60 protein-coding genes, 2 pseudogenes and 1 riboswitch (2 of these 63 running past the window's edge) are annotated in these 56413 nt (G+C 67.7%); of the genes and pseudogenes, 46 read left to right on the top strand and 16 right to left on the bottom strand.

The genetic code is table 11. The features are described 5' to 3' along the window. The 4 genes from WBN46_RS02690 to WBN46_RS02705 form a co-directional block, all read left to right on the top strand. On the top strand, positions 1–627 hold the final stretch of the coding sequence (locus WBN46_RS02690; protein WP_337730200.1) for a CoA-acylating methylmalonate-semialdehyde dehydrogenase. Its footprint begins 864 nt before the window's first position; only the last 627 of its 1491 coding nucleotides appear in the window; its start codon lies beyond the left edge, outside the window; it ends in the stop codon at positions 625–627. Between the two features lie 32 nt (positions 628–659). Continuing rightward, positions 660–1877, top strand: coding sequence for a serine hydrolase domain-containing protein (locus tag WBN46_RS02695; protein WP_337730201.1), 1218 nt, complete (start codon positions 660–662; stop codon positions 1875–1877). Positions 1878–2004: 127 nt separating this feature from the next. After that, positions 2005–2373, top strand: a complete 369-nt coding sequence (locus tag WBN46_RS02700; protein WP_192200689.1) for a response regulator — start codon at positions 2005–2007, stop codon at positions 2371–2373. A 43-nt stretch (positions 2374–2416) separates the two neighbouring features. Continuing rightward, on the top strand, positions 2417–3262 hold the full coding sequence (locus WBN46_RS02705) for a chemotaxis protein CheX (protein WP_337730202.1): 846 nt from the start codon (positions 2417–2419) through the stop codon (positions 3260–3262). 6 nt (positions 3263–3268) lie between these two features. Here WBN46_RS02705 and rlmKL read toward each other — a convergent pair whose 3' ends face one another. From rlmKL to WBN46_RS02720, 3 genes are all read right to left on the bottom strand, one after another. Further along, positions 3269–5404, bottom strand: coding sequence for a bifunctional 23S rRNA (guanine(2069)-N(7))-methyltransferase RlmK/23S rRNA (guanine(2445)-N(2))-methyltransferase RlmL (gene rlmKL / locus WBN46_RS02710; RefSeq protein ID WP_337730203.1), 2136 nt, complete (start codon positions 5402–5404; stop codon positions 3269–3271). 156 nt (positions 5405–5560) lie between these two features. Beyond that, complete coding sequence (locus WBN46_RS02715) at positions 5561–6088, bottom strand: hypothetical protein (protein WP_337730204.1); 528 nt, start codon at positions 6086–6088, stop codon at positions 5561–5563. Continuing rightward, positions 6085–6576, bottom strand: a complete 492-nt coding sequence (locus tag WBN46_RS02720; protein WP_337730205.1) for an MOSC domain-containing protein — start codon at positions 6574–6576, stop codon at positions 6085–6087. The genes WBN46_RS02715 and WBN46_RS02720 overlap by 4 nt, the downstream gene beginning before the upstream one ends. Before the next feature lie 78 nt (positions 6577–6654). Between WBN46_RS02720 and WBN46_RS02725 the strand changes: the two genes are divergently transcribed. From WBN46_RS02725 to WBN46_RS02745, 5 genes and pseudogenes are all read left to right on the top strand, one after another. Beyond that, entirely contained in the window at positions 6655–7236 is a 582-nt protein-coding gene (locus tag WBN46_RS02725) for an N-acetylmuramoyl-L-alanine amidase (protein ID WP_337730206.1), read from the top strand. A 114-nt stretch (positions 7237–7350) separates the two neighbouring features. Further along, a complete protein-coding gene (gene tesB / locus WBN46_RS02730) occupies positions 7351–8268 on the top strand; it encodes an acyl-CoA thioesterase II (RefSeq protein ID WP_337730207.1) in 918 nt (305 codons plus the stop codon). 10 nt (positions 8269–8278) lie between these two features. Then, positions 8279–8776, top strand: a complete 498-nt coding sequence (locus tag WBN46_RS02735; RefSeq protein WP_337730208.1) for a pathogenicity-like protein — start codon at positions 8279–8281, stop codon at positions 8774–8776. A gap of 84 nt (positions 8777–8860) precedes the next feature. Further along, on the top strand, positions 8861–10075 hold the full coding sequence (locus tag WBN46_RS02740) for a sigma-70 family RNA polymerase sigma factor (RefSeq protein WP_337730209.1): 1215 nt from the start codon (positions 8861–8863) through the stop codon (positions 10073–10075). A gap of 79 nt (positions 10076–10154) precedes the next feature. Next, positions 10155–10847: pseudogene (locus tag WBN46_RS02745) on the top strand (RNA polymerase sigma factor); the annotation flags it as partial. A 499-nt stretch (positions 10848–11346) separates the two neighbouring features. Here the strand turns inward: WBN46_RS02745 and WBN46_RS02750 are convergent. Both WBN46_RS02750 and WBN46_RS02755 read right to left on the bottom strand, forming a co-directional pair. Beyond that, positions 11347–11526 (bottom strand): hypothetical protein, encoded by a 180-nt coding sequence (locus WBN46_RS02750; RefSeq protein ID WP_337730865.1) that lies wholly within the window; start codon positions 11524–11526, stop codon positions 11347–11349. Between the two features lie 33 nt (positions 11527–11559). Continuing rightward, positions 11560–12072 (bottom strand): annotated as a pseudogene (locus tag WBN46_RS02755) (calcium-binding protein); the annotation flags it as partial. Between the two features lie 141 nt (positions 12073–12213). Here WBN46_RS02755 and WBN46_RS02760 point away from each other — a divergent pair. From WBN46_RS02760 to WBN46_RS02775, 4 genes are all read left to right on the top strand, one after another. Further along, a complete protein-coding gene (locus WBN46_RS02760) occupies positions 12214–12798 on the top strand; it encodes a hypothetical protein (RefSeq protein ID WP_337730210.1) in 585 nt (194 codons plus the stop codon). A gap of 1 nt (position 12799) precedes the next feature. Continuing rightward, on the top strand, positions 12800–13522 hold the full coding sequence (locus WBN46_RS02765) for an arginyltransferase (RefSeq protein ID WP_337730211.1): 723 nt from the start codon (positions 12800–12802) through the stop codon (positions 13520–13522). A gap of 140 nt (positions 13523–13662) precedes the next feature. Further along, entirely contained in the window at positions 13663–14037 is a 375-nt protein-coding gene (locus WBN46_RS02770; protein WP_337730212.1) for a hypothetical protein, read from the top strand. Positions 14038–14134: 97 nt separating this feature from the next. Further along, positions 14135–15334 carry an endonuclease/exonuclease/phosphatase family protein gene (locus tag WBN46_RS02775; RefSeq protein WP_337730213.1) on the top strand — a complete coding sequence of 400 codons (1200 nt, stop codon included), beginning with the start codon at positions 14135–14137 and terminating at the stop codon, positions 15332–15334. Between the two features lie 21 nt (positions 15335–15355). Here WBN46_RS02775 and WBN46_RS02780 read toward each other — a convergent pair whose 3' ends face one another. Next, entirely contained in the window at positions 15356–15655 is a 300-nt protein-coding gene (locus WBN46_RS02780; RefSeq protein ID WP_337730214.1) for a hypothetical protein, read from the bottom strand. A 10-nt stretch (positions 15656–15665) separates the two neighbouring features. Continuing rightward, on the bottom strand, positions 15666–16850 hold the full coding sequence (gene purT, locus WBN46_RS02785; protein WP_337730215.1) for a formate-dependent phosphoribosylglycinamide formyltransferase: 1185 nt from the start codon (positions 16848–16850) through the stop codon (positions 15666–15668). Between the two features lie 120 nt (positions 16851–16970). Between purT and WBN46_RS02790 the strand changes: the two genes are divergently transcribed. The 8 genes from WBN46_RS02790 to WBN46_RS02825 all read left to right on the top strand — a co-directional run bounded on the left by WBN46_RS02790 (position 16971) and on the right by WBN46_RS02825 (position 21324). Further along, entirely contained in the window at positions 16971–17834 is an 864-nt protein-coding gene (locus tag WBN46_RS02790; protein ID WP_337730216.1) for an SPFH domain-containing protein, read from the top strand. Between the two features lie 15 nt (positions 17835–17849). After that, positions 17850–18125: a hypothetical protein gene (locus WBN46_RS02795; protein ID WP_337730217.1), complete on the top strand. Its 276-nt coding sequence runs from the start codon at positions 17850–17852 to the stop codon at positions 18123–18125. Then, a complete protein-coding gene (locus WBN46_RS02800) occupies positions 18122–18319 on the top strand; it encodes an Arc family DNA binding domain-containing protein (protein WP_298126394.1) in 198 nt (65 codons plus the stop codon). Before WBN46_RS02795 ends, WBN46_RS02800 begins: the two co-directional genes overlap by 4 nt. Then, on the top strand, positions 18316–18495 hold the full coding sequence (locus WBN46_RS02805) for a DUF4177 domain-containing protein (RefSeq protein ID WP_192200670.1): 180 nt from the start codon (positions 18316–18318) through the stop codon (positions 18493–18495). Before WBN46_RS02800 ends, WBN46_RS02805 begins: the two co-directional genes overlap by 4 nt. A gap of 11 nt (positions 18496–18506) precedes the next feature. Beyond that, positions 18507–19307 carry an alpha/beta hydrolase gene (locus WBN46_RS02810; protein WP_337730218.1) on the top strand — a complete coding sequence of 267 codons (801 nt, stop codon included), beginning with the start codon at positions 18507–18509 and terminating at the stop codon, positions 19305–19307. Between the two features lie 7 nt (positions 19308–19314). Continuing rightward, the gene (locus tag WBN46_RS02815) at positions 19315–19860 is read left to right on the top strand and encodes a PH domain-containing protein (RefSeq protein ID WP_337730219.1); all 546 of its coding nucleotides are present in this window, start codon (positions 19315–19317) and stop codon (positions 19858–19860) included. 9 nt (positions 19861–19869) lie between these two features. Next, positions 19870–20697, top strand: a complete 828-nt coding sequence (locus WBN46_RS02820) for a M15 family metallopeptidase (protein ID WP_337730220.1) — start codon at positions 19870–19872, stop codon at positions 20695–20697. Positions 20698–20817: 120 nt separating this feature from the next. Beyond that, positions 20818–21324: a hypothetical protein gene (locus WBN46_RS02825; protein ID WP_337730221.1), complete on the top strand. Its 507-nt coding sequence runs from the start codon at positions 20818–20820 to the stop codon at positions 21322–21324. A gap of 45 nt (positions 21325–21369) precedes the next feature. Here the strand turns inward: WBN46_RS02825 and WBN46_RS02830 are convergent, their stop codons facing one another. The 5 genes from WBN46_RS02830 to WBN46_RS02850 all read right to left on the bottom strand — a co-directional run bounded on the left by WBN46_RS02830 (position 21370) and on the right by WBN46_RS02850 (position 25790). Then, a complete protein-coding gene (locus WBN46_RS02830; RefSeq protein ID WP_337730222.1) occupies positions 21370–22044 on the bottom strand; it encodes a DNA-3-methyladenine glycosylase in 675 nt (224 codons plus the stop codon). 4 nt (positions 22045–22048) lie between these two features. Beyond that, positions 22049–22417: a DUF423 domain-containing protein gene (locus WBN46_RS02835; RefSeq protein ID WP_337730223.1), complete on the bottom strand. Its 369-nt coding sequence runs from the start codon at positions 22415–22417 to the stop codon at positions 22049–22051. Positions 22418–22562: 145 nt separating this feature from the next. After that, complete coding sequence (locus WBN46_RS02840; RefSeq protein WP_337730224.1) at positions 22563–23726, bottom strand: polyketide cyclase; 1164 nt, start codon at positions 23724–23726, stop codon at positions 22563–22565. A 184-nt stretch (positions 23727–23910) separates the two neighbouring features. Then, a complete protein-coding gene (locus WBN46_RS02845; RefSeq protein ID WP_142123895.1) occupies positions 23911–24552 on the bottom strand; it encodes a response regulator transcription factor in 642 nt (213 codons plus the stop codon). After that, positions 24549–25790: a sensor histidine kinase gene (locus tag WBN46_RS02850; RefSeq protein WP_337730225.1), complete on the bottom strand. Its 1242-nt coding sequence runs from the start codon at positions 25788–25790 to the stop codon at positions 24549–24551. The genes WBN46_RS02845 and WBN46_RS02850 overlap by 4 nt, the downstream gene beginning before the upstream one ends. A gap of 179 nt (positions 25791–25969) precedes the next feature. On the opposite strand from WBN46_RS02850, the gene WBN46_RS02855 reads away from it, so the two are divergent. The 8 genes from WBN46_RS02855 (at position 25970) to WBN46_RS02890 (ending at position 33493) form a co-directional block, all read left to right on the top strand. Then, positions 25970–26566: a GNAT family N-acetyltransferase gene (locus WBN46_RS02855; protein WP_337730226.1), complete on the top strand. Its 597-nt coding sequence runs from the start codon at positions 25970–25972 to the stop codon at positions 26564–26566. A gap of 2 nt (positions 26567–26568) precedes the next feature. Next, positions 26569–27336 carry a septum site-determining protein MinC gene (gene minC / locus WBN46_RS02860; protein WP_337730866.1) on the top strand — a complete coding sequence of 256 codons (768 nt, stop codon included), beginning with the start codon at positions 26569–26571 and terminating at the stop codon, positions 27334–27336. A 45-nt stretch (positions 27337–27381) separates the two neighbouring features. Then, positions 27382–28191: a septum site-determining protein MinD gene (gene minD, locus WBN46_RS02865; protein WP_142123892.1), complete on the top strand. Its 810-nt coding sequence runs from the start codon at positions 27382–27384 to the stop codon at positions 28189–28191. A gap of 2 nt (positions 28192–28193) precedes the next feature. Further along, positions 28194–28448, top strand: a complete 255-nt coding sequence (gene minE / locus WBN46_RS02870; protein ID WP_192200660.1) for a cell division topological specificity factor MinE — start codon at positions 28194–28196, stop codon at positions 28446–28448. A 77-nt stretch (positions 28449–28525) separates the two neighbouring features. Further along, positions 28526–28975, top strand: a complete 450-nt coding sequence (locus WBN46_RS02875) for a hypothetical protein (protein WP_337730867.1) — start codon at positions 28526–28528, stop codon at positions 28973–28975. A gap of 242 nt (positions 28976–29217) precedes the next feature. After that, positions 29218–31203, top strand: a complete 1986-nt coding sequence (locus WBN46_RS02880) for a M2 family metallopeptidase (RefSeq protein ID WP_337730227.1) — start codon at positions 29218–29220, stop codon at positions 31201–31203. Between the two features lie 72 nt (positions 31204–31275). Further along, positions 31276–32832 carry a serine protease gene (locus WBN46_RS02885; protein WP_337730228.1) on the top strand — a complete coding sequence of 519 codons (1557 nt, stop codon included), beginning with the start codon at positions 31276–31278 and terminating at the stop codon, positions 32830–32832. Between the two features lie 130 nt (positions 32833–32962). After that, on the top strand, positions 32963–33493 hold the full coding sequence (locus WBN46_RS02890) for a metal-dependent hydrolase (RefSeq protein WP_337730229.1): 531 nt from the start codon (positions 32963–32965) through the stop codon (positions 33491–33493). Between the two features lie 158 nt (positions 33494–33651). Here WBN46_RS02890 and WBN46_RS02895 read toward each other — a convergent pair whose 3' ends face one another. Both WBN46_RS02895 and WBN46_RS02900 read right to left on the bottom strand, forming a co-directional pair. Beyond that, a complete protein-coding gene (locus WBN46_RS02895; protein ID WP_337730230.1) occupies positions 33652–34062 on the bottom strand; it encodes a hypothetical protein in 411 nt (136 codons plus the stop codon). Positions 34063–34080: 18 nt separating this feature from the next. Then, positions 34081–35334: a multidrug effflux MFS transporter gene (locus WBN46_RS02900; protein ID WP_337730231.1), complete on the bottom strand. Its 1254-nt coding sequence runs from the start codon at positions 35332–35334 to the stop codon at positions 34081–34083. A gap of 202 nt (positions 35335–35536) precedes the next feature. Next, positions 35537–35656, top strand: a riboswitch (glycine riboswitch). 42 nt (positions 35657–35698) lie between these two features. Here WBN46_RS02900 and gcvP point away from each other — a divergent pair. From gcvP to WBN46_RS02915, 3 genes are all read left to right on the top strand, one after another. After that, positions 35699–38602 carry an aminomethyl-transferring glycine dehydrogenase gene (gene gcvP, locus WBN46_RS02905; protein WP_337730232.1) on the top strand — a complete coding sequence of 968 codons (2904 nt, stop codon included), beginning with the start codon at positions 35699–35701 and terminating at the stop codon, positions 38600–38602. A gap of 122 nt (positions 38603–38724) precedes the next feature. Next, the gene (locus tag WBN46_RS02910; RefSeq protein WP_337730233.1) at positions 38725–39909 is read left to right on the top strand and encodes an FAD-binding domain; all 1185 of its coding nucleotides are present in this window, start codon (positions 38725–38727) and stop codon (positions 39907–39909) included. 63 nt (positions 39910–39972) lie between these two features. Beyond that, positions 39973–41217, top strand: coding sequence for a cation:proton antiporter (locus WBN46_RS02915; protein WP_337730234.1), 1245 nt, complete (start codon positions 39973–39975; stop codon positions 41215–41217). A gap of 27 nt (positions 41218–41244) precedes the next feature. On the opposite strand, the gene WBN46_RS02920 is transcribed toward WBN46_RS02915, so the two are convergent. Then, positions 41245–42147 (bottom strand): LysR family transcriptional regulator, encoded by a 903-nt coding sequence (locus WBN46_RS02920; RefSeq protein ID WP_337730235.1) that lies wholly within the window; start codon positions 42145–42147, stop codon positions 41245–41247. 127 nt (positions 42148–42274) lie between these two features. Between WBN46_RS02920 and WBN46_RS02925 the strand changes: the two genes are divergently transcribed. Continuing rightward, positions 42275–43039 carry an SDR family oxidoreductase gene (locus WBN46_RS02925; protein ID WP_337730236.1) on the top strand — a complete coding sequence of 255 codons (765 nt, stop codon included), beginning with the start codon at positions 42275–42277 and terminating at the stop codon, positions 43037–43039. 56 nt (positions 43040–43095) lie between these two features. Here the strand turns inward: WBN46_RS02925 and WBN46_RS02930 are convergent, their stop codons facing one another. Beyond that, the gene (locus WBN46_RS02930; RefSeq protein ID WP_337730237.1) at positions 43096–43524 is read right to left on the bottom strand and encodes a VOC family protein; all 429 of its coding nucleotides are present in this window, start codon (positions 43522–43524) and stop codon (positions 43096–43098) included. Positions 43525–43721: 197 nt separating this feature from the next. Between WBN46_RS02930 and WBN46_RS02935 the strand changes: the two genes are divergently transcribed. The 13 genes from WBN46_RS02935 to WBN46_RS02995 form a co-directional block, all read left to right on the top strand. After that, entirely contained in the window at positions 43722–45815 is a 2094-nt protein-coding gene (locus tag WBN46_RS02935; protein ID WP_337730238.1) for a catalase, read from the top strand. 38 nt (positions 45816–45853) lie between these two features. Next, the gene (locus WBN46_RS02940) at positions 45854–46312 is read left to right on the top strand and encodes a hemerythrin domain-containing protein (protein WP_337730239.1); all 459 of its coding nucleotides are present in this window, start codon (positions 45854–45856) and stop codon (positions 46310–46312) included. Between the two features lie 56 nt (positions 46313–46368). Continuing rightward, positions 46369–47589 (top strand): helix-turn-helix domain-containing protein, encoded by a 1221-nt coding sequence (locus WBN46_RS02945; RefSeq protein ID WP_337730240.1) that lies wholly within the window; start codon positions 46369–46371, stop codon positions 47587–47589. A gap of 33 nt (positions 47590–47622) precedes the next feature. After that, on the top strand, positions 47623–48285 hold the full coding sequence (locus tag WBN46_RS02950) for a glutamine cyclotransferase (protein ID WP_337730241.1): 663 nt from the start codon (positions 47623–47625) through the stop codon (positions 48283–48285). 115 nt (positions 48286–48400) lie between these two features. Continuing rightward, entirely contained in the window at positions 48401–49165 is a 765-nt protein-coding gene (locus WBN46_RS02955; RefSeq protein WP_337730242.1) for a thioredoxin family protein, read from the top strand. A 14-nt stretch (positions 49166–49179) separates the two neighbouring features. Further along, positions 49180–49803, top strand: a complete 624-nt coding sequence (locus WBN46_RS02960; protein WP_337730243.1) for a hypothetical protein — start codon at positions 49180–49182, stop codon at positions 49801–49803. Positions 49804–49911: 108 nt separating this feature from the next. Continuing rightward, positions 49912–50352 (top strand): hypothetical protein, encoded by a 441-nt coding sequence (locus WBN46_RS02965; RefSeq protein WP_337730244.1) that lies wholly within the window; start codon positions 49912–49914, stop codon positions 50350–50352. A 13-nt stretch (positions 50353–50365) separates the two neighbouring features. Next, positions 50366–50812: a 3-dehydroquinate dehydratase gene (locus WBN46_RS02970; protein WP_337730245.1), complete on the top strand. Its 447-nt coding sequence runs from the start codon at positions 50366–50368 to the stop codon at positions 50810–50812. Beyond that, on the top strand, positions 50793–51011 hold the full coding sequence (locus tag WBN46_RS02975) for a hypothetical protein (RefSeq protein ID WP_337730246.1): 219 nt from the start codon (positions 50793–50795) through the stop codon (positions 51009–51011). The genes WBN46_RS02970 and WBN46_RS02975 overlap by 20 nt, the downstream gene beginning before the upstream one ends. 78 nt (positions 51012–51089) lie before the next feature. Continuing rightward, positions 51090–51602: a sigma-70 family RNA polymerase sigma factor gene (locus WBN46_RS02980; protein ID WP_337730247.1), complete on the top strand. Its 513-nt coding sequence runs from the start codon at positions 51090–51092 to the stop codon at positions 51600–51602. After that, positions 51599–52633 (top strand): FecR domain-containing protein, encoded by a 1035-nt coding sequence (locus tag WBN46_RS02985; RefSeq protein ID WP_337730248.1) that lies wholly within the window; start codon positions 51599–51601, stop codon positions 52631–52633. The genes WBN46_RS02980 and WBN46_RS02985 overlap by 4 nt, the downstream gene beginning before the upstream one ends. Before the next feature lie 121 nt (positions 52634–52754). Beyond that, entirely contained in the window at positions 52755–55790 is a 3036-nt protein-coding gene (locus WBN46_RS02990) for a TonB-dependent receptor (protein ID WP_337730249.1), read from the top strand. Positions 55791–55900: 110 nt separating this feature from the next. Further along, on the top strand, positions 55901–56413 hold the 5' portion of the coding sequence (locus tag WBN46_RS02995; RefSeq protein WP_337730250.1) for a hypothetical protein. 885 nt of this gene lie beyond the right edge of the window; the window shows 513 of its 1398 coding nt (coding positions 1–513); the start codon lies at positions 55901–55903; the stop codon falls past the right edge of the window.

Below are 56413 nucleotides of genomic sequence, written 5' to 3' on the forward strand. Positions count from 1 at the left end.
GTCTGTGTGGGCGATGCCACGGCCGATGCGCTGGTAGCCACGCTGGCGCCCAAGGTGGCGGCGCTGAAGATCGGTCCCGGCTGCCAGGATCCCGAGATGGGCCCGCTGGTCACCGGCGCGCACCGCGACAAGGTGCGCGGCTACGTCGATGCAGGCGTGGCCGAGGGTGCGGAACTCGTCGTCGACGGCCGCGGGCACGTAGTCGACGGCCACGCCGATGGCTTCTTCCTCGGCGGCTGCCTGTTCGACCGCGTGATGCCCGACATGACGATCTACCGCGAGGAGATCTTCGGCCCCGTGCTGTGCGTCATGCGCGTGCCCGACCTCGATGCGGCGCTGCAGCTGGTCAACGAACACGAGTACGGCAACGGCACCGCCATCTTCACCCGCGACGGCGGCGCGGCGCGCGAATTCGCGCACCGCGTGCAGGCCGGCATGGTCGGCATCAACGTGCCGATCCCGGTGCCGATGGCCTTCCACAGCTTCGGCGGCTGGAAGCGTTCGATCTTCGGCCCGTTGCACGTGCATGGCCCGGACGGCGTGCGCTTCTACACGCGCCTGAAGACCATCACCGCCCGCTGGCCGGAAACACACGCCGCCGAATTCGTGATGCCGACGATGAAGTAAAGTCGGGGCCGGCCCCCGCACGGTACTGGTCCATGTTGCTACGCCGCCTCATCCTGTCGCTGTCCTGCCTTGGTGCCGCCATGGCCGCCTCGGCGGCGGAACCCGTCGCATGGGTACGCGTCGCCTTCGATCGCGATGGCACCGTCGCGACCCGCGCCGAAGGCAAGGCCGATCTCGCCACCGGCCGCAACGTCACCGCTGACGATCCCGTGCGCGTCGCGTCGATCTCCAAGCTGGTCACCGCGATCGGCGTGATGCGGCTGGTGGAGGCCGGCACGCTGGACCTGGATGCCGACGTATCCACCTATCTCGGCTGGCCGCTGCGCCATCCGCGCTTTCCCGCAACGAAGATCACCCTGCGCCTGCTGCTGTCCCACCAGTCCAGCCTCACCGACGCCGCCGGTTACTACGCCACGCCGCTGGGCGAACCCCTGAAGACGATCCTCGACGATCCGAAGGCGTGGGACGACGCGCATGCGCCGGGCACGCACTTCCGCTACACCAACCTCAACTTCCCGCTGGTGGCGATGGCCATGGAGAACGCCACCGGCGAACGCTTCGATCTGCTGATGCGGCGACTGCTGATCGATCCGCTGCGGCTCGATGCCTGCTTCAACTGGGAAAGCTGCGACAGCGCGACAGCCGCGCGCGCCGTCGTGCTGTACCGCGATGGCCAACCGGTGCGCGATGACAACCGTGCCGGCAAACCGGCCTGCGCCGTGGTGGTCGGGGACGGGGCGGCCTGCGACCTTGCCCGCTGGAAGCCCGGCGATAACGGCGCCCTGTTCTCCCCGCAGGGCGGCCTGCGTATCTCCGCGAACGGCCTGGCGAAAATCGGCCGCCTGCTGCTCAATCGCGGCGAGGTGGACGGCGTGCGACTGCTGCAACCGGCCAGCGTCGCCGCACTCCTGGGACCTCAATGGACGTTCGACGGCCGCAACGGCGTGACCCACGAGGAAGACACCGGCAGCGGCCAGGCGAACGCCTTCTTCTGCCGCTACGGGCTGGCCGTGCAGAGGCTGGCCACTCCGGTGGCGGGCTGCGGCGACGATCCCTTCGGTGATGGCATCGCACGGGCCGGCCACGCCGGCGACGCGTACGGACTGCGCTCGGGCCTGTGGGTGGACCTGCACGCGGGTACCGGCGTGGCCTATTTCGCCACCGACACCGGAAGCTCCCCTGCCGGCGCGCGCTCGGCATTCAGCGGCATCGAGGAAGCGCTCGCGACAGGGGCTCTTCCGCAGCCCTGACAGCTGCGGAGCATCGCCTCCGTGCCCGCGCTCAAGATCTCCCCGGACAGGCCGATAGTGCCTACATGTCGCCCCGCGTCGGTCAATGCCGCGGGGCCCTAACGATCCAACAGGGGGATCCATCACCATGACGTCACGTCCGACCGTCCTGCTTTGCGACGACTCGCGCGCACTGCGCATGCTGGCTGCGCGCCAACTTGCCGATTGCGGTTTTGAAGTGGTCGGCGAAGCCGGCAACGGCCACGAGGCCGTCAACCAGTACCAGGCCTTGCACCCCGACCTGGTGCTGATGGACCTGGTGATGCCCGAATGCGACGGCAAGCAGGCACTCAGCCGCATCCTCGCGCAGGATCCGGCCGCGCGCGTGGTGATCCTCAGCTCGCTCGGCGCACAGAGCGACATCGAGGAATGCCTGAAGCTGGGCGCGCGGTCGTACCTGCAGAAACCCATCGATCCCGAAGTGATGGATCGCGTGCTGCACGAAGCGGTCGCCTGACCGCCGCGCACGCCCTTCCTTCACTTCCGCACGAGACGACACCATGGCAGCGAAATTCCTGGGCCAGTTCCTGCTGGAACGCGGCACCATCACCTCCGCACAACTCCTCGCCGCGCTCGATGCGCAGCGTGCGTCCAATCCCCTGCTCGGCGAGCTGGCCGTCCACCATCGCATGCTGGATGCCGCGCAGGCCCGCCGCATCAACGAGCGCCAGCGTGCCGAAGACCGGCGCTTCGGCGACATCGCCCTGGAAATGGGCCTGCTGGATGCCGGGCAACTCGATGTACTGCTGACCGCCCAGAAGAAAGGCCGCAAGCTGTTCGGCCAGATCCTGGTCGAGCAGGGCGCAGTGAGCGCGGAACTGCTCGACGCCGAACTGGTCGCCCATCGCCGCGACCTCGACGAAGCCAACCATGCGCTGGCGCTGGGCATTGCCGGCCACACGCTGGCCGACATGGCCACCAGCACCATCCGGGTCTGCAACCGCCTGTTCCCGCGCCTGGCCGGCAGCCAGTGCCAGGCATCGGGCATCGCGGACGATGCCGTGCTGGACGCCTGCGACGTCACCGCGCACGTACGCATCGACGCCGGTTCGGAATCCCTGCTGGTCGGCGTGGGATGCAGTCGCGCCACCGCCCGGGCCATGGCCTGCTCGCTGCTGTCGATCACGCCGGAGGAATGCGACGAAGAACTCGCCATCGATGCGCTGGGCGAACTGGTCAACGTGCTGATGGGCTACGTGGTGCGCGACACGCTCGCAGAAGACGCCAGCTACCGCGCGCACCCCCCGAGCACGGCACTGTCCGCCGCCGATCTGGCCTCCAGCCGAAGCACGCTGGCCCTGTCGATGGCATCCCAGCGCGGCGACTTCGTCCTCATCGTCGGTTGAAGCGGCTTACGCCCGCGTCAGCCGCCACGCGCGGTGGATGCGGGCGTTGCGCTCGAAATCCGGCGGAATGGTTTTCGCGCTGATGTCCTCGCAGCGCGCGAACTCGGCTACCGCATCCTCGTCCAGCTTGAAGCGGCGGAAGTTGTTGCTGAAGTACAGCACGCCGCCCGGCGCCAGGCGGGCGACCGCCGCGCGCAGCAGGCGCACCTGCTCCTTCTGCACGTCGAAGTCGTCGGCACGGGCGGAATTGGAGAATGTGGGCGGGTCGCAGAAGACCAGGTCGTACTCGCCCTGCTCCGCTTCCAGCCAACGCATGGCATCCGCCTGCACCAGACGATGCTTTGAACCGCCAAGGCCGTTCTCGGCCAGGTTGTCAGCGCACCACTGCAGGTAGGTCGCGGACAGGTCGACGCTGGTCGTGGTCGCCGCGCCTGCCACCGCCGCCTGCACGCTGGCCACGCCGGTGTAGCAGAACAGGTTGAGGAAGCGCTTGCCGCGCGCTTCCTGCGCCATGCGCCAACGCAGCGGGCGGTGGTCGAGGAACAGGCCCGTGTCCAGGTAATCGAACAGGTTCACCCGCAGCAGCGCACCCGATTCGCGCACCACGACGAATTCGTCCCGCTGCTGCATGCGGCCGTACTTCGCGCCGCCCTTGCCGCGTTCGCGCGACTTCACCGCGATCTGCTCCTGCGGCACGCCGAACACCTCGCGCGTGGCCGCCAAAAGCTCGCTGAAACGGCGACGTACGTCGTGCTCGGGAATGGTGGCGGGCGCGGCGTATTCCTGCACGTGCAGGAAAGTCCGCGCCTCCCCGCCTTCCTCCGCATACACGTCGATGGCGGCGGCGTACTCGGGCAGGTCGGCATCGTAGACGCGGTAGCACGTGACGCCGTCGCGCGCGCGCCAGCTCTTGAACTTCTTCAGGTTCTTGCGCAGGCGGTTGGCCACCATCTGCGCGCCGTCCGACAGCGGACGCGCCTCGCGCGGTTCGCGTGCGGGCACCGCGACCGGGTCGCAGACGATCAGGGCACACTCGATGGCGCCGTTGAACAACTGGTACTTCTTGCCGGCGCGCAAGCCGGTGGCATACCCCAGCTCCGCATTGCCGCACAGCAGGCTGGCCCGCCATTGCGGCACCGCGCGCTGCAACGCATCCCCCAGCGCGCGATACAGCGCGGCGTCGGCCGCCAGGCGTTCGTCGTAGGGCGGATTGCAGACCACCAGGCCGCGTGGTTCTTCGCGCACGGGCAATTGCGCCACGTCGCATGCCTCGAACTGCAACTGGCCGGCCAGGCCTGCGAGCACAGCGTTGTCCCGAGCGGCGCGGATCGATCCCAGGTCGACATCGCTGCCGAAGAAGGCCGGCCTGAGGGCCTTGCGGCCCTCGGATTCGCGCTGCACCGCGTCGGCGAACAGGGCACGCCACGCCTCCGCATCGAAGCCCAGCCAGCGCGATGGCAACAGGCTGCCGTGCCGCTGCAGGCCGGGTGCGACGTCGGCCGCCATCAGCGCGCCTTCGATCAGCAGCGTGCCGCTGCCGCACATCGGGTCCAGCAACGCGCCCCCTTCGTGGTACAGCGCCGGCCAGCCGCCACGCATCAGCACGGCGGCCGCGAGGTTTTCCTTCAACGGCGCTTCGTTCTGTGCCTGCCGCCAACCCCGACGATGCATCGGCCCGCCACCCAGATCGATGGAGATCGTCGCGCGCCCCTTGCGCAGCGACAGATTGATGCGCACGTCGGGCTGTTCCACGTCCACCGAGGGCCGCTCCAGCCCCTGCTGGCGCAGGCGGTCGACCACCGCATCCTTGACGCGCTGCGCGGCGTAGCGCGCATGGGTGATGGCTTCGCCGGAGACGTGGGCATCGACCGCCAGCGTCAGCTCCGGCCGCGTGTGCTGCTCCCATGCGATCGCCATCACGCCGTCATACAGCGCCTGCTCGTCGAGGCACTCGAACTCGGCGATCGGCCACAGCACGCGGCTGGCCAGGCGCGACCACAGCACGGCGCGCTGGGCATCCAGCGGTTCGCCATCGGCATTCACGCCCGCAACGGTGGCGGTGGCCTTGGGCACGCCGAGCGCAAGCAGCTCGTCGGCGAGCAGGTATTCCAGGCCTTTGGCGCAGGAGACGAAGAACTTCAAGGGAAACCTCGGATATTGAGCGTCGTCATCCCCGCTAAAGCGGAGAGCCATGTCGATGTTGCGTCCGACCTTTGCAGTGACAGCGCGAAGCAAGATGGATGATCCGCCGTTCGGCGGTTGAAAGCCCGGTATGCACCGGAATGTCGGCAGGGAAAATCAAAGACCGGCGAGCAACTGCCCGAAGGCTTCCGCCGACGCAGCCACATGGTCCGACAACCGGTGCCCGTCGTTCACCAGCAGCAGGCGGGCGCGGCGCGCGTGCGCCCAGTCGACCACGGCCTGCGCGGGAATCAGTTCGTCATCCCACCCGTGGATGACGGAAACCGGCACCGCTGCGGCATCGAGTTCCGGTAGCGGACCCATGCTGATCGGCGGCGCCATCAGGAACAGGCCGCGCACCGGCACTTCGCGCGAGATGCGGCCGGCGATATAGGCGCCGAGGCTGGAACCGGCCAGCACCACGGGACCGCGCGCGGCCGCCGCCTGTGCCAGGCCTCGCAGGCGATCCAGCCGCGCGACCACATCGCCCAGCGAGCTGACATCACGCCGCGCGTCCAGGTCCGTGTAGTCGGGACGTTCGTGACTCCAACCCAGGCGTTCGGCGACATCCGCCAGCGCGGTGACCTTGGTGGCATCGGGACCGCTCTCGAAGCCGTGCGACAGGATGCAGTGGCCGCGCATCACAGCGCTTCCACCGCGTCGCCGACGCGGAACGTGCCGCCCTCGACGATGCGCGCGCACAGGCCGCCATGGCCGCGCATCGCGTTGTAGCCGCCAGGGCCCAGCGCATCTTCCATGCGCGAACACGGATCGCACTCCTCGGTGCCCTCGAACACCGCGTCGCCGATGCGGAAACGACGCTCTTTCAGCGCGATCAGCGGAATGCCGGAGACGACCACGTTCCGCCGCAGCAGCGCGGGCGCCAGGTCCGGACGCTGCGCGAGCGCCGCGATCACCGGCAGGTGCTCGGCCTGGATCAGGGTGATGCCGCGCTTGCCGCTGCCGCTCTTGTAGCGGTCCCCGACCAGGCCAACGCCAGTGACGGCTTCGACGATCCCGGTGGCGACCATGACCTCATCGCGGGCCGGTCGCAGGCCGATCCACTCCACCTTGCCGGCACGCGGCAGGGTGGCCATGAGCTTGGCCAGCGGGGATTCGGGGTTGAGCGGCATGAGGAACCGGCTTGGCGGGGACGGCGGCCAGTTTACCGGACCGGGCTACGGCCCGCCCCCGCCTGCTAGCATCGGCGCATGAGCATCGAACGCCCCACTTTCGCCTGCATCGTCGATCCGCTGCCCTACGAGGAGAAGCTGGAAGCGCGCCCGCTGGCGCAGATCGACCTGGTGGTGGTCCACTGCACCGAACTGCCCGACCTGGCGATGGCCCGCGAGTACGGCGAACGCATCCTGCATGCCTCCGGCACCGGCAACAGCGGCCACTACTACATCGACCGGGACGGCAGCGTGCACGTCTACGTGCGGTCGGACCGCGTCGCCCACCATGTGCGCGGCTACAACCCGCGCTCGGTCGGCATCGAACTGGTCAATACCGGACGCTATCCCGACTGGCTCGCCGTCGGCAGCCAGAAGATGGAAGAGCCCTACACCGACGCGCAGATCGACGCCCTGAAAGCGCTGCTGGAGCATCTTCGGCAGGAACTGCCCGCGCTGCGCTACATCGCCGGGCACGAGGAACTGGACACCGCGCGCGAACCCGCCAGCGACGACCCGGACGTCAGCGTGCCGCGCAAGATGGATCCCGGCCCGCTGTTCCCCTGGGATGCCGTGCTGCGCGCCACCCCGCTGGAGCGCCTGAAGCCCCACGCAGTGTAGGAAGGGCTTCAGCCCCGACGCTTTCGTCTGCACCCGGCGACAAGGCATCGGGGCTGAAGCCCCTCCTACAGGGTGATCGCTATAATTCGCCGGTCTTTGCCATAGGCGCCGCCCTTGTCCCCCGCTCCCGAACCCGTCGTCTCCGAACTGATCGAACTGCTGTCGCTGGAGCGGCTGGAAGACAACCTGTTCCGCGGCCAGAGTCGCGACATCGGCACCAAGTATGTCTTTGGCGGCCAGGTACTGGGCCAGGCGCTGTCGGCCGCACAGGCCACCGTGGATGGCAGCAGCGGCGAGCGCCGCGCGCATTCCCTGCATGCCTACTTCCTGCGTGCCGGCAACATCGAAGCCCCGATCGTCTACGAAGTGGACCGCACGCGCGATGGCGGCAGCTTCTCGGTGCGCCGGGTGACCGCCATCCAGCATGGCCGGGTGATCTTCTTCTGCGCCGCGTCGTTCCAGGCCGGGGAAGACGGCGCGGAACATCAATTGTCGATGCCGGAAGTCCCGCAGCCGGAAGACATCGCCAATGCCCCACCCGTGCCCGCGGACGTGATGGCCACCTTGCCGCCGAAGGTCCAGCGCTGGATGTCGCGGCGCGGGCCGTTCGAGTTCCGCCACGTCTATCCGCGCGATGAACTGAACCCGCCCAAGCGCCCGCCGTTCCAGCAGGTCTGGTTCCGCCTGAGCGAACCCGTGGGCGATTCGCCCGAACTGCATCGCGCGCTGCTCGCCTATGCCTCCGACTTCCAGTTGCTGGGCACGGCCACCTATCCGCACGGCATCAGCTACTACCAGCCCAACGTGCAGATGGCGTCGCTGGATCATGCACTGTGGTTCCATCGCCCGTTCCGCGCGGACGATTGGCTGCTGTATTCCATCGACAGTCCCAGTGCGAGCAGTTCGCGCGGCCTGGCGCGGGGACAGATCTTCGACCGCCAGGGCCGGCTGGTCGCCAGCACCGCGCAGGAAGGCCTGATCCGCGTGGTGCCGGACGCGGAAGCGGCGTCGGCCGTGCCGGCGAAGGACTGAGGGCGCACGCATGCGGCAAGTGTTCTCCAGCCAGCGGATCGAGACCGTCGAAGGCGTGGCCAAGATGCTGACCGAGGCGGGCATTCCCGTCTTCATCAGCAACGGCCGCTCCTACCAGAGCAAGCGCGGCGGACAATTCAGCTATACCGAACCGGTGAAGGCGCAGCTGCAGCCCGCGCTGTGGGTACGCCATGCCGAGGACCAGCCACGCGCCCGCGCCCTGCTGCGCGAAGCCGGCCTGCTGGAGACCACGCGTCCGGGCCAGGGGCCCACGCTGACGTTCCGCACCGACCAGGAAGCCGACGCCGCGCCGCGGCGGTCGTGGGCCTGGCGCATCCGCCTGGTCCTGCTGGCGTTGATCGCCCTCGCTGCGGCGGTGATGTGGATGCGGCGCCCCGTGCCTGCGCCCGCGCCGGTACCGCAGCCGCAGGAAACGCCCGCCCCCGCACCGGCCGATGCAGCGCCGGAAGAAGACCGCATCCGCATCCAGCCCGCCACCGGCGGCTGAGCCCGGCACCTGCAGTGCCGGTTCCGGTCACATCCGTCGCACCGGTCCGTCAGGGTCATCAGCCCCTCCGATGACCCTGACCCGATGACTGCCCTTGCCCTCGACCTGATGCTGCAGACCGAACTGCCCGCTGCCGCGCGCGGCAGCCACGAAGCCTACGGCCGCATCGTCAACGCCTGCCAGAACACCGTCACCGCGATTGCCCTGGCGATCACTCGCGACGTGCAGGCCAGCGAAGACATCGCGCAGGAGGCCTTCCTCAAGGCCTGGCAGCAGCTCGACAAGCTCAAGAACACCGCCAGTTTCCTGCCCTGGCTGCGCCAGATCACCCGCAACCTGGCCCGCGACTGGCTGCGTGCGCAGCACGGCCGCCCGTTGTCCGGCGAAGCGGCCGAGATCGCCATCGGCATGGCCGCCGATCCTGACCCTTCGCCGTCGGAGCGCCTGTTGCAGACAGAGGAGGAAATCGCTGCCACCGAGATCATTTCCGCACTGCCGGAGGACAGTCGCGAAACCCTGCTGCTGTTCTATCGCGAAGGCCAGAGTTCGCAGCAGGTAGCCGAGCTGCTGGGCCTCAGCGATGCCGCCGTGCGCAAGCGCCTGTCGCGCGCCCGCGCCTGCGTACGCGAAGAATTGCTGAAGCGCTTCAGCGACTTCGCGCGTACCACGGCGCCCGGTGCCGCCTTCACCATGATCGTGTTGGGTGGCCTGGTCGGCGCAGTGCCAGCGGCAAGCGCAGCGACAGTCATCGGCTCCGGCGTACTCGGCACCGGACTGGTGGGCAAGCTGGGCACGGGCGGCCTGACCACGGGCGGCATCACCGGCGGCGTGGCCGGCGGCTCGCTGGGCGTGATCTTCGAACAGATCACCCAGCACCCGGCCGCCCTCGGCGGTGTCCTGGGCGGCGTGATCGGTGGCCTGGTCGGCTATGCCTTCACCTGGTGGTATCTCGCGCGCTTCTGCCAGACCGCGCAGGAACGCCAGCAGGTACGCCGCTTCATGGCCCTCAATGCGACCTCCGGCTCGGTGTGGCTGTTCTGCCTCATGCTGGCGACGGTCATCGCGACCGGCTGGGTGGCGATCGGCCTGGTCACGCTGGCGGGCCTGTGCGTGATCAACTACCAGTACCTGGTCACCCTGCCCCGGATCATGGATCCGATCCTCGCCCATCCGGCCAACACGCAACGGCGGCGCGGCTACGACTACGTGATCGGCAGGAAGGCCGTGGCGTTGACCAGCGTGCTCGCTATCGGCGCCATCCTGTATGCGCTGATCGACAGCGGGCGACTGCCCCTGTAGTTCCCCGGCCCTCGCGCACGGGTCACACTCTGCTTCGCCGGTCGTCGTGCCTGCATGACCATGAAGAAGCGGAGACACGATGGACGCCCTGGCGATCGAACTTTCCCTGCGTGAGACATTGCCGGCGGCCGCGCGCGGCGACCATGCGGCGTACGGCCGCGTGGTGGCGATGTGCCAGAACGCCATCACCGGCATTGCGCTGGCGATCACGCGCGATGTACAGGCCAGCGAGGACATCGCGCAGGAAGCGTTCCTGAAAGGGTGGCGGCAGCTGGCCACGCTGAAGAACCCGGACAGCTTCCTGCCCTGGCTGCGCGAGATCACCCGCAACCTGGCGCGCGACCACCTGCGCGCGCAGCGACGGCGTCCGATGACGGGCGGTACGGCGGAACTGGCATTGACGCTCGCCGCCGACACCGCGCCCACGCCGGCCGAGACGCTGTTGCAGACCGAACAGGAACAGGCCGCGCGCGAGGTCATCGCGGCCTTGCCGGAAGACAGTCGCGAAGTGCTGCTGCTCTACTATCGCGAAGGCCAGCGCTCGCATCAGGTCGCCCGTTTGCTGGGCATCACCGACGCCGCCGTGCGCAAGCGCCTGTCGCGTGCGCGCCAGTACGTGCGCGAAGACCTGATGACGCGCTTCGCCGAGTTCGCACACACGTCGGCGCCGTCGGCGGCGTTCGCCAGCGGAGTGTTGGGCATGCTGGCCGTTGCTGCACCGCCCACTGCGGGGGCCGCTGTACTCGGCACTGGCGGTGCGGTTGCAGGCAAGGGATTGCTGAAGCTGCTGGGCGGATCGGCAGGCGTCGCGGCGCTGGGAACATTCATCGGCATCAGTGCGGTGTGGTTCGGCATCCGCAAGCCACTGAAGGATCCTCTGGATGCCCAGGAACGACGCGACCTGGTCCGCTACGGCGTGTTCTGCACCCTGCTGATCGCGGGCTTCGTCGCGGGCATCATCGCCCTGGCACAGGTGCGCGGGTGGGTACCGCACCTGGGGGTAACCCTGGTCTACATCGGCGGCATCTGCTGGGCCAGCGGCCATTGGCTGCCGCGCATCCTGAAGCGCCGCCAGGACCGGGACCTGCAACGCGACCCGGAAGGCATGCGCCGGCAGGTGCGGCGCCAGCGCTTCTGGCGGATGTGGGGTCTCGTGCTGGCAGTTGGCCTGGCGCTGACCGGACTGTTCACGGGGCTGATCATGTCGGGCCGCCTCTCTTTCTTACGACCCGGTACGCACGCACCCGGAAACCCGGGGGCGTGCGTGGTGCTCAGCGTCGGGAAGGCTTGCCGGCGGCCAGTTCTTCCCGGGACAGGGCGCCATCCTTGTTGGCGTCCAGCGCATCGAAACGGCTGGCCAGACGAGCGTTGTCCTTCACTTCTTCACGCGACAGGCTCCCATCCCTGTCCTTGTCCGCAGCGGCGAAGCGCTCATCCATGCGGGCCTGCATGCGCTGCTGGAACTCGGTGCGACGCTGCACGTCCGCCTGGTCGATCTCCGCACGGGTCAGCTTGCCGTCCTTGTCGGCATCGGCCTTGGCGAACCATTCGTCGCGGCGTTGCTTGCCGCGCGCTTCACGATCGGCGCGGTCGATCACGCCATCCCTGTTCGCATCCATCGTGTCGAAGCGCTCGGCGAAACGTGGCTGCGCTGCGGCTTCGGCACGGCTGACCTTCCCGTCGCCATCGGTATCCAGCTTCCTGAAGCCATCGCCGTGACGCGATCCGCCATGGCGACCATGTCCGCGCATTCCCTTGTGCTGCGGACGTTCGTCGGCAGTCAGCTTGCCATCGCCGTTCTTGTCCAGATCGGCGAAACGCTCGGCCAGGCGCGGATGCGCCGCCGCTTCAGCCTTGTCGATGGCGCCATCGGCATTCTTGTCCAGGCTCGCGCGCGCCGGCTTCTGCGCGTCGCCGGCCTGTGTGGCGGCCAGCGCGGAGCCGGCGCCGAGGGCGGCCAGCACGGCCACGAAAAGCAGGGTCTTGCGGTTCATCATGTTCTCCTGGAGACGCGGCACCGGTTGCGCCACTGACACAGAAAACGCGCTGATGCTGCCCGCGTTGACGCGCCGACGGCCGCGTTCAGCTAGCGGACGGTCGCGGTCCACGCGACACCGGCGCCGCAGTATGCTGACCGCATGCCTGCCCCACTCGCCCGCGCCCTCTCCATCTTCGGCCACCCGATGCTGGTGTTGCCGATGGCGGTGCTCGCCATCGCGCTGGCGCAGGGGGACCGCCGTACAGCCGCGTGGTCGGCACTGGGCTTCGGCGCATTCGCTGCGCTGGTAATGGGCTTCTCCTGGTGGCAGGTCCGTCGTGGGCGTTGGGGGCACGTGGACGCCAGTGCGCGGCATGAGCGCAGCGCCTTGAATCGCTTCCTGCTGATCGCACTGACGGCTGGCGCCGTGCTGGTCGCATGGCGCGGGGCTCAACCGTTGCTTGCGCTCGGGCTGGCATTGTCGGCGTTCATGATCCTGGCGGCCATGCTCGCGGCGCGCTGGTGCAAGCTCTCCCTGCACCTCGCATTCGCGGTGTTCGCCGCGCTCCTGCTGCACAAGGTGGGAACACTGTGGATGGTCATCGCCCTGCTGTTCGCCACCGCCATCGCGTGGTCGCGCCTGGCCCTGGAACGCCACACGCGTCGCGACCTGCTTGCAGGCGCGGTGGTTGGCGCAGTGGCGGGCCTTGCGTTCTGGCCGCTGGCTGCGCGCTGGGGAGGATGACGTGGGCGAGAACAACCAGCCTATCGACGACCTGCGCCTGTTCCATACCGGAGAGCATCCCTGCGGATACTGGCCCGACCGCGTCGCGCGCGACCTGGTGCTGGACCCGCGCGACCCGCGCCTGCCGCAGTTGTATCCGGATGCGCTGGGCTGGGGCTTCCGTCGCTCGGGCGATATCGTCTACCGCCCGCACTGCCGGCAATGCCGTGCCTGCGTGGCGGTGCGGATCCCGGTGGCCGACTTCGCCCCGGACCGCAGCCAGCGCCGCTGCGCCGCGCGCAACACGCGCGTGGAGACACGGATCGTCGCCGCGTTGCGTGGCGAGGAACACCTGGCCCTCTACCGGCGTTATCTGGCCGCCCGCCATCCGCTGGGCGGCATGGACGACCACGGAGCGACGGAGTTCGACCAGTTCCTGGTGGGCAGCTGGTCACGTGGCCGTTTCGTGGAGTTGCGCGAGGACGGCCAGCTGCTCGCGGTGGCGGTGACCGATGTCATCCCGGGCGCACTGTCGGCGGTCTACACCTTCTACGACCCTGCGCTGGAAGCGCGCAGCCTGGGTACGCTGGCGATCCTGCGGCAGATCGAATGGGCTCGGCGGGATGGCTACACGCACCTTTACCTGGGTTACTGGATAGAGGGCCACCGCAAGATGGACTACAAGCGCCGCTTCGCTCCGCTGGAATGCTTCGACGGGCGTGGCTGGGTTCGCGCGCATCTGTGAGTCGAGAGGCCGCGTTCGTGCGCGGAGTGTGGGACGTAAATGTGAATAGCAACTTCGTGATGAAGTGCACAGAATGTGCCACCGGCGCGATCGGCGTCGGCGCGGGAATCAAGACATCCACTCATCCGTTCGGAGCTTTCATGAAGTTCAACCTCCTTGCCCTTGCGGCACTGACCACCCTGGCCCTGTCGGCCTGCAAACCCGCCGACGAGGCGACTCCCCCGGCGGATGCTCCCATGGTAGAGGCGCCGGCTGCTGCCGATGCGGCCATCGCCACGTCCGACACGGTCGATGCCGGCACCGGCGTCGCCGAATGCGACCAGTACCTCGAAAAGGTCTACGCCTGCATCAGCGACAAGGTGCCGGAAGCGCAGCGCGACATGATGAAGCAAGGCATCGAGCAGTCGAAGGCCAGCTGGGCCACCGTCACCGACAAGACGGCACTGGCCGCCCAGTGCAAGACCGCGATGGACCAGGCCAAGACCGCGTACGCAGCGGTGGGCTGCTCGTTCTGACGTTCCACCGGGCCGACCTCGTCGCTGGCCCGCGGCGCCCCGGTCTCCCGGGGCGCTTTTTTTTACGCCTGTCACAGCGGCATGACAGAATCCACGCATGCGCACCCTCTTCCTCCTGCTCACGATGACGCTCGCTGCCTGCCACTCACCCAAGAAGCCAGGCGAGCCTGCCGGCCGGCAGGCCGTGACGATACGCGTGGCGACCTACAACACGTCGCTGTTCTCCGATGACGCAGGTGGCGTGATCAGGCAACTGGAAGACGACGACGCGCATGCGCGCAAGATCGCCGCCGTGCTGCAGAAGGTGCGCCCCGACCTGGTGCTGCTCAACGAGTTCGACTACGACGACGCACACCGCGCCGCCGACCTGTTCCAGCAGCGCTATCTGGATGTCGCCCAGCCCGGCGGCGGCGATCCGCTGCACTACGCCTACCGGTATCTCGCGCCAGTCAACACCGGCGTACCCAGCGGCCTGGACCTGGACCGCAATGGCAGTGTCGGCAGCACGGGACGCGAGCGCGGCAACGATGCCTGGGGCTACGGGCTGCACCCCGGCCAGTACGGCATGCTGGTGCTGTCGCGCTTCCCGATCGACGAAGCGCAGGTACGCACGTTCCAGCTGTTGCGGTGGAGCGCGATGCCCGGTGCCAGCAACCCCGTCGACCCGACGACACACGAACCTTTCTACACCGATGCCGTCTGGAAGCAGTTGCGCCTGTCGTCGAAATCGCACTGGGACGTACCGGTTCGCACACAGGACGGCGTGGTGCATTTCCTGGTTTCGCACCCGACGCCGCCGGTGTTCGATGGCCCGGAGAACCGCAACGGGCTGCGCAATGCCGACGAAATCCGGCTGTGGCGCGAATACCTGGGCGCGAGCGATGTCCCGTGGCTCTGCGACGACCAGGGGCGATGCGGGGGACTCGCCACCGACGCGCGCTTCGTCATCGCAGGCGACCTCAACAACGATCCCGCCGATGGCGACGGTCACCACGAAGCCATCATCGAGCTTCTAGAACACCCGCGCGTGATGCGCATGGCCACGCCCCGCAGCGAAGGCGGCGAAGAAGTCGCGCTCGCCTACGCGGCGAAGGGCTTGCAGCGCCATGGCGCACCCGCGCATGTCACGGGTGATTTCGGGCGCCGGAACGGCGCGCTGCGCTTGGACTACGTGCTGCCGTCCACCGGCTTGGCGTTGACGGGCAGCGGCGTGTTCTGGCCGAAGAAGGACCACCCGGACGCCGCCATCGCCGATGGCAGCGATCATCATCTGGTGTGGGTGGACCTGGCCCTCTAGGACGGAGCGCCGCGGCGCGACTTATGCCGCTCCCACTGCCGGCGCCGCGATCCGTGGGCCGAAGCCGAAGACGGCCTCGTTCTGTGCCGACACGATCATCCGGATCATGCTGCCCGGTACCATCAGCTCCACCTGCACGTCATGGCCTTCGGCATCCTTGCCCACCAGGGTCATTTCGGTGAAGGCGCCGCCGGTATCGATCTCCTTGCAGAAGATGTGCGGGCCTTCGGGCTGGTTGGTCAGATAGGGTTTGATCGCTTCACCCAGTGCTTCCAGCGCCTGCGGGAAGAAGAACACGGCGTAGCCGGTATTTCCGTTCATGGCGCGCGCCTCATTCCAGTTCGATGGTGATGGCTTCGGCGGCCGCGCGCGCTGCCGCCCGCGCAGTCTCGATGCTGTCCGCACGCGCCAGCGTCACGCCCACGCGGCGATGCCCTTCCACGCGCGGCTTGCCGAACAGGCGCAGCGCGGTATCAGGCGCGGCCAGCGCGCCTTCCACGTTGCCGAACAGCGGTACGCCGTGGCCATGCGCCAGCATCGCGCATGAGGCGGACGGCCCGCTCTGGCGGATGACCGGAATAGGCAGGCCCAGGATCGCGCGTGCATGCAGCGCGAACTCCGACAACTCCTGCGACACCAGCGTGACCAGCCCGGTGTCGTGCGGACGCGGCGACACTTCGCTGAACCACACATCGTCGCCCTTGACGAACAACTCCACCCCGAACAGGCCCCAGCCGCCCAGGTCGTCTGTCACGGCCCGCGCGATCTGCTGCGACCGCTCCAGCGCGCGCGCCGTCATCGGCTGCGGCTGCCAGCTCTCGCGGTAATCGCCATCCTTCTGCCAGTGGCCGATCGGGTCGCAGAACGCGGTGCCGCCGGCGTGGCGCACCGTCAGCAGAGTGATCTCGTAGTCGAAATCGATGAAGCCCTCGACGATGCAGCGACCGGCACCGGCGCGACCGCCGGTTTGGGCATAGTCCCAGGCCGTGTCGATGTCCGCCTCGCCGCGCAGCGTGCTCTGGCCCTTGCCTGACGACGACATGACCGGCTTGACCACGCACGGCAGGCCGATGGCCTTCACCGCATCGCGATACTCCTCGAACGTATCCACGAAGCGATAGGGCGATGTCGGCAGGCCGAGGGTTTCCGCCGCCAGCCGACGGATGCCTTCGCGATCCATCGTCAGCCGTGCGGCGCGCGCGGTGGGAATGACCCGCGCAGCGCCTTCGGCTTCCAGTTCCACCAGCGTCTGGGTATGGATGGCCTCGATCTCGGGCACCACCAGGTGGGGCTCTTCCCGCGCGATCAGTGCGCGGATCGCCGCCGGGTCCAGCATGTCCAGCACGTGCGAGCGGTGTGCCACCTGCATGGCCGGGGCATCGGCATAGCGGTCGGCGGCGATCACCTCCACGCCCAGTCGCTGCAGCTCGATGGCCACTTCCTTGCCCAGCTCGCCGGACCCCAGCAGCAGGACGCGGGTGGCGTGGGGCGTAAGCGGGGTGCCGAGGGTCGTCATGCGCGGTGGTCCGTGGAAAGAGGGCGCCAGTTTACCGGGCGGGCCGACGGACGGCGGATGCAGCTCGTTGACATCTGATATCAAATTGATATCTTTCAGTCTCCAACAAGGGGATGTGCCATGAGAGAGAACGCCAAGTCGTCGCTGCCCGGAATTCCGGTCCTGCTGGGAGTCCTGCTGCTGGCCTTGGGAGCCGCCGCCATCTTCATCACGGCCGCCGCCAACAAGCAGCCTGCCGGCCTATTGCTGGGTGCCCTGCTGGGGGCCACCGCCCTTTTCGTCATGGCGGGCCTGTACAAGCTGGAACCCAACCAGTCCGCCGTGCTCAGCCTGTTCGGCAAGTACGTGGGTACGGTGAAGGACAACGGCCTGCGCTGGAACAACGTCTTCTTCACCAAGAAGAAGATCTCCCTGCGCATCCGCAATTTCGAAAGCAGCCGCCTGAAGGTCAACGAGCTGGATGGCAGCCCGATTGAGATCGCGGCCGTGATCGTGTGGCAGGTGGTGGATTCGGCCGAAGCCGTGTTCAACGTGGACGACTACGAGAGCTTCGTGCACATCCAGTCCGAATCCGCGCTGCGTGCGATGGCCTCCAGCTATCCCTACGACCAGCACGAGGATGGCCAGATCGCGTTGCGCAGCCATCCGCAGGAGATCTCGCAGCACCTGCAGGAACAGATCGCCGAGCGCCTGGGCAGAGCCGGCGTGGACGTGATCGAAGCCCGCATCAGCCATCTGGCCTATGCACCCGAGATCGCCCAGGCGATGTTGCAGCGGCAGCAGGCCAACGCGGTGATCGCAGCCCGTACGCGCATCGTGGCCGGCGCTGTCGGCATGGTCGAAATGGCCCTGGCCGAATTGCAGAAGAACGATGTGGTGAAGCTGGACGAGGAGCGCAAGGCGCAGATGGTCAGCAACCTGCTGGTCGTGCTGTGCGGCGAGCGCGGCACCCAACCCATCGTCAACACCGGCTCCATCTACTGACACGGGCGCGCGCGCATGAACGCCCTCGTTCCGCTGGTCCTCGCCATCTCCGGCCTGCCCGCCCTGCTCATCGGCGCATGGATGAGCCGCGGACCCGATGCCCGCTCGCGCGGCATGGCCGTGCACTGGGTGCTGGTGGGACTGGCGATCCAGGCCGGCGCCGTGGGCGTGTACTGGGCCGGCGATGACAACGGCCGGGTACACGCCATCGTGATCGCGATGGTCGTGCTGGTGAATGCGCTGATCGTGTCGATGCTGCTGCAGCTGCGCCGCAACAGGAACAACCCGTGAGCGAGAAGCAGGACAAGAAGGCCTATCCGCTGCGCATCAATGCCGAGGTCCTGGCCGCGGCGCAGCGCTGGGCGGACGACGAACTGCGATCGCTCAATGCCCAGATCGAATACGTGCTGCGCGATGCATTGCGCAAGTCCGGACGGTTGCCGAAGGGCGATGCGTCCGCCAACACCAGGAAGGAATCGCCATGAACCACCGCTGGAGCCACAAGGTCGTCGAGGTTCCGTACAAGATGTTCGCCGGCAAGCTCACCGACCGCATCCAGCAGGAGCTGGACAAGATGAGCGCGCAAGGATGGGAGCTGGTCAGCACGCTCTTCATCGAACACGAAGTCTCGGTGCGCCTGTTCTTCCGGAAGCCGGCCTGAGCGCCGACGCCGTGGCCGGGCTCGTTCGACGGATCAAGCGCATCTGGGTCGCGCTGGGGCTGGCAGCCACTGTCCTGTTCACCGTCTGGTGCCTGCTGGCGTACCGAGCGAATGCGGACGGTCGCCGCGCCTCCCTGACCGACGATCGTGTTGTCGTGGTGCACGGCGATGGCCGTTGGGAGTTCAGGCCACGTGCCACATCGCTGCATGCGACGGGACTGCTGTTCTTCTCCGGCGCACTGGTCGACCCTCGCGCCTACGCCCGACTGGCCCGGAATGCCGCCGAAGCCGGCTATCCCGCCGCCGTCATCGAACTGCCGCGCCGCGGCGCCCTGGGGCGCGCGGAAGGGTCGCCCGTCCTGGAGCGGGGCCGCGCCGCCATGGCGGCCATGCCCGCGGTACGTTGCTGGGTCATCGGCGGGCATTCGCGCGGAGGCGAAGTGGCATCGCGCCATGTCCTCGCACATCCCGAACGCAGCACGGCGCTGCTGCTCGTGGCCACTTCGCATCCTCGCGATGTGGACCTGTCTGCCTTGCAGCTGCCGGTCACCAAGCTCGTGGGCGGACGCGATGGCCTGGCCACGCCCGCGCGCGTCGCACGCAACCGGCACCTGCTGCCGTCCGATACACGCTGGATTGAAATCGAGGGCGGCAACCATTCGCAGTTCGGCGACTATGGATTCCAGCCTGGCGATGGTGTCGCGCGCGTGTCACGTCAGGTCCAGCAGCAGCGACTGAGCGAAGAAGCCCTGCGGCTGCTGGCCACCGCCGACACCCTCCACGCCTGTATTCCCTCCGCCGACGCGCACTAGGAACCCCATGCACCAGAAGCAGGAATTCGACGTCGCCCCGCTGTCCTCCCACGTCGCCTGGTGGCTGTGGCTGCCGGTGCTTGCCGCGATCGGCGCGGTGATCGTGGCAATGACGATGGAATCCCGTACACCGCCGCCCTCGGCGGCATGGCTGGCGGTGCCGTTCGTGCTGGCCGTCGGCGTGGTGCTCACCTTCGCCCTGCGGCGTCGCCGGATCGTGCTGGACAACCGCGAATTGCAGGTGCTCGCGACGTTCTACACCAGGAAGCTCGCGGTGGAAGCCTTCGATCTCGACAGGGCACGCATACTGAGCCTGGAAGAACACACCGAACTGGCACCGATGCTGAAGACGAACGGTTTCAGCCTGCCGGGCTTCAAGGCCGGCCATTTCCGCTTGCGCAACCTCACCAGGGCGTTCTGCCTGGTCACCGACCGTACCCGTGTCCTGCTGCTGCCGCAGCGGGATGGCGGCCTCCTGATGCTCAGCCCGACGCGCCCTGCCGACGTGCTGGCACGCCTGCGCGAGCTGGCGGCCCCCACGCCACGCCGCTAAGCTGCGGGCATGCACCGCCTGCCCGCCCGACCGCTGAAATCCATCCTGCTCAACACGGCGCAGATCGAACTATGGCCTGCCGACCTGCTGCGCGTGCGCAGCAACGCTGACGCGCGCGCTGTCGCGACGGCGCATACCGTATTGCGCCGCAAGCACGACGGCCGCTACCTGGCGGCGATCTCCCACCACGCCGTGCAACCGCTGGTGCCATGCCTTCGTCGGGAACCGGGGCTGGATGACGCGTGGGATGCGCTGGACAGGCTCGAAGCAGGCACGCGCGGTTCTGATGCAAGTGCGCCGGGCTCGTTGCCGCTGCATGCCCTGCAGGATCGGCTCCACGCGCTGGGACTGGATGAGGCATACGGCGAAAGCACGGGGTTGCCGCTGGTCGCGGAACCCGCGGCCCTCGCATTCGCCGGATTCGACCGCTACCGCCGGCCGCTGTGGTTGACCGCCGGCGCAGCCCGGGCCTGGCGCGCAATGCAGGCGACTGCCGCGCGTGAGGGCATATCGCTGGATGCGATCTCCGGTTATCGCAGCCACGATTACCAGCTTGGCATCTTCGCGCGGAAGCGCGCGCGCGGGCAGACGGTGGACCAGATCCTTACCGTGAACGCGGCACCCGGATACAGCGAACACCACAGCGGCAATGCGCTCGACATCGGCACGCCCGGTGAGCCACCGGCCGAAGAATCGTTCGAGCACACTGCCGCCTTCGCATGGCTGACCGGGCATGCCGGCGATTTCGGCTTTGTCTTGAGTTACCCGCGCGGCAATCCGCATGGCATCGTCTATGAGCCTTGGCATTGGTGTTTCGTGGGAGCGACCACCTCTTGACGGTATGGGCTCGCGGCGCACACGCTGGGCTCGGGTCAGCCGACGAATACCGCCGACGGCGGTAGAGGCGAAGGCGTCGTTCGGCCCCTTACGTCCCTGGAATCCAACCGGAAGGAAGCCATGAGCACACCCAACCCGTATGAAAGTCCCGCCGCGACGGTGGCCGATGCACGCCAGCCTCTCGAGCGTGACCTGCCAGACGAAATCACGCGCCCGATAAAGCACGGCTGGGTCGCTGCATGCATCTCCGGCGCGATGACGTTGCTCGTGACCCTGGTTTCGCTGGGAGGTGCCGGCCGTGAAATTGGTTACGACGCGTGGAATCTCGTCGATGTCGGCCTGATCGCACTGCTCGCGTTCGGCATCTACAAGCGCAGCCGCACGGCGGCCACGATCATGCTGCTCTATTTCGTGCTGTCGAAGATCCTGGTCATGGTCGAGACCGGCAAGCCCTCCGGGCTTGTGCTGGGCCTGGTGTTCGCCATCTTCTACTTCCGTGCGATGACGGCGACCTACCGTTACCACCGTTTCCTGCGGGACTGGAAACGCAACCCGCCAGCACCCAGGCGCTCGCTCAGCGAGGACCCCTTGTTCGCCGGAAAAGCCACCGACAGTAGCGCGCGCTGAGCGACTCCGAAGGCTCGCCTTTTCACAGGCGGGCAGGATCCCCGGTCAATCCTGCGAACGCTTCGTCGGCGCCTTCGCCTCGACACCGAAGTCCGCGATGCGCCACAGGTATTGCGCTGCGTAGGTGCGGTAAGGGCCCCATTTCTCACCGCGAGCCAGCAATTCCTTCGGCGTCGGCATGGCATCCAGCTTGTCGACGAACTGCGCGCCCTTGCGCACGCCAAGGTCGTCGATGGGCAGCACGTCGGGCCGTCCCAGGCGGAACATCAGCATCATTTCCACCGTCCAGCGGCCGATGCCGCGGATGGGCACCAGCGCGGCGACGATGTCATCCTCATGCATGGTGGACATCTGCCGCAGCGTGGGGATTTCGCCCCGTTGCTCACGCGCCGCGAGATCGCGCAACGCCAGTGCCTTGTTGCCGGAAACCCCGCAGGTGCGCAGCGCGACGTCGTCGATCCGGCCCAGTGTGTCGAAGTGCAGGCGGGCACTGCCGATCGCCGCTTCCACGCGCCCCACGATGGTGGCGGCGGCCTTGCCGCTCAGTTGCTGGTAAAGGATCGCCCTGGCCAGCGCATCGACGGGGTCGAAGGTCTTCTTCCATGTGGGCTGCGGTTCGATGTAGCCGATCCGCTTCATCCACGCACCCAGTCTGCGGTCGCGCCGGGTCAGATGGTCCCACGCATGTTCCGTATCGAACCCGCGCGCGTGACGGGGCATGGCGTCAGCGCCGGACCGCGTCCAGTGCCCACAGCAACCAGCCCAGCATTAGGGTAATGCCGCCGGCCGGGGCGAGGCGCGTGCTGAGGCCACCCAGCGCGCCGGCCACCAGGCTGCCCGAAAAGAGCAGCGTGCCCAGCAGCAGCAGGCACAACGCCACTTTGCCCATGCGCCGCGTGGTGCCGGGCGCCAGCGCCGCCAAGGCAAGCCCATGCCCGAAAGCGAACAACGCTGCGGTCTGCAGGTGCGACTGCGCGAGTCCGGCATCCACGCCGTGCGAGGCATACGCCGACAGGCCGACAGCCGCAGCGGCGAACACGGCCCCGGAAAACGCGAGGAAAGAAGGCTTGCGTTGGCGACGGTCGTAATTCATGGGTGCTGCAGACCTCGTGGAAGGGCCGGCATCCTGCCAGGGGCGGAAAGAAGCGCGGAGATCCGTGCTCCCACAAACGCAACGCGCCGCATGAAGCGGCGCGTTGGCGTGGTACTCGTCATTGCGGACGATGGTCCGGGCAGCGTTACTGCTTGACCGCCCAGTAGATGTCGAACTTGCCGCCGGCATCGAAGGAGCCATCGACACCCGACTTCCACGACTCGTACGGACGATCAACCACTTCGTGGCCGGCGGTGACGGCCCAGGCGCGCAGCGCATTGCGCTGGTTGTCGAGTTCGGCCATGTAGCCGGTGTAGCTGGCGAACGCCGACTTGCGGGCTTCGGTACGAACGTACTCGACCGGTGCGCCCGAGGGGATGGTGACCTTCAACTCGCCTGCGGAAGCGACCGGCGCGGGTGCGGGCGCGGCGGCAGGTGCCGTTTCACCGGCGGCGGCATCAGCCTTCGGCGCCGCACTGCCCTTGCGGACCGGCTGCGCCACGTCGAACGCGTACTTCTCGGTGCCGAAGTCGGTGGTGATGATGCGCAGCGGACCGGCGGCGACCAGGCCGTTGGCATCCATCACGCGCTTGATCCACTCCTGGTTCTGCTTGATCGACGCCTTGATGGCGTCGTTGGTGCGGTCGATGTTGCCTGCGTTGACGACCAGCAGGTCTTCGGCGGGCACCTCGACGATTTTCAGGTCGGTCAGCGGGCTGCCTTCGGTGCGGTAGTCGAAGTTCGGCACGGTGGCCAGCATGTTGGTCAGCTTCGACAGGCCGGCCTTGACGGCGTCACCGACGTGGCGGCTCACGTACATGCCGGCATAGCGGCCGAGCAGGTTGAAGCCGTACTTCACCTCGTAGCTCTGGGTGATCTTCACGTTGCGGTTGTTCTTGCCGCTCGGCTCCAGCGTGAAGACGCTGCGCTTGTCGCTGCCCATGCGCTTGTCGGTGATCGCATACGCGATCTTGCCAGTGCCACCGCTCGGCGCCGGACGCTCGCTCTCGACGATTTCCCAGCTGCCCTGGCCCCAGCCCGCATTGGCGGAGTTGAAGTCCACCTTCGCGCCGACGCCGGAGTTGTCTTCCCCGCCCGAGTAGCTCAGTTCGTTGGCCGCGCTCGGGATCAGCGGGTTCCAGTCCTTCAGTCGACGCACGTTGTTCAGCGTGTCGAACACGATGGTCATGCGACGGTTGGTCTCGACGCTTTCCTGCAACTCGCGCGAGGACGGCAGGACCAGGCCGATCACCAGAAACAGCGCCAGAACCAGCGCCAACGCAATCACGAACTCGATCAAACGGGTCATTCAGGAGTCTCCGGGGGCCGGTGCCTCGGCCGTGAAAAAAATGCAACGCGCATCCTAGCAGGGTTGGCAGCCTTCGGGCAGCCCACCTGACACCGGTTGGCCGCCCTATTCCGGGGCGTATGGAAAGGAGCCTCGGCGGCCATGGCGCACCTGTGCGCCGCAGCAACAGAGCCTGCCGCGGGCTTCAGACCAACTGCAGTTCGAACGCCTTGAGCACCGCCCGCGTGCGGTCGCGCACACCCAGCTTGGAGAGGATGTTGGAGACATGGTTCTTGATGGTCCCCTCGGCCACGCCCAGCGAGTTGGCGATCTCCTTGTTGGAGAAGCCGCTGGCCATCAGCCGGAGGATCTCGGTCTCGCGGTCCGTCAACGGGTCCGGGCGGTCCAGGCTGACGAACTCGTTGCGCATGTGCTCCAGGCCGGACAGCAGGCGCTGGGTGACGGCCGGCTGCACCAGCGAGCCGCCGCCGGCCACGGTGCGGATGGCGCCGACCAGTTGCTCCAGCGACACATCCTTCAGCAGGTAGCCCTTGGCGCCGGCCTTCAGCCCGGCAAGGACGAGCTGGTCGTCGTCGAACGTGGTGAGGATGATGGTGGGGGGAAGCTGGCCCGTTCTGGCCAGCGCCTGCAGCGCCTCCAGGCCCGACATCACCGGCATGCGCATGTCCATCAGCACCACGTCGGGGTTGACCTGCGGGACCAGGTCGACGGCCTGTTTCCCGTCTGCGGCCTCGGCCACCACCTCGATGCCGTCGTCCAGCGCCAGCAGGGAACGGATGCCCTGGCGTACCAGGGTTTGGTCGTCGACCAGACAGACACGGATCACGGGGTTCCTCCGGAGCTGAGCTCGGGTGTGGGTTCGGGTTGGGGAAGGGGGCGGGGCGCGAGGCCGGGTGCGGCCTCGTTGACGGGCAACGCGATGTGCAGGCAGAAGCCCCGTCCGGGCTGCGTCTCGATGCGCAGGTCGCCACCGTACTGGGACAGGCGCTCGCGCATGCCGGTGAGGCCGTTGCCGGCGACCACCTGCCCGCTGCCGGCACCGTCGTCGCGGGCATCGATCAGGATCTTCGCCCCGTCGCGCCGGCAATGCAGCCACAGGTGGCGGGCGTTGGCATGGCGGACGGCGTTGGTGATGATTTCCTGGGTGCACCGCAGCAACACATGGGCGCGGTGCGGGTCTTCGAGGGTCAGGGGCTCTTCGATATCCATGTGGATGGCCAGCGAAGGGACTTTTTCGGCCAGCGGAACCAGCGCCGCCCCCAGATCGATGGCGCCGCTGTCGCGCAGCTGGCTGACGGCTTCGCGTACGTCGGTCAGCAGCAGCCGGGCCAGCGTATGCGCCTGGCGCACGTGCTCCTGCGCGCGCCCCTCGGTCATGTGGCCGGCAACTTCCAGGTTCAGGCTCAGGGCGGTCAGGTGGTGCCCCAGCAGATCGTGCAATTCGCGGGAGATGCGGGTGCGCTCGTTCACCCGGGCGCTCTCGGCCAGCAGCACGCGGGTGGCGCGCAGTTCCGCGTTGAGTCGCCGCTGCTCTTCACGCGCCTGGGCCTGCTGGCGCGCTACGTAGGTGGTGATCAGCACGAAGGCCGAAAACCCCACGTAGAACATCGACTGGAACAGGGCCTCCCAGAAATTGAAGTCGTCGCGAGCCATGAACGACGGCACCAGCAGGACGTGCGCGGCCAGCAGCCAGGCCACCGCGAAGCGCAGTTCCAGCAGCCAGGGCAGCACGCCGGCCATGATCAGCAGCAGCACGGCGCCCAGCCCGGTCTGGGTATAGAAGCCCACCCCGATCGCGGTCGCCGTCAGCACCATGGCCAGCGGCACGTTCCATGCCACCGGCAGGCCATCCCGGCGGCCATCCAGCGCACGCGTCGCCAGCCAGTAGACGCCGCCAAAGATGAAGTAGCACAGCGCGGTCAGCGGCAGGTTGACGCCCTGCTCGTCCGTTCCGCTGGACGGCGGCAGCACCCACACATTCAGGATGATGGGAATCCCCACCAGGGCCCATGTGTAGAGCCCGGCGGCGCGCAGCAGGCGGGTATGGCTGAGTCGTCCCAACATCCGGGCATCTTAGGCGGAATCGCGCGCGGCCATGTCCCAACTAAAGTCATGCCCGCGTTGGAATGGGGATGGCCGGGTTCATCCCCCGCTCACCCGCCGCCTCGCCCGTCGCTGCGGCACCATGCGATAATCCCCGCTTGGCCGTGCGCCACCCTGCAAGACCCGTTCGGAGTCAGGTAATGTCGATTGTCATCCGCGACGTGCGCGAGCACGAGCTGGATTCCGTCCTAGCCCTCAACAACAATGCCGGACTGGCGATCCTGCCGCTGGATTCGGCCAAGGTCCGCCGCTTCTACGAACAGGCCGAGTACTTCCGCGTCGCCGAACGCGACGGCAACCTCGCCGGTTTCCTGGTCGGCTTCGGCTCGAACGCCGGGCATGACAGCAGCAACTTCGCCTGGTTCCGCGAGCGCTACCCCCAGTTCTTCTACATCGACCGCATCGTGGTGGCCAGCCGCCGCCGCGGCGGCGGCGTGGGCCGGGCGTTCTACGCCGACGTGCAGAGCTATGCGGAACTGCGCTATCCGCAGCTGGCCTGCGAAGTCTTCCTCGACCATGGCGCCGACCCCGCCCTGCTCTTCCATGGCAGCTTCGGCTTCCGCGAGATCGGCCAGAACGTCATGGCCGAGGCCAACGTGCGCGCCAGCATGCTGATGAAGGAACTGTGCAGCTATCCGTGGGTCCGCGAAACCTATGGCGACGCCCTGCCGGACGCACCGTGGGCCCGCACCCGGCTGCTGGTCGATGCCAGCACGCAACGGCCGACGGGTACATGAGCGTGACGCGAGCCTCCATGGACTACGAACAGGCCGGTGAACTGAAGATCGGCCAGGTCGGCATCGCCAACCTCCGCATCCGCACCCTCGATGTCGACCAGCTGATCCGCGAGATGCGCGAGCGCGTGGAGCGCGCGCCCAAGCTGTTCGGCCGCGCTGCCGTGATCGTCGACTTCGGCGGCCTGACCCGCCTGCCGGACGAAGCGACCGCACGCGCACTGATCGACGGCCTGCGCGGTGCCGGCGTCCTCCCGGTGGCGCTGGCCTACGGCACGCGTGAAACCGAAACCCTTTCCGAACAACTCGGCCTGCCCCTGCTGGCCAAGTTCCGTGCCCAGTACGAGCCGGTGGCGCAGGCCACACCCGCACCCGCGCGGGCCGAACCCGCGCCTGCCCCCGCCAAGGCGGCGCCGGCACCCACGGCGAAAGCCGCCGACACCAGGCCTGGGCTGGTCCAGAAGACCCCCGTGCGATCGGGCCAGCAGCTTTACGCGGAAAACCGCGACCTGACCGTACTGAGCACCGTGGGTGCCGGCGCCGAAGTCATCTCCGACGGCTCCATCCACATCTACGGCGCCCTGCGCGGCCGCGCGCTCGCCGGTGCGCGCGGCAACGCCGATGCGCGCATTTTCTGCCGCGAGTTCCATGCCGAACTGGTCGCCGTCGCCGGTCACTACAAGGTGATGGAGGAAGTACCCAAGGAACTGCGCGGCAAGGCCGTGCAGATCTGGCTGGACCAGGACCAACTCAAGATCGTCGCGCAGGAATGATGCGCGGCGTTACCCCGAATAGAAGAACGACCAAGGAGAACACCGTTGGCTGAAATCATCGTAGTCACGTCCGGCAAGGGCGGCGTGGGCAAGACCACCACCAGCGCCAGCATCGCATGCGGTTTGGCCCGTCGCGGCAAGAAGGTCGCGGTCATCGACTTCGACGTCGGCCTGCGCAACCTCGACCTCATCATGGGCTGCGAACGCCGCGTCGTGTACGACTTCGTCAACGTCACCCAGGGCGAAGCCACCCTGAAGCAGGCCCTGATCAAGGACAAGCGCTTCGACACGCTGTACGTGCTGGCCGCCTCGCAGACCCGCGACAAGGATGCGCTGACCAAGGAAGGCGTGGAGAAGGTGCTGAAGGACCTGTCCGATGACGGCTTCGACTACGTCGTGTGCGACTCGCCGGCCGGCATCGAGAAGGGCGCGTTCCTGGCGATGTACTTCGCCGACCAGGCCATCGTGGTGGTCAATCCGGAAGTGTCCTCCGTGCGCGACTCCGACCGCATCCTGGGCCTGCTGGACTCCAAGACCCGCAAGGCCGAGAACGGCGAGACGCTGAAGGCCAACCTGCTGCTGACGCGCTACAACCCGGCGCGCGTGGAAGGCGGCGAGATGCTCAGCATCAAGGACGTGGAAGACGTGCTGGGCCTGAAGACCCTGGGCGTGATTCCGGAGTCGGGCGACGTGCTCAACGCCTCCAACAAGGGCGAACCGGTCATCCTCGACCTGGAGTCGCCGGCCGGCCAGGCCTACGACGACACGGTGGGGCGCCTGCTGGGCGAAGACCGCCCGATGCGCTTCATCACCCTTGAGAAGAAGGGTTTCTTCACCAAGTTGTTCGGAGGTTGAACATGGGCCTGTTCGATTTCCTCAAGGCGAAGAAGAACACCGCCGAAACCGCGAAGAACCGCCTGCAGATCATCATCGCGCAGGAGCGCAATTCGCGTGGCGCCCCCGACTACCTGCCGCTGCTGCGCCGCGAGCTGCTGGAAGTCATCAAGAAGTACGTCAACGTCGACGTCGACGCGGTGAAGGTCGACCTGATCAAGGACGGCGACCACGACGTGCTGGACATCTCGGTCGCGCTGCCTGAAGGCAACTCCTGACCACGGGCGGAGCATCGCTCCGCCCTAACTGTCCCGCCCGCATGAATGCCGCTGCAGACACCCTCGAACCCAACGTGATGCGCGTGGCGGCATTGCCGCTCGGTGCCGCGGCCACGCTGCTGGCGCGTTACGGACTGGTCCTGCACCGCATCGAAGACGGCGCACCGATTCCCGGCAGCTTCTGGGGCGAACCGGAAGCCGGCGTCATCGCCCACAACGTCTACGTCCGTGGTGACACACCCGTGCATTCGATGCTGCACGAAGCCTGCCACCTGATCGTCCTGCCGCCGGAACGGCGCGCGCAGGTGCACACCGACGCCACCGATTCGGTGATCGAGGAAGACGCCACCTGCTGCCTGCAGATCATCCTGGCCGACGAACTGCCGGGCGTGGGTCGCGGCCGGCTGATGGCGGACATGGACGCATGGGGCTACACGTACCGGTTGGGATCGACGCAGGCGTGGTTCGAGCAGGACGCCGACGATGCCCGCGCCTTCCTGGACGAACACGGTCTGCCTCACCGCTGACGGGCCGTCCCTGTAGGAGCGACGTAAGTCGCAACCGCACGCCTGCGCCAACCAGGACACCCCGCCTGTCGCGAAGGCGCCAACAACGGCTCTGCGGCATGCTTTTGCGCGCCCTGGGTCGTTCAACGTTCCGGTCGCGACTTACGTCGCTCCTGCAGTAAGGGGGCGCCGCACTTGCACCCCCTCCCCCACCCTCACTACCCTTCCGGTTCCTGCGCCCGCCGCACCCTGAAGGACTTCCCGTGAAGCAACGCCACCTCCTGCTCGCACTCGCCGTCGGCGCCTGCGTCGCCACGCTCGCCGCCTGCAAGAAGGACGAGCCCGCCGCAGACACTGCCGGCGTGCCCACCGCGCCGCAGGGCGAGACCGCCGACCAGTTCATCGCGCGGGTCAACGACGAGTTCAAGAAGATGTACCCGGAGCTGACCGCCGCGCAATGGCTGTCCAGCACCTACATCAACGACGACAGCCAGCTGCTCGCCGCCAAGGGCAACGAGCGCTACCTGACCCAGCTCAACAGCTGGATCGAGCAGGCGAAGAAGTTCGAAGGCCAGAAGATGTCGCCCGAGACCGCGCGCGCCATCCAGTTGCTGAAGCTGGCCACCGCGATGCCGGCGCCGAAGGATCCGGCCAAGCTGGCCGAGTTGACCCAGATCGCCACCAAGATGGAAGGCACCTACGGTGCCGGCACCTATTGCACCGGCGAGGGCGACGACAAGAAGTGCCGGCAGTTGGGTGAACTCGAGGATGTGCTGCGCAGCAGCCGCGACTACGACGCCCAGCTGGACGCATGGCAGGGCTGGCACACCATCGCCCAGCCGATGCGCGCCGACTACACGCGCTTCGTCGAACTGGTGAACGAAGGTTCCAAGGAAATGGGCTTCGCCGATGCCGGCGAGATGTGGCGCAGCGGCTACGACATGACGCCCGCCGAGATCGCCGCCGAAACCGATCGCCTGTGGGGCCAGGTCAAGCCGCTCTACGAACAGCTGCACTGCTACACCCGCACCAAGCTGCAGGCCACTTACGGCGTGGAGAAGGGCCAGGTCAACGGCCTGCTGCCGGCGCACCTGATGGGCAACATGTGGCAGCAGGACTGGGGCAACCTGTGGGACGTGCTGGAGCCCTACAAGGGTGCCGGCAGCCTCGACATCACCGGCGCGCTGGAAAAGCAGTACCAGGCTGATTACCAGGCGGCACTCGGCAAGGCCGGCCCGGGACCGGGTACCGACAAGCTGTTCCAGGCCGAGCGCGAGGCACAGCTGCAGGTCGCCAAGCAGATGACCGAACGTGCGCAGGAGTTCTACACCAGCCTCGGCATGCCGAAGCTGCCGGAGAGTTACTGGTCCAAGACCCAGTTCATCAAGCCGATGGACCGCGACGTGGTCTGCCACGCCAGCGCGTGGGACATGAACATGGCCGGCGACGTACGCACCAAGATGTGCATCAAGCCGAACGAGGAAGACTTCACCACCATCTACCACGAGCTCGGCCACGTCTATTACTACCTGGCCTACAACAAGCTGCCGCCACTGTTCCAGACCGGCGCGCACGACGGCTTCCACGAAGCGATCGGCGACACCATGGTGCTGGCGATGACGCCTGACTACCTGAAGTCGATCGGCATGGTCGACGCGCCGCAGCAGAGCAACGAAGCGCTGATCAATGCGCAGATGCGCATGGCGCTGGCGAAGGTGTCGTTCATGCCGTTCGGCCTGATGATCGATCGCTGGCGCTGGGGCGTGTTCGACGGCAGCATCAAGCCGGCCGACTACAACAAGGCCTGGTGGGAACTGAAGGCCAAGTACCAGGGCGTGGCGCCGGCCACCGCGCGCGGCGAGGATTTCTTCGACCCGGGTGCGAAGTACCATGTGCCGGGCAACACGCCGTACACGCGCTACTTCCTTTCGCACGTGCTGCAGTTCCAGTTCTACAAGGGCCTGTGCGATGCGGCCGGCTACAAGGGCCCGCTGTACAACTGCAGCTTCTACGGCAACAAGGCGGCGGGCCAGAAGTTCTGGGCGATGCTGGAAAAGGGCGCCAGCCAGCCGTGGCAGTCCACCCTGAAGGAACTCACCGGCGGCGAGAAGATGGACGCCGGCGCGGTGCTGGAATACTTCGCCCCGCTGCAGGATTGGCTGAAGCAGCAGAACGAAGGGCAGACCTGCGGCTGGCAGATGCCTGCGGCGGCAGCCACGCCGACGCCCGGGACACCGGCGAAGTCGTAAGCTGCAGCAACGGGACGGGCCGGTGACGGCCCGTCTTTTTATTCAGAACACATGGCCACAAGGATGTCATTGATGAAAGCGCGCTACCCCCTGTCGACCCTGCTGCTTGTCTTGCTGGCCTCGCCTCACTGCGCCGTCGCACAGACCGGCCCGCAGGTCGGCAGCGAAACCAGCCGCACGCCCACGTTGGCGCCAACGCAATGGAAGCTCGCCGCCTTCCCGTCACGCAACGCCACCCCGCTGCGCTATCGGGAACTATCCATCAGCCGGTTGCTCGACGTGCAACGACACAACACGGTCCAGCGCATCAAGGCCACCCAGATAGGCGTGGGCCGGGGGTTGGCGGATGAAGGCGTCGACCGCACGACGCCAGTGCTGCGCTGGATTCCCCTGAAGACCGGCGGCGCTGTCGCACGCCTGCAGGTCACGTCGCCGGATGCTCTCGGCCTGCGCGTGGGACTGCAACTGCAGGGACTGCATCCGCATGTCGAACTGCGCTTCGGTGGCTCCGACGCGCCTTCACAAGCGGTTGCGACGGTGAACGCATCCGAGGCCCAGCAACTGGTGGATGCGCAAGGCATCTACTGGACACCAGGCACCGACGGCGCCACCCAGATCATCGAGATCTATCGTCCCGCGCACGTCAAGGCATTGCAGGCACGTCTGCAGGCACCGAAGCTGTCGCACCTGCTGACCAACAGCCGCAACGATTTCAAGCTGCTCAAGTCGCTGGGCGATGCGGGCAGCTGCAACATCGACGTGGTCTGCAAGGTTGCCGAGTACGGCCCTGCCTTCGTGCAGGCGAAAAACGCCGTGGCCCACATGACCTTCGTCGAGAGCGACGGCAAGGGCTATGTCTGCACCGGCACACTGCTCAACGACACCGTCCCCTCGACGCAGGTGCCCTACTTCTATACCGCGGCACATTGCATTTCCAGCCAGTCGGTAGCCAACACGCTCAACACCTATTGGGCGTACGAGAACTCCACCTGTGGCGGCGCGGATGGCGCGAGGCGCAACCCGGTGGTCGGCGGCGCGGACCTGCTGTATGCGGACGAAGACCTGGATGCGCTGTTGCTGCGCCTGAAGAATCCTGCTCCCGCCAATGCCACGTTCGCAGGTTGGGATGCCAGCACCCTGGCCACCAGCGCGGACGTCATCGCCATCCATCATCCCCAGGGCGACGCCAAGAAAGTATCCCGGGGCCAGCATGTCACCGATGCCTACGCCGAACTCTATACCGTGGCCTGGCTCGAAGGCACCACGGAAGGTGGCAGCAGCGGCTCGGGCCTGTTCACGCGCTACCGCGACAACAGCCTGCGCCTGCGGGGTGGCCTGCTGGGTGGCGATGCCTTGTGTTCCAACACCGGTTCCACCGGAAATGCCCTCAACCGCGACCACTACTCGCGGCTCGACCTGGTCTTTCCGCACATCAAACAGTGGATAGCCTCGGAGCCGGTCCGCGAGAACAGCTCGCAGCCGCTGGTACGTTCCGCCGGCGCCGTCGCGCAGGGCCAGGGCTCACGCACCATCACCCCAACGGAAACCATGACAAGGCCGACTGCGCGGCCCGCCATCGAACGTCCCCGCACGATGACCCCCACGCGACACTCGCTGCGCGAGCGCTGATCGCAGCGAGCAGGCGACGAAGAGGCCGGCGTATGCCGGCCTCTTCCTTTGCGGACCCTCACAGGCTTCATCGCCAGCACACATCGCGCGCGCAGGCTGGATGCGAACCGACCGGAGAGCAGCCACTGCCATGCCGACCATCTTTACCCATGCCCTGATTCCCCTGGCCGCCGGCGTTGCCCTGGGGCGGACACGTCTTCCACCGAAACTGGTCGCCGCCGGCATGGCCGCCGCGATGCTGCCGGATGCCGACGTGGCGATGTTCAAGCTGGGGATCGAGTACGCGCATGATTTCGGCCATCGGGGCGCCAGCCACTCGCTCGCATTCGCCGTTTTCTGCGGTGCGTTCGCGGCGGGCTTCGCGCGGTGGTTGAAGGTGCGCGCCGTCACCGCATTCCTGTTCATAGCCCTGTCCGTGGCCTCGCATCCACTGCTGGACATGCTGACTGATGGTGGCCTGGGTGTCGCGCTGTTCTGGCCGTGGTCCGACGCACGTCACTTCGCGCCCTGGCGCGTGATCGAAGTGTCGCCCTTCGCGAACCGTTTCTTCAGCGCGCGTGGCGCGGAGGTGCTGGCGTCGGAACTGCGATGGATCTGGGTGCCGGTGGGCGTCATGGCGGGGCTGGCGGTGTGGCTGCGCCGACGGCATGCGACGTTGTAGGAGCGACGTCAGTCGCGACCGCACGGCTGGAGGAGTCGAGTGCGACCAAGATGAGCACACAGTGCGGCAGCGGAACCACGGCCACTTCGTGACTGGTCGATGGCCAGTCCCAGTCCGCGGTCGCGACTGACGTCGCTCCTACAGGGATACAACGCGCCTCAGTTCACGTCCGGCGCCGGATCCGGCTTGCCCGTCTTCATCTGGTCGGCGAGCTGCGCTTCGAACTGCTCCAGCGTCAGCCCCTGCGTGGCGGCTTCGATCACGGCGGTGTCGCGCAGTTCGTCGGAATACACCAGGCGTACCGCGTTGCCCTGTGCTTCGTGCAGCACCGCCGCCTGCTTGATCATCGCCAGCACTTCGGCGGCGCTGTCGGAGGTGCCCGCGATGCGGCCGTCCATGCCCAGCACCCAGACGCCGGCCTGGCGCACGACGCCAGCCAGCAGTTCGCCCTCGGGATTGCGCAACTCGGCATGCGGCTCGATGGCGGGCGCATTCGCTCGCGCCTGGTTGTGCGCCTTGGTCGCCTTGCGCTTCTTCGCCTCGCGGCGCGCCTTGGACTGGATGGACATGGACGGTCTCGCAGGAAGTCAGAGTTGATCGGTGGGTTCGAGCGCCGCGGGCTCGCGCGGGCACGCGGGCAGGCGCCGGCTGGCATTCGCTTCCCATTGCCACATCAGCCAGCCGGCCAGCACGAAGCCGGCCATGCCCAGTGCCAGGTGGAGGCCGTGATGGCTCAGCAGCGGTGAAAGCAGGCCGGCGATGATCGCGTTGACCACCAGGTTGCTGAACGCCTGCAGCGACGAAGCCGCGCCGCGCTGGCGCGGATACATGTCCAGGATGGCCAGGGTCAGGATCGGGAACACCAGAGCGACGCCCAGTGCCGCCAGCATCATCGGCAGCACCGCCCAGGGCACGCGGATGTCATCGCCCGCCCAGGCGGTGTAGGCCACGTTCGCCACCATCGCCAGCGCCATGCACGCGTAGCCGATCCTCACCAGGCGCGCGCCGTCGACACGTCCCGCTGCACGCCCGGACAGGAACGCGCCCAGCACCATGCCGCCGATGGTCGGCAGGAACAGCCACGCGAACTGTTGTTCGTTCAGATGCAGCAGGTCCATCACGAACGCCGGCGCGGAGGCGATGTACAGGAACAGGCCACCGAAACTCAGCGAACCGGCCAGCGCCAGTCGCACGAAACGCCGGTTGCGCACGATGCCCACGTAATCCCGCAGCAGGCGACGGGGCGACACCTGCAGGCGTGCTTCCGGCGGATGCGTCTCCGGCAGCCAGCCGACCACCGCCACCAGCAACAGCAGCGAGAACCCGGCGAGGAACCAGAAGATCATCGGCCACGCGCTCCAGCCCAGGATCCAGCCCCCCACGATCGGTGCGATGGCCGGTGCGATGCCGAAGATCATCGACACCTGGCTCATCAGCCGCTGCGCGTCATCGCCGTTGCGCGCATCGCGGATCACCGCGCGCCCCACGATGAAGCCCACGCCCGCCGACAGGCCCTGCACGGCACGGAAGAACAGCAGCGTGGCCATGTCGGTGGACAGCGCGCAGCCCACCGACGCCAGCAGGAACACGATCAGCCCCCCCAGGATCACCCGCTTGCGGCCGAACGTATCCGACAGCGGCCCATGCACCAGGCTCATCAGCGCATACGTCAGCAGGTACACGCTGATCGTCTGCTGCATCGCCACCTTGTCGGCGCCCAGGTGCGCGCCCATGGCGGGGAACGCAGGGAAGATCGTGTCGATGGAGAACGGGCCGAACATCGCCAGCCCACCCAGCAGGATGGCCAGGCGGCGGTTGGAGATGGCGCGGGGAGCCGTCATTGCGGGAAAAAACTCCAGGCGGGCGCGGCCGGCATGCATGAACAGGCGGCGCGGGGCTGCACATGGTACGCCGAAACCGCCAGCGGCCCGCCGCGTCGGGCTATAATCGGCCGGCAAGACCCGGTGGGAGAAGCCCGTCGTCCGCGACGTGCTGCCGAAGGCGCAAACGCCCGTAATCGCTCAGGCCCGATACCACCCCTGCTGCAAACACTCTGGAGAGACCGGCCGCCCTCGTGGCAGCGCCGGCGCCGAAGGGGCACGAAGCACGCGACCTCGTCCGCCGCGCTTCCAAACTCTCAGGCAAAAGGACAGAGGGGCATCCCACACGCGGTTTCCGCGTGCCCGGTCCTATTGCCCTTCCCGGATGCCTCCCATGTCGAACACCCCCTCCCTGCGCGAGCTCGAGCACCACGGCGCGTTTCTCGAACGCCACATCGGCCCCAACGACGCCGAGATCGCACACATGCTGCGCATCGTCGGCCATGACTCGCTGGAGGCGATGACCGACGCCATCGTGCCGGCCAGCATCAAGTCCGCACAGCCGCTGGCCCTGCCCGCGCCGATCAACGAGGAGGAGGCGCTGGCCAAGATCCGTGCCGTCGCCACGCGCAACCAGGTGTTCCGCAGCTTCATCGGCCAGGGCTACTACGGCACGCTCACGCCGAAGGTCATCCTGCGCAACATCCTCGAGAACCCGGCCTGGTACACGGCGTACACCCCCTACCAGGCGGAGATCTCGCAAGGCCGCATGGAAGCGCTGATCAACTTCCAGACCATGGTCGCCGACCTGACCGGCATGGAGATCGCCAACGCCTCGCTGTTGGACGAAGGCACCGCCGCCGCCGAAGCGATGACGCTGGCCAAGCGCTCGGCCAAGTCGAAGTCGAACACCTTCCTGGTCGCCGGCGACACCCACCCGCAGACGCTGGAAGTGCTGGCCACCCGCGCCGAACCGCTGGGCATCACCGTCGATGTCGTGCGTTCCACCGATGCCTTCCACCAGAAGCTGGCCGGCGGTGACTACTTCGGCGTGCTGGTGCAATACCCCGCCTCCAGCGGCTGGGTGGAGGAGTGGACGAAGGACGCCGAGACCATCCACGCGCACAACGCGCTGTTCGTCGTCGCCACCGACCTGCTCGCGCTGACATTGCTGAAGCCGCCGGGCGAAATGGGTGCGGACATCGTGATCGGCAACTCGCAGCGCTTCGGCGTGCCGTTCGGCTTCGGCGGCCCGCACGCCGCGTTCATGGCCTGCCGCGATGCCTACAAGCGCAGCATGCCGGGTCGCCTGATCGGCGTGTCGGTCGATGCCGAGGGCAAGCCGGCCTACCGCCTCACCCTGCAGACGCGCGAGCAGCACATCCGCCGCGAGAAGGCCACGTCCAACATCTGTACCGCGCAGGTGTTGCTCGCCGTCATGGCCAGCATGTACGCCGTCTACCACGGCCCGGAGGGTCTCAAGCGCATCGCCGACCGCGTGGCCCGCCTGACCGCCATCCTCGCCGAAGGCCTGCGCACGCTGGGCTACCCGGCCGTGCATGCCAGCGCCTTCGACACGCTGTGCATCGAACCCGGCGACGCACGCGACGCCATCCTCGCCCGCGCCCATGCCGCCCGCATCAACCTGCGTGTGCGCGGCAATGGCTCGCTGTGCATCTCGCTGGACGAGACCACCACGCGCGCCGATGTGGAAGCGCTGTGGGGCGTGTTCGCCGGTGAAAGCGCCACGCTGCCGTCGGTCGACGCCCTGGACGCCAGCGCACCTTCGCTGGTGCCTGCCGCCCTGCGCCGCACCAGCGACTTCCTGACCCACCCGGTGTTCAACACGCACCACAGCGAACACGAACTGCTGCGCTACATGCGTGCCCTGGCCGACAAGGACCTGGCCATGGATCGCACCATGATCCCGCTGGGCAGCTGCACCATGAAGCTCAATGCCACCGCCGAGATGATCCCCGTGACGTGGCCGGAGTTCGGCGGCATCCACCCGTTCGCGCCCGCGGACCAGACGGCCGGCTATACGCAGCTGATCGACGAACTGGAAGCCATGCTGGTGGAATGCACCGGCTACGACGCCGTCAGCCTGCAGCCCAACTCCGGCGCGCAGGGCGAGTACGCCGGCCTGCTGGCGATCCGCGCCTACCATCGTTCGCGCGGTGAAGCGCACCGCGACATCTGCCTGATCCCGGAATCCGCGCACGGCACCAATCCGGCGTCCGCGCAGATGTGCGGCATGACCGTGGTGGTGACCAAGTGCGATGCCAACGGCAACGTCGATGTGGAAGACATCCGCCGCGCCGCCGAGAAGTACAGCGAGCGCCTGGCCGCTATCATGATCACCTACCCCTCCACGCACGGCGTGTTCGAGGAAGACGTGGTGGAGATCTGCGAGATCGTGCACCGGCATGGCGGGCAGGTGTACACCGACGGCGCCAACATGAATGCCCTGGTCGGCGTGGCCAAGCCGGGCAAGTGGGGGTCGGACGTCTCGCACCTCAACCTGCACAAGACCTTCTGCATCCCGCATGGCGGCGGCGGCCCCGGCGTGGGTCCGTGCGCGGTGAAAGCACACCTGGCGCCGTACCTGCCGAAGAAGCTGGGCGGCGAAGGCGATGTCGGCATGGTGTCGGCGGCCAGCTTCGGCAGTGCCAGCATCCTGCCGATTAGCTGGATGTACGTCACCCTGATGGGCGCGCAGGGCCTGCGCAAGGCCACCCAGGTGGCGCTGCTCAACGCCAACTACATCGCCAAGCGGCTGGAACCGCATTTCGAGACGCTCTACACCGGCCGCAACGGCCTGGTGGCGCACGAGTGCATCCTCGACCTGCGCCCGATCAAGGACCGCACCGGCATCAGCGCCGAGGACGTGGCCAAGCGCCTGATCGACTTCGGCTTCCACGCGCCCACGCTGAGCTTCCCGGTCGCGGGCACGCTGATGGTCGAGCCGACCGAAAGCGAATCCCAGCACGAACTGGACCGCTTCATCGACGCGATGATCGAGATCCGCGAAGAGATCCGCGCGGTCGAGGACGGCCGCCTGGACCGCGAGGACAATCCGCTGAAGAATGCGCCGCACACCGCCACGATGGTGATGGCCAGCGAGTGGACCCACGCCTACCCGCGCGAACTGGCCGCGTTCCCGCTGGCCACCCTGAAGCTGCAGAAGTACTGGCCGCCGGTCGCCCGCGTGGACAACGTCTACGGCGACAAGAACGTCATGTGCGCCTGCATCCCGGTGGATGCGTACAAGGACGAAGTGGACGCCTGAGTGCGGTACCACGGATGACGAAGAAGCCCCGCCGATGCGGGGCTTTTTCGTACCGTCGCTATAACGTGCGTGCACGCGCGATACTGGGCACGCTTGCATTCGACTCACGGGGAGACGCGTCGATGAAGGTAGTCATCAACGGAGCGGGCATCGCGGGTACCGCGCTCGCGTATTGGCTGGGCAGGCTCGGCCACGACGTGACGCTGGTGGAACGCGCGCCCGACCTGCGCACCGGCGGGTTCGTGGTCAACCTGTGGGGCATCGGCTACGACGCACTGGAAAAGATGGGCTTGCTGCCAAGGCTGCTGGAACTGCAGCACCATTCCGACGAGTTGCGCATGGTGGACCGTGCCGGGCGTACCCGTGGCGGCTACCCGTCCAGCGTGCTGTTGAAGCTCGCCAAGGGGCGCATGGCCACGCTGGCGAGGTCCGACATCGCCGCAGCCATCTACGGCGCCTTGGACGGCCAGGTGGACACCCGGTTCGGCGACAGCGTCACCACCATCGACGATGACGGGACACGGGTACGCGTCGGCTTCGACCATGCGCCACTGCAGGAGGCGGATCTCGTGATCGGCGCCGACGGCCTGCATTCGCGCGTCCGTCACCACGTGTTCGGCCCCGATACCCGGTTCGAATACCCGATGGGATGCCACGTCGCCTCGTTCGAGGCAGCCGGCTACCGGCCACGCAACGGGAATGCCTATGTGGCGTATACCGCGCCCGGCCGCTACGTGGCCCGCTTTCCGATGCGCGACGATCGGATGCTCTTCTTCGTCCTGCTGCGCGACGAGTACCTCGCGGGCGGGACGCCCCGCGATCATGCCGGGCGGAAGGCCGCATTGACCCGCGCCCTCGACGGCATCGGGTGGGAATCCGATGCCATCGTCTCAGCCATCGCACAGACGGACGACATCTACTTCGACAGCATCAGCCAGATCCGCATGGACCGCTGGGTCCAGGGCAACGTGGCATTGATCGGCGACGCTGCCGCGTGCCCTTCCCTCATCGCGGGAGAAGGCGCCGGCTTCGCGCTGGCGGAAGCCTACGTGCTCGCGGGCGAGCTGCACCGGCACGGCAACGACACCGCTGCCGCGCTCGCCCGCTACCAATCACGACTGCACGCTGTCATCGCCCGCAAGCAGAAACATGCGGAAAGCCTGGCAGCCTCGTTCGTGCCCAGAACGGCGCTGGGCGTGCGCCTGCGTGACTACACCACGCTCCTGATGCGGCTCCCCGTCTTCCCCAGGCTCCTGATGGGGCGCTACTTCCACGACGAACTGGTCTTGCCTGACTACGGGATATGAAACCCGGCATGGGTATCCAACGCCACGCGATACCGCGTGCGGCGCGCGGGTAACATCGCCACCATGACCGACCTGACTGCACTCGCCCTCGATGCCCTGATCTTCATCGGCCTGGCCTGGACGGCGTGGCGCGTGCTGGGGCGTTCCATTCCCATCGCCGTCATCCCCATCATCATCGGCTTGCTGCTGGCCGCCACCGGCGTGCTGCCTGCCAGCTGGGGCATACCGTCGAAGCCCGGCGACCAGATCGGCTTCATCGGCGTACTGCTGCTTGCGTTCACCGCCGGCCTGGAAACGCGCCAGTCCGCTCACCTGCCCACCACCGCCGATGCCAAGCCGCTGCCGCGCACGCAAGCGCTGCGCTTCGTCGCCAGCGCGGGCATGGCGCTGCTGCTGCCGTTCGCGCTCGGCACGCTTGCGGCGCATGCCTACTTCACCGGTTTGCCGGGCTGGGAGGCGCCTGAAGGCGGCGCCTGGATGGGGGCACTTGCGATCGGCCTGTGCATCGCAGTCAGCGCGCTGCCGGTACTGATCGGTATCGTGCGCGAACTCGGCCCGCTGCACCGGCCGCTGACCCAGCTCGCGCTGCGCATCGCCGTGATCGACGACGCCGTACTGTGGATCGGCCTGGCACTGCTGTTGTTGGCGGCCGAAGGCGGTTCGCTTCTGGCCGGCGCCTCCGCCCTGCACCTGCTCGCGGCAGGCACGCTCGTCATGCTGGCCGCCGCCGGCACGCTGGCGCAGCGCATGCACGGACAGCTGCCCCTGTGGCTGGTGTGGCTGTCATTGCCGGTGTTCCTCGTGGCCGGCGCCTGGGCGAGTTCGGAGCTGGGTCTGCATGCATTGCTCGGCGCCTATTTCGGTGGCGCGATGGTGCCGCCGGCATGGTCCCGGCGACTGCCGGTGGAACGCCTGGGCCAGTTCGCCCTGATCGGGCTGGCGCCGCTGTTCTTCGGCCACAGCGGCCTGAAGATCGATGGCAGCGTGCTGGGCTGGGCCTCGCTGCAGGCGTCGCTGGTGCTGCTCGTGCTGGCGGTCGTCGCCAAGCTGGTCGCGGTGCTGCTGTGTCCGCCGGCCCCCTCGCTGTCGCGCCGTGAAGCGCTGGCCGTGGGTGCGCTGCTGCAATGCAAGGGGCTGATGGAAATCGTCGCGGCCACCATCCTGCGTGACCACGGCCTGCTGTCCGAACACGCCTTCGCCGCACTGGTCACCCTGGCCGTGCTGTCGACCCTGCTGACCGGCCCGTTCTTCCGCCTCCTCGTGCGTCGCCACGCGCAAGCCGACACCGGCGGACGGCAGACCGCATGAGGTGCGCCGCGCACGCCACGCCGTGGATCAGGCGTCTAGGTAGGGCCGTACCGTCTCCGCCAGCCATGCCATGAATGCCTGCACGCGCTGCGGCAGGTGGCGACGATGCGCATACAGCAGGGACACCGGCATCGCTTCGGCACGGTACTGCGGCAGCACTTCCACCAGCAGGCCCTGGTCGATCAATGCCCGCAACCCTGCGGCCGGCGCCTGGATCAGCCCCAGGCCGGCGATGCAGGCGGCTTCGTAGGCATCGGAACTGTTGACCGTCAGCGCACCCTGCACCGGCACGCTGGTGAACTGCACCCCGTCCCAGTACTCCCACCCATCCGGCCTGCCACCGAAGGTGCTGGCGTAGTGGATCATGCGATGCGCATGCAGGTCCTCCGGTGACTGCGGCATGCCATGCCGCTGCAGGTACGCCGGGCTGGCGCAGGTCACCACGCGCAACTGGCCCAGTGGCCGCGCGATCAGACTGGTATCGGCCAGCGTACCCACGCGCAGCACGCAGTCGAAGCCCTCGCGCACCACGTCCACCCGACGGTCGGTACAGCTCAGTTCCAGTTCCAGTTGCGGGTGATCGTGCAGGAAGGCCGGCAGCTGCGGCAGCACGAAATGCCGTGCGAACCGCGCCGGCATGTCCACGCGCAGCCGGCCACGCAATGCCTGGGGTGTACGCACGAACAGGTGCTGCACCTCGTCCATGTCGGCCAGCAGGTCCTGGCAGCGCTCGTAGAACGCCCGGCCGTCCTGGGTCAGCTGCACACGCCGCGTGGTCCGGTGCAACAGTTGTGTGCCCACCCACGCTTCCAGTTGCTGGACGGCAGTGGACACGCTGGCCTTGGGCAAGCCCAGGCTGTCCGCGGCGCGGGTGAAACTGGCCATCTCGGCGACCCGGACGAAAGCCTGCATGGCGTCGAGGCGGTGCATGGCGGCTCCAGCGATTGTTCGCCATTGGCGAACGGTCAAATCAGCTTAAGCCGATTTATCAAATTATTACCGCCCAATACAGTGCCCTCACGGTGAATCCACCGCCTTCCCCGACTGGAGCCCTGCCATGACCAAGACCCCTTCCCCCCTCACCCTGATCACCGGCGGCAGCCGCGGCCTGGGCCGCAACATGGCCCTCGCCATCGCCCGCCAGGGCCACGACGTCATCCTCACCTACCGTAGCCAGCAGGCCGAGGCCGCAGCCGTCGTCGCCGAGATCGAAGCCCTCGGCCAGCGCGCCGCCGCGCTGCCGCTGGACGTGGGCCAGAGCGGCACGTTCGACGCCTTCGTTGAGGCGGTGCGTGCCCAGCTCACCTCGTGGGGCCGCGATCGCTTCGACCATCTGGTCAACAACGCCGGCATGGGCGTGCATGCCGGCTTCGCCGAGACCACGCGCGCGCAGTTCGATGCGCTGGTCGACGTGCACTTCAAGGGACCGTTCTTCCTCACCCAGGCGCTGCTGCCCCGGATCGCGGATGGTGGTCGCATCATCAACATTTCCTCGGGCCTGGCCCGCTTCGCCCTGCCCGGCTACGCGGCGTATGCGGCGATGAAGGGCGCGATGGAAGTGCTGACGCGCTACCAGGCAAAGGAGCTGGGCGCGCGCGGCATCGCGGTGAACATCGTCGCGCCTGGCGCGATCGAGACCGACTTCGGCGGTGGTGCCGTGCGCGACAACGCGCAGCTCAACGCGTTCGTCGCCTCGCAGACCGCGCTGGGCCGGGTCGGGGTACCGGACGATATCGGCGGCGTGGTCGCCTCGCTGCTCTCGCCGGCCAATCGCTGGATCAATGCGCAGCGCATCGAGGCGTCGGGCGGGATGTTCCTGTAACCACACGCGTGCAAGCGCCGTTCCCCTCTCCCTGCGTCAGCGGGGAGAAGGATGTTTCAAAACTCCACCTTGACCGAAGGCGCACTGCGCTTCGCCTCGCCGTGGTAGACCGCTTCGATGTTGTTGCCATCCGGGTCGAGCACGAATGCCGCGTAGTAGCCCGGGTGGTACGGGCGCTCGCCGGGCGCGCCGTGATCGGTGCCGCCGTTCGCCAGCGCCGCCGTGTGGAAGGCATCCACCATCGCGCGGTCCTGCGCCTGGAACGCCAGATGATGGCGGCCGGTGAGTTCGCCATGCGCCGCTTCGCTGTCGGCGGTGGAGACGAACAGTTCGTCCGCCCAGAAATATCCCTCATCCTCGCCGCCCATCGGCACGCCAAGCACCTCGAACACGGCGGCATAGAACGTGCGGCTGGCGTCCAGGTCGCGCACGACCAGCTGGATATGGTCGATCAGGCGACCGCGATGCAGTTCGTTGGTTTCCAAAGCGCAATCCTCCGGTTGAAGAGCCGACAGTGATGGCACGGCATGCGGACAGCGAGTGTCCGCGACCATTCGTCAGCACAGCGTCAATGCGTACAGCCATGACGCCGTAACGCGCTCTCCACACGCGGACGCAGATGATCGGCGGATGCAGACCCTCGCGCACCGCGATGGCTGGTCCGTCGTCCAGGAGACCCCAGATGGCCGCACGCAAATCCCCCTCCCCCTCATCGAACACCGGCAAGGCCGACACGCCGACACCCGGCAACGGCGGCGAGCTCCACTTCAACGCAGGTGGCAAGCACCCGCCGCTGACCACCAACCAGGGCATCCCGGTCAGCGACAACCAGAACTCGCTGCGCGCGCACGATCGCGGACCGACGCTGCTGGAAGACTTCATCCTGCGCGAGAAGATCACCCACTTCGACCACGAGCGCATTCCCGAGCGCATCGTGCATGCGCGCGGCTCCGGCGCGCACGGCTACTTCGAGCTGACCAAATCGCTGAAGAAGTACACCACCGCGCGCGTGCTGAACGAGACCGGGGTGCGTACGCCGGTGTTCTGCCGCTTCTCCACGGTAGCCGGCGGCGCGGGCTCGGTGGACACGCCGCGCGACGTGCGCGGCTTCGCGGTGAAGTTCTACACGCAGGAGGGCAACTGGGACCTGGTGGGCAACAACATCCCGGTGTTCTTCATCCAGGACGCGATGAAGTTCCCGGACCTGGTGCATTCGGTGAAGATGGAACCGGACCGCGCCTATCCGCAGGCCGGCAGCGCGCACGATACGTTCTGGGATTTCATCTCGCTGACGCCGGAAGCGTTCCACATGATCATGTGGGCGATGAGCGACCGCACCATCCCGCGCTCGCTGCGCATGATCGAAGGCTTCGGCGTGCACAGCTTCCGCCTGCTCGATGCCAAGGGCAACAGCACTTTCGTCAAGTTCCACTGGCGACCGAAGCTCGGCATCCAGTCGACAGTGTGGGACGAAGCAGTGAAGCTGCAGGCGGCGGACAACGACTTCCATCGCCGCGACCTGTTCGAAGCCATCCAGAAGGGCGACTTCCCGGAATGGGAACTGGCCGTGCAGCTGTTCACCGAGGAACAGGCCGATGCGTTCCCCTTCGATCATTTGGATCCCACCAAGCTGATTCCGGAAGAGCTCGTGCCGTTGACGGTGATCGGCCGCATGGTGCTGGACCGCTGGCCGGACAACTTCTTCGCCGAAACCGAACAGGTCGCCTACTGCCCCGCCAACATCGTGCCCGGCATCGATTTCAGCAACGATCCGCTGCTGCAGGGCCGGTTGTTCTCCTACCTGGATACGCAGCTCTCGCGACTGGGCGGCCCCAACTTCCACCAGATCCCGGTCAACGCGCCGAAGTGTCCGTTCGCCAACCTGCAACGCGACGGCCACATGCAGATGCAGGTGCCGAAGGGCCGTGTGAACTACGAGCCCAGCAGCCTGCAGCCCGATACGCCGCGCGAAACACCGGCCGGCTTCCGCAGCCATGCGACCGTGGCGGAGGGCCGCAAAGGGCGCGTGCGGCCGGAGAGTTTTGCCGACCACTACAGCCAGGCGCGACTGTTCTTCCGCAGCCAGACGGCGCCGGAGCAGGCGCACATGGCGGCCGCGCTGGTGTTCGAGTTGTCGAAAGTGGAAACACCGCACGTACGCGAAGCGATCGTCGGCCACCTGCGCCACGTCGATGCAGGCCTGGCCAAGCGCGTCGCCGATGGCCTGGGCCTGGATGCACTGCCGCCGGCACCGGCCACCACCGTCTCACCGCAGGACATGCCGCCTTCACCTGCATTGCAGATCATCGGCAAGATGAAGCCGACGCTGCAGGGCCGCTGCGTCGGCATCCTGATCGATGAAGGATCGGACGCCGCCGCGATCGCCGCCTTGCGCAAGGCAGCAGAAGCCGATGGTGCGCAGGTGAAGATCGTTGCGCCGAAGATCGGCGGTGCGAAGCTGGGCAACGGCAAGCGCCAGCCTGCTGACGGTCAGCTGGCCGGCACGCCCTCGATGGTGTTCGACGCCGTGGCGCTGGTGCTGTCGGAGACGGCAGGCAAGGCGCTCGCCGCCGAAGCCGCCGCCGTGGACTGGGTACGCGATGCGTTCGGCCACCTGAAGGCCATCGCGCATGACGAGGGCGCCGCCGCGGTCATCAAGGCCGCCGGCATCGGCAAGGATGCCGGCGTGGTCAACGCCGGCGACACTGCCGCCTTCATCAAGGCCGCGCGCACCCGCCAGTACGCACGCGAACCCAAGGTCCGTACCCTGCCCTGATCCATGCCCATCCCAGCCCTTGGCCAGGAAACCACTGCATGCCCGAATCCATCTACGACGCCCTGCGCGAAAGCCATGAAACCCAGCGCTCGCTGTGCCGCCGCCTGCTGCGTTCGAAACCCGGCACGCGCGAGCGGCTCGACCTGTTCACTGGGCTCCGGATCGAATTGGCCGCGCATGCCGCCGCGGAGGAGCGCTTTCTCTACGCGCCCATCCTGATGGACGACATGGGGCTGGATTCTTCCCGCCACGCCCTGCACGAACACCACCAGATCGACGAGCTGGTCGAAGACCTCCAGTCCCTCGACCCCCGTTACGCCGCCTGGCTGAAGAAGGCACGCGAGTTGTCGGAGAAGGTCCACCACCACCTGCGCGAGGAAGAGAAGAAGTTCTTCCAGGTGTCCGGCAAGATCCTCGGCGCGACGAAGAAAACGCAGTTGGCCCGCCAGTACCGCCACGATTACACGCGCATGCGGCGGAAGCTGGAAGCGGAATAGGGAATAGCACCCGCACGACCCGCGACGACGACGCGCCCGCACGGTAGGCTGCCGGCATGGATTCCCTGATCGCCGCCGCCGGCCGGGCCCTGACGGCCGGCGATGTCCTGGGCGCGCTCAAGCACGTGGGCTGGCGGGACGACCCGCCCGCGCTGGCCCTGCGCGGCATCGCGATGGCGCAGCTCGGCGACTATCCGCGCGCGCGCGATCTCCTGCGTCGTGCCGCGCGTGGCTTCGGTCCGCGAGAACCCTTGGCGCGGGCGCGCTGCGTGGTCGCCGAAGCGGAGGTGGCACTGGCCCTGCGCGACTTCGGTGCCGAGCCGCAGCGCCTGGACGCGGCCGCACAGGCACTGGCCGCACGCGGCGACCGCGCCAACGCACGCCATGCGGAACTGATTGCCCTGCGCCGTCACCTGCTGCTCGGACGACTGGAAGCCGCGCATGCCGCCCTGGATACGCTCGATCTGGAGGGCGCGCCCGCCGCACACCATGCCCTGGCCGCACTCGCCGCCGCCGAGATCGCACTGCGCTCGCTGCGCACGCGCGATGCGCGTCTGGCGTTGCAGCGTGCACGGACCGCCGCCTCGCTGGCCGGCATCCCCGCGCTGTCCGCCGAGATCGCGCAGGTCGAAGCCAGCCTGCGGCGTCCTGCCGCGCGCATCCTGCACGCAGGCCACGAGCAACCCGTCACGCTGGACGACGTGGAAGCGCTGCTCGCTTCCGGCACGCTGGTCGTCGATGCCATGCGCCACGCGGTGCGCGATGCCACCGGCATGGCATCGCTCGCGCGGCGCCCCGTGCTGTTCGCGCTGCTGCGTGCACTCGCCACGGGCTGGCCCGGCGATGTCGACCGCAACGCACTGATCGCGCGCGTGTTCCGCACGCGCCAACCGGACGAGACGCATCGCGCACGGCTGCGCGTGGAGATCGGGCGATTGCGCCGCCTGCTTGCACCATTCGCCGACCTCACCGCCACCACGCGCGGTTTCCAGCTCACGCCGCACGGCACGCGCGGCGCGGTCGTACTTGCACCGCCGGTCGAAGGCGAACAGGGCGCGTTGCACGGGCTGCTGGCCGACGGCACAGCCTGGTCCACCTCCGCACTCGCACTGGCCACCGGCGACAGCCAGCGCTCCGTGCAGCGCGCGCTCGTCGCGATGGAAGCGGCCGGCCAGGTCCGTGCGATCGGCCGTGCCCGCGCGCAACGCTGGGTGGCCCCTCCGCTGGCCGGATTCACGACGATCTTGTTACTCCCCGCCACGCCGACGGGTGCGTAGATTGGCCCCGTCCCCGCACACCCGGAGCCAGCCATGAACGACACCACCCGCCACGCCGCCGCCAGTCCCGCCGAGATCGTCCGCGAATACGGCCCGTTCCAGGCCAATGGCGGTGTGGCTGGCGTCACCCACGACGGCCACCACGTGTGGGCCGCCACCGGCGACCGTCTCATCGCCATCGATCCCGCCAGCGGCGATATCGCGCGCAGCCTTCCGCGCGCGGCCGATGCCGGCACCGCGTTCGACGGCACGCACCTGTACCAGTTGGCCGAAGCGCGCATCGACAAGATCGATCCCGCCACCGGCGCCGTGATCGCCTCGATTCCCGCGCCGGGCCAGGGCGGCGATTCGGGCATGGCGTGGTCCGACGGTAGCCTGTGGGTGGGCCAGTACCGCGAACGCCGCATCGTGCAGATCGACCCGGCCACCGGCGCCGTCCTGCGCACCCTCGAATCCGACCGCTTCGTCACCGGCGTGTCCTGGGTCGACGGCGAGTTGTGGCACGCCACGTGGGAAGGCGACGACAGCGACCTGCGCCACATCGATCCGCACGATGGCCGCGTGCTGGAACGCCTCGACATGCCCGCAGGCGTCGGCATCAGCGGCCTGGAATCCGACGGCGGCGACCTGTTCTATTGCGGTGGCGGCCCCAGCGGCATGCTGCGCGCGGTAAGGCGTCCCGCACGCGTCGACTGATACCGCCTGCCGCCCCGTGCGGCGCCCCTGAATTCCTTCCTCCACTGCATGCAGGCATGCGGCACGGATGACGCTCGCCTGCTTGCCCGCCTGCACCCACGCCAAGGAGCCTGCCATGAACGCGCCTGCACACGACACGCCCGCCATCGTTTCCCGCGACGCATGGCGCACCGCCCGCCTCGCGCTGCTCGCGCGGGAAAAGGAACTCACCCGCCTGCACGACCGGATCGCACGCGAACGCCGCGCCCTGCCGTGGGTCCGCGTGGACACGCCCTATTCCTTCGACACGCCGCACGGCATGCGCACGCTGGCGGAGCTGTTCGACGGCCGCCGCCAGTTGATGGTGCAGCACTTCATGTTCGCGCCCGGCTGGGAGCAGGGCTGCAAGAGCTGCTCCTTCATGGCCGACCACCATGCCGGTGCGCAGCTGCACCTGGCCCAGCGCGACCTCACCCTGATCGCGGTGTCGCGCGCACCACTGGCCGACATCGAAGCGTTCCGCCAGCGCATGGGCTGGACCTTCCCGTGGGTGTCCTCGCATGGCACCTCGTTCAACCACGACTTCGGCGTCAACTTCACCCGGGAGGAGATGTCGCGCGGCGCGGTGGACTACAACTACACGCGGCAACCGTTCCCGCACGAGGAAGCGCCCGGCATCAGCGTGTTCGTACGGGACGATGCCGGCCAGGTCTTCCACACCTATTCGCGCTACGGCCGCGGCGTGGAAGCGATGATGCACACCTACGCGCTGCTGGACCTCACCCCGCACGGGCGCAATGAAGACGCGGAGGACTATCCGATGGCCTGGATACGCCATCACGACCGCTACGATGCGGCGCCCGTCGCCACGGCGGGGGCGTGCTGTTCGGCCAAGCCCTGAGGTAGCGCGCCGTCATGAGCCTGTCCGAAGCATGGCTTCCGTGGCTGGCCATCGCCGGCCTTGGTGCCCTGCACGGCCTGAGCCCGGCGAACGGCTGGATGTTCGCGGCGGCGCGTGCCGCGCGGTCCGGCGATGCGCGCGATGTGCGCCGCGCCCTGCTGCCGATCGCCATCGGGCACGCGCTGTCGGTGGCGCTCGTGGTAGTGCTGGTAATGCAGGGCGCGCGGTGGGCGCCACATCGCGTGCAGGTCGTGGCCGGTGCCTGCCTGCTTGCGCTGGCGGCATGGCGGATGGTCCGGCGACCGTGCAAGCCCGCTGCCCACGTCGCGCATCGATCACGGGCGGGCCTGGCCGCCTGGTCCTGCCTGATGGGCACGGCGCATGGCAGCGGCCTGATGCTGGTACCCGCGTTGCTGCCGCTGTGCGTGTCGAGCGGACCCGCGCGTGCCATCACCGCGACCGGATCGCTGCCGCTGATGCTCGCCGCCGTGGCCCTGCACCTGCTGGCGATGCTGGCGACAACCCAGGTCGTCGCCCGTGGGGTCTGCCGCGGACTGCGGCATCGCGCATGCGCGCCGGATGCGGCGTGGACACCGGCCCTCGCATTGGCAGGCGTGCTCCTGATCGCGGCCCGCTGAAAACGCTACGCCTTCTTTACGCCGCAGAAGGCGTGTCGGCATGGCGGCTTTACGCGAGGGACGCCTATCGTGGCCACACCGCACGCGATGTGCGCCACGACCCGATGCATGTCCATCCTGATCCTGCGCGGCCCGCATGCTGCGCTTTCCGACACCCGCTCCCTCTATCCATCGCTGCGGCAGCGTGCGAACGCGGCCGGCCAGGCGCTGCACTGCCGCGTCTTCACGACGGTCCGCGACCTGCTGTCCGGCTTGCGCCGCGCGCATGCCGACCCGGCCGACATGCTGCTGCTCGATGTTGGCGACCTGGCCGTTCATGACACCACCCAGGCCCGCGCCCTGCGCGACGCGCTCGACAGCCTGCCCTCGCCCTACATCGAAGTGCATGCCGATGCCGCACACGCGCTGGAACCGCGCGTACTGCCGCAGCACGCGCCGCTGGTCACCGTGATCCTGCGCGACGACCTGCCGCGCGCCTACGCGATGGCGCTGGAAGTCGCGCTGCGCCGCCTGCGTCCCGCCCCGTCGGCAGGGACGTTCCATGCCTGAGCCGGAGCCCCTCATGTCCATCCTCGTCATCCGTGGCCCCGAACGCCACGACGCGCTGACCTCACCGCCGCCCCCGCTGCCATCGTCGGTGCTCGGCGCACTGGTGCAGCGCGCCGGCTGCGCCGGACAGACTCTCGCCGTACGCAGTTGCGCCTCCACCACCGAAGTGCTGGCCGCCCTGCGCCTGGCCAATGAATGGGGCGTACGCGCCACCCTGCTCGATCCTGGCGCACTCATCGACCATCCACTGCTGCAGCGTGCGGTGCACGACCTCATGCATCCCTATGTGGAAGTACACGGCGACCTCGGCGAACACCCACACGTGCTGCCGGCCACCACTGGCCGGCGCCTGGCGGTCGTCGACGGCTACGGCGCACGCAGCTACGCACTGGCGCTGGAGATCGCCCTGGAACAGCTCGGTTGCGCGGAGTGCGAGTGCGATGTGCACGTCGGTACCTGACGCGATCGACGCCGCGCAGACCCGCCACTACTTCGCCGACTACGAGGTCTACGACGCCGGCCAGTGCATCGCCTGGGGCCAGGTGATGCTCGCCTGCGAAGCGCCCGACGTTGCGGCGCAGGCGCTGCGCGCACGCGCCGCCGCACAACAGGGCGTGGCCGCCGGCGCGATCCGCCTGCGCTGCATCAGTCGCCTGTGACCGCACGCGGCGGGTGTCACTGAACCGTCATCCACGCCGCGTACCTTGCCGCCCTTTCCTGCACCGTGGGACGGGACCTTGGCCGAACACGCGATCCGCGCGCTCACGCGTGTGTTCACCGACCAGGCACCCGCGCTCCGGGGTTTCTTCGCGCGCCGCGGCGCCAACGACGAAGCCGAAGACCTCGTCCAGGAAACCTACCTGCGCCTGCTGCGCGCGCACCAGGGCCAGGGCGAGCACATCGCCAATCCCGAGGCCTACCTGTTCACCGTCGCGCTCAACCTCGCGCGCGAACAGGCTGCACGCCGGCAGCGCACGCCGGTGCCGATGGAAGATGTGGAGCAGGTGGCCGCGCTGGTCACCAGCGTGGACGGCGTGGAGGATGCCACCGAGCGCGCGCAGCGCCGGCAACACATGCAGGCCCTGCTGGCCAGCCTGCCTGCGCGTACGCGCGCGGTGCTGGTGATGCAGTATCGCGACGGCCTGACCTACCGCCAGATCGGTGAACGCCTGGGCGTGTCTTCGCACATGGTGAAGAAGCACGTGGTGCGCGGCCTGGCCGTATGCCGTCGTGCGATGGGGGCCGCATGATGACCACGCCCCTGTTCCCTCCCGGTGCTGCCGCCGCCACCCGCGAAGCCGCTTACTGGCACGTGATGCAGCGCGAAGGCGCGCTGGCCCCCGCCGACCAGCAGCGCTTCATGGAATGGCTGGTGGCCTCGCCCGCGCACCTGCGCGAATACCTGGCCATCGCAAGCGTCGCCGCCGAGATCGGCGATGCCATACGCGGGCTGCCCGCGGAATCCGAGCAAGCGGGCACGCGCGACAACATCATCCCGCTGCCATTGCGCACCGCGCATGTACCCGTCACGCGCGCGCCGCCGCGTCGCCTGCCACGCATCACCGCCGCGGCGGCCGTACTGCTGGGCATCGGCGTCGCCGTGCATGCAGCGCTGCCCAGCGCGCGCCACTACACCGCCGCACATGGCACGCCGCGCGTGGTCACGCTCGAAGACGGCACGGTGATGCACCTCAATGCGGAAAGCGACGTCACCGCAACCATCGGCCTGCTGCGCCGGCGCGTCGAACTGGCGCGCGGCCAGGCGAGCTTCGTCGTGGCCGAAGATCGCCGCCCGTTCACCGTGCACGCGGCCGGGCTGGAAGTGCGCGACATCGGCACCACCTTCGACGTATCGCTGCAACGCGACCAGGCGCGCTTCGGCGTGGCCGAGGGGCGCATCCACGTGATCGACCGTGCGGGCAAGGGGCGGTTGCTCGCCGACCTGACGGCCGGACAATCCGCGCATGTGGCCCACACCGACCGCAAGGTCAGTGTGGTGCAGGAAGATGTCGGCGCCATGACGGCGTGGTGGCAACGGCGCGTCGTGTTCCGCGACGAACCCCTGCGCGACATCGCCGACCGCTTCAACCGCATGAACACCGTCCGCCTGCGCGTGGACGACAGCGAGGCCGGCGCGCTGCGCCTGACCGGCAACCTGCGCGCGGACGACGTGGCGTCGTTGCGCGCCTTCCTGGACGAACAACCCACGCTCGCGGTCAGCGCCGATGCGCGCGAGATCCGCGTGCGTTCGCATCATGCACCCGCGCATGGTGCGTGGTGAAGCTGGCGCTGTAAGAAAAAATTCATGGGAAAACCGGTGCCCGATCGGCGCCGTGGGCCCTCGTAGTGGGGGTGCGTGCGTGTTGTCGCGCGCCACCACCCCACTCCACCCGGACACCACGATGCGCCGACTCCTCGTTCTTTCCATCGCCCTGGCCCTGCAGACAGCGACCGCCCACGTCGCCGCCCAACAGGCGACCGTCGCGACCGACGTCATCCCCTCGCAATCGCTCGACAGCGCGCTCAATGCGCTGTCGCGGCAGACCGGACTGCAGTTCGTCTACAACGCACAGGCAGGCAATCCGCGCACGCGCGCCGTGCCCGCCGGCCTGTCGTCCGAGCAGGCCCTCACCCATCTCCTCGAAGGCACCGGCCTGCGCTTCCGCTATCTCAACGCCAGCACCGTCACCATCGAATCCGACGCTGCCAGTGCGCCCACCGTCCCGGCAACACCCGCATCGGCACCCGCACCCGCGCCCGTGCCCACGGCACAGGCGGTGGATGCGCAGGAGCTGGAGAGCGTCACCGTGGTGGGCAGCTACAGCCGCAGCCTGGAACAGGCGGTGGACATCAAGCGCTACAACGTGGGCTTTTCCGACTCCATCGTCGCCACCGACGTGGCCGACTTCCCGGAGCAGAACCTTGCCGAGGCCCTGCAGCGCATGCCGGGCGTGACCATCGAACGCAACAAGGGCATGGGCAGCAAGGTCAACGTGCGCGGCCTTCCCTCCGAGTACACCCACGTATCGATCAACGATCTCGCCACCGCCTCCGGCAGCGGCGGGCGCGATGTCGAGTTCGACCTGTTCGCCTCGGAGATCATCCAGCAGGTCACCGTGCAGAAGTCGCCGACGGCAGCGGACGAGGAAGGCGGCATCGCCGGTTCGGTGGAGATCTCCACTGCACGTCCGTTCGATTACAACGGCCGCAAGCTGGTGGCGTCCGCCGAAGGCGCGCACAACTCGATCTCGGAAGAGACCGATCCGAAGTTCGCCTTCCTGGCCAGCGATACCTGGGGCGACTGGGGTGCACTGGTGTCGTTCTCGCATGCCGAACGCACCAACCGCACCGATTCGACCTCGGGCATCAACTTCCGCCCGATGTCGCGCTTCCTCGGCGCGTCGGGCACGCGCGGTTCGCAGGCCGAAGCGGTGATCGAGCGCGATACCGGCTGGGTGATCAACAACCGCGCCAATACCGCCGAGAGCAACCTGGTCGTGTTCCAGGACAAGGTCGGCGACCGCGCGTACCTCAACGACCAGGAAAAGTGGGGCGCCACCGCGTCGCTGCAGTACAGGCCCAGCAGCACCTTCAGCCTGACCTTCGACGCCATGGTCGGCGGTTACGACACCACCGAGGACGAATACGACGCTGCGGCGTACTCGGCCTCCAGCCGCAGCACGCTGGAGACGATCCACGAGTACGACGCCACCACGCTGTCCGACTACGGCATGCTGGTGCTGCGCGACGTGTCGTACACCGCCACCCAGCATGAGTTCCTCAGCAAGGAGCGCATCAACGAAACCGACTACGGCCAGTACAGCCTTGCGCTGGACTGGAACAACGACCTCTGGGACGTGGAAGCGATGGCCGGCTACTCCGGTGCGGAGAAGACGCTGGACTATTCCAACCTGAAGCACGTCGCCTATGCGCCCTCCCGCACGCGCTGGACCGGCCGCAGCGGCGAGACGATCCCCAGCGCCAGCTCCGCCGGCTTCGACATGTACGGCTCGCCCGAGCGCTACCTGTTCGAGGCGTACGAGACCACGCTGGAGAAGATCAACGACGACAAGTACGCCGCCAAGGTGGACGTGACGCGCAAGCTCGAACTGCCCTTCCTGCCGGCCCTGCAGAACGTGCAGTTCGGCGCGCGTTACACCGATCGCAGCAAGGAGCGCCAGTACGGCGAACTCAAGATCACCGGGCCGGGCCCCGGCGACACCTCATGGGTCAACACGCGCACGCTGGCGGACAGCCCGCTACAGTGGATCGGCGACATCGTCCCCGGCGGGGCCTACAGCGTGAAGGACCTCGACTGGCAGCAGGTCTCCAACGATTTCGCACGCGGCTACTTCCGCTACCCCGGATTCTCCACGCCGTTCGACGATGCGCAGTACTACCGCGTCGACGAGGAGGTCGCCAGCCTGTACGCGATGGCGAACCTGGATTTCAACATCGGCCGGGTGCCGGTGACGGTGAATGCGGGCGCGCGCTATGTCGACACTTCGGTGGTGTCCTTCGGCTACCACCCGGTGCAGAACCCCGATGGCAGCACCGGCTACACGGATACGCCGGTTTCGAAGGACGGCGGTTACACCGACGTGCTGCCCAGCTTCAACCTGACCGCGGAACTGGCCGACGGCCTGCTGCTGCGCGCCGCGGGTTCCGAGACATTGATCCGCCCCTCGCTCAGCGACGTGGCCTACAAGCGCACGGCGAGCTGGAGCTCGTTCCGCTTCACCGATGGCAACCCGGACCTGAAGCCCACTTATGCCAAGCAGTGGGAGATCGGCCTGGAGAAGTACCTGGACAATGGCGGCCTGCTGGCGGCGTCGTACTTCCGCAAGAAGATCGATGGCGTGGTGGTCAGCGCATTGACGGGCGTGGTCGAGGACGTCGCGGTCTACAACGCCAACGGCACGCTCAACGGCTACTACGATTTCGACGTGTACCAGCCGGTGAACGCGAAGGGCTCGTACGACGTGGACGGCATCGAGCTGATCGCGAACCTCCCGCTGCGCGCGTTCCACGAGGCACTGGACGGCTTCGGCATCAATGCCAACTACACGATGCTGGACAGTTCGCTGGCCGGCGAATCCGACCTCGGCATCCGTACGCCGATGCCCGGCCTGGCGGAGAAGACCTGGAACTTCACCGCGTACTACGAGAACCAGCACTTCGATGCGCGCGTGTCGTACAACCACAAGGACGAGTACGTGGAGTCGATCGGCTACAACATGTATCCGATCTGGCGCGACGCCTACGGCCAGTTGGACATCTCGATCGGCTACAGGATCAACGACCACCTCAAGCTCAGCCTGAAGGGCATCAACATGACCGACGAGGAGACCAGCGGCTACACGATGGATCCCTCGTTCCCGACCATGTACGAGAAGTCGGGCCGTCGCATCAGCCTCGGCCTGCGCGCCGACTTCTGAGCGCCCGCGCCGCCCGTTCCGGGCGGCGCCTTCCTGTCCACGCCCGGGCCGCCGTTGCGGCGGCCCGGCACGTGCGGCGCGCGATGTCGCGCCCGTCCGAGGAGTCCACGATGTTGCGTCACCTGATCTGCCTGGGCCTGCTGGGCCTTTCTCCCGTCGTGCACGCGGAAGACGCCGACGCCGGCCGCGCGTGGCAAGCCGGCGACCACCACGTGCACAGCGAGTGGAGCGTGGACTGGGACCGCACCACCACCCCGCCCACGCCGATCCGGGGCGGCGATTCTCCCTACACACGCAGCCACAATGCCCGCCAGGCGCTGAGACACGGCCTTGCCTGGATGGTGCACACCGACCATGGCGGCCCCGGTCACTCCAGGGTGACGCAGGAACATGCATGGCCCGCACTCGAGCAGGCGCGCCGCGATGTTCCATCGTTGATCCAGTTCAACGGCATGGAGTTCGATGTGCCCGGGGCCGAGCACGCCTCGCTGGTCATCGCCCCCGGCAAGCACGAGCGCGATGAACTGGTGGAGATCGAGCACCGCTTCAGCCGCAACGAACCGATAGATGGCCTGGCGCGCGATGACGGCCAGACCATGATCGATGCGCTGGCGCACATGCGC

The sequence above is a fragment of the Pseudoxanthomonas sp. CCNWLW251 genome, assembly GCF_037402255.1.
In the GTDB taxonomy this organism is placed as follows: Bacteria; Pseudomonadota; Gammaproteobacteria; order Xanthomonadales; family Xanthomonadaceae; genus Pseudoxanthomonas_A.

Coding starts and splice junctions, on each gene's coding strand:
- WBN46_RS02805 (WP_192200670.1), top strand. CDS start 18,316: ATGAACCACCGCTGGAGCCACAAGGTCGTCGAGGTTCCGTACAAGATG.
- WBN46_RS02705 (WP_337730202.1), top strand. CDS start 2,417: ATGGCAGCGAAATTCCTGGGCCAGTTCCTGCTGGAACGCGGCACCATC.
- WBN46_RS02950 (WP_337730241.1), top strand. CDS start 47,623: ATGAACGACACCACCCGCCACGCCGCCGCCAGTCCCGCCGAGATCGTC.
- WBN46_RS02890 (WP_337730229.1), top strand. CDS start 32,963: ATGCCGACCATCTTTACCCATGCCCTGATTCCCCTGGCCGCCGGCGTT.
- WBN46_RS02855 (WP_337730226.1), top strand. CDS start 25,970: ATGTCGATTGTCATCCGCGACGTGCGCGAGCACGAGCTGGATTCCGTC.
- WBN46_RS02720 (WP_337730205.1), bottom strand. CDS start 6,576: ATGCCGCTCAACCCCGAATCCCCGCTGGCCAAGCTCATGGCCACCCTG.
- WBN46_RS02775 (WP_337730213.1), top strand. CDS start 14,135: ATGCGCACCCTCTTCCTCCTGCTCACGATGACGCTCGCTGCCTGCCAC.
- WBN46_RS02960 (WP_337730243.1), top strand. CDS start 49,180: ATGAGCCTGTCCGAAGCATGGCTTCCGTGGCTGGCCATCGCCGGCCTT.
- WBN46_RS02700 (WP_192200689.1), top strand. CDS start 2,005: ATGACGTCACGTCCGACCGTCCTGCTTTGCGACGACTCGCGCGCACTG.
- WBN46_RS02735 (WP_337730208.1), top strand. CDS start 8,279: ATGCGGCAAGTGTTCTCCAGCCAGCGGATCGAGACCGTCGAAGGCGTG.
- WBN46_RS02750 (WP_337730865.1), bottom strand. CDS start 11,526: ATGCAGGCCCGCATGGATGAGCGCTTCGCCGCTGCGGACAAGGACAGG.
- WBN46_RS02770 (WP_337730212.1), top strand. CDS start 13,663: ATGAAGTTCAACCTCCTTGCCCTTGCGGCACTGACCACCCTGGCCCTG.
- WBN46_RS02910 (WP_337730233.1), top strand. CDS start 38,725: ATGAAGGTAGTCATCAACGGAGCGGGCATCGCGGGTACCGCGCTCGCG.
- WBN46_RS02815 (WP_337730219.1), top strand. CDS start 19,315: ATGCACCAGAAGCAGGAATTCGACGTCGCCCCGCTGTCCTCCCACGTC.
- WBN46_RS02830 (WP_337730222.1), bottom strand. CDS start 22,044: ATGCCCCGTCACGCGCGCGGGTTCGATACGGAACATGCGTGGGACCAT.
- WBN46_RS02725 (WP_337730206.1), top strand. CDS start 6,655: ATGAGCATCGAACGCCCCACTTTCGCCTGCATCGTCGATCCGCTGCCC.
- WBN46_RS02940 (WP_337730239.1), top strand. CDS start 45,854: ATGCCCGAATCCATCTACGACGCCCTGCGCGAAAGCCATGAAACCCAG.
- WBN46_RS02780 (WP_337730214.1), bottom strand. CDS start 15,655: ATGAACGGAAATACCGGCTACGCCGTGTTCTTCTTCCCGCAGGCGCTG.
- WBN46_RS02915 (WP_337730234.1), top strand. CDS start 39,973: ATGACCGACCTGACTGCACTCGCCCTCGATGCCCTGATCTTCATCGGC.
- WBN46_RS02985 (WP_337730248.1), top strand. CDS start 51,599: ATGATGACCACGCCCCTGTTCCCTCCCGGTGCTGCCGCCGCCACCCGC.
- WBN46_RS02760 (WP_337730210.1), top strand. CDS start 12,214: ATGCCTGCCCCACTCGCCCGCGCCCTCTCCATCTTCGGCCACCCGATG.
- WBN46_RS02850 (WP_337730225.1), bottom strand. CDS start 25,790: ATGTTGGGACGACTCAGCCATACCCGCCTGCTGCGCGCCGCCGGGCTC.
- WBN46_RS02790 (WP_337730216.1), top strand. CDS start 16,971: ATGAGAGAGAACGCCAAGTCGTCGCTGCCCGGAATTCCGGTCCTGCTG.
- WBN46_RS02695 (WP_337730201.1), top strand. CDS start 660: ATGTTGCTACGCCGCCTCATCCTGTCGCTGTCCTGCCTTGGTGCCGCC.
- WBN46_RS02795 (WP_337730217.1), top strand. CDS start 17,850: ATGAACGCCCTCGTTCCGCTGGTCCTCGCCATCTCCGGCCTGCCCGCC.
- WBN46_RS02895 (WP_337730230.1), bottom strand. CDS start 34,062: ATGTCCATCCAGTCCAAGGCGCGCCGCGAGGCGAAGAAGCGCAAGGCG.
- minE (WP_192200660.1), top strand. CDS start 28,194: ATGGGCCTGTTCGATTTCCTCAAGGCGAAGAAGAACACCGCCGAAACC.
- gcvP (WP_337730232.1), top strand. CDS start 35,699: ATGCCTCCCATGTCGAACACCCCCTCCCTGCGCGAGCTCGAGCACCAC.
- WBN46_RS02990 (WP_337730249.1), top strand. CDS start 52,755: ATGCGCCGACTCCTCGTTCTTTCCATCGCCCTGGCCCTGCAGACAGCG.
- WBN46_RS02885 (WP_337730228.1), top strand. CDS start 31,276: ATGAAAGCGCGCTACCCCCTGTCGACCCTGCTGCTTGTCTTGCTGGCC.
- WBN46_RS02920 (WP_337730235.1), bottom strand. CDS start 42,147: ATGCACCGCCTCGACGCCATGCAGGCTTTCGTCCGGGTCGCCGAGATG.
- WBN46_RS02975 (WP_337730246.1), top strand. CDS start 50,793: ATGTGCACGTCGGTACCTGACGCGATCGACGCCGCGCAGACCCGCCAC.
- WBN46_RS02945 (WP_337730240.1), top strand. CDS start 46,369: ATGGATTCCCTGATCGCCGCCGCCGGCCGGGCCCTGACGGCCGGCGAT.
- WBN46_RS02955 (WP_337730242.1), top strand. CDS start 48,401: ATGAACGCGCCTGCACACGACACGCCCGCCATCGTTTCCCGCGACGCA.
- WBN46_RS02840 (WP_337730224.1), bottom strand. CDS start 23,726: ATGACCCGTTTGATCGAGTTCGTGATTGCGTTGGCGCTGGTTCTGGCG.
- purT (WP_337730215.1), bottom strand. CDS start 16,850: ATGACGACCCTCGGCACCCCGCTTACGCCCCACGCCACCCGCGTCCTG.
- WBN46_RS02740 (WP_337730209.1), top strand. CDS start 8,861: ATGACTGCCCTTGCCCTCGACCTGATGCTGCAGACCGAACTGCCCGCT.
- WBN46_RS02825 (WP_337730221.1), top strand. CDS start 20,818: ATGAGCACACCCAACCCGTATGAAAGTCCCGCCGCGACGGTGGCCGAT.
- WBN46_RS02900 (WP_337730231.1), bottom strand. CDS start 35,334: ATGACGGCTCCCCGCGCCATCTCCAACCGCCGCCTGGCCATCCTGCTG.
- WBN46_RS02935 (WP_337730238.1), top strand. CDS start 43,722: ATGGCCGCACGCAAATCCCCCTCCCCCTCATCGAACACCGGCAAGGCC.
- WBN46_RS02835 (WP_337730223.1), bottom strand. CDS start 22,417: ATGAATTACGACCGTCGCCAACGCAAGCCTTCTTTCCTCGCGTTTTCC.
- WBN46_RS02965 (WP_337730244.1), top strand. CDS start 49,912: ATGTCCATCCTGATCCTGCGCGGCCCGCATGCTGCGCTTTCCGACACC.
- WBN46_RS02820 (WP_337730220.1), top strand. CDS start 19,870: ATGCACCGCCTGCCCGCCCGACCGCTGAAATCCATCCTGCTCAACACG.
- WBN46_RS02875 (WP_337730867.1), top strand. CDS start 28,526: ATGCGCGTGGCGGCATTGCCGCTCGGTGCCGCGGCCACGCTGCTGGCG.
- WBN46_RS02925 (WP_337730236.1), top strand. CDS start 42,275: ATGACCAAGACCCCTTCCCCCCTCACCCTGATCACCGGCGGCAGCCGC.
- WBN46_RS02970 (WP_337730245.1), top strand. CDS start 50,366: ATGTCCATCCTCGTCATCCGTGGCCCCGAACGCCACGACGCGCTGACC.